The sequence below is a fragment of the Micromonospora sp. NPDC005215 genome, assembly GCF_040607915.1.
Classification (GTDB): domain Bacteria; phylum Actinomycetota; class Actinomycetes; order Mycobacteriales; family Micromonosporaceae; genus Micromonospora.
Window position 1 is genome coordinate 1 of the sequence record NZ_JBEXHQ010000018.1, and the last position, 57,671, is coordinate 57,671.

The window sequence follows — 57,671 nt, forward strand, 5'->3', positions numbered from 1 at the left end:
CGCGGGGCGCGGGACGCGGGACGCGGGACGCGGGACGCGGGACGCGGGACGCGGGGCGCGGGGCGTGCCGCGTGGGCGCGCGGCATGGGGCGCGGGGCGTGCCGCGTGGGGCGCGCGGCATGGGGCGCGGGACCTTGAGGCGCGGGGCGCGGGGCGCGGGACATGGGGCTCGCGGCGTGGGGCGTGGGTGGGGTCGGGCGTGGGAGGGCGTGTCCCGTGGGGCTGGTGGGAAGGGCGCCGGTTAGGGTGTCGAACACACGTACTGCTGACGGCTGGGGAGGGGGCGGCGTGCGGGTGTTGGGGGTTGACCCGGGGCTGACCCGGTGTGGGGTGGGTGTGGTCGAGGGTGTGCCCGGGCGTCCGTGCACTCTGATCGCCTACCACGTGGTCTACACCGACCCGGCCGACGACCTGTCGCTGCGCCTGTTGCACCTGGACCGGTCGCTGGCCGAGTTGGTCGCCGAACACCAGCCGGAGAGCGTCGCCGTCGAGCGGGTGTTCAGCCAGCACAACGTTCGTACGGTGATGGGCACCGCGCAGGCCAGCGGCGTCGCCGTGCTGGCCGGGGCGCGCGCCGGACTGCCGGTGCAGACGTACACCCCGAGCGAGGTGAAGGCGGCGGTGACCGGGTCTGGTCAGGCTGACAAGGCGCAGATGACCGCGATGGTCACCCGGCTGTTGCGCCTGGCCGAGCCGCCGAAGCCGGCCGACGCCGCCGACGCGCTCGCCCTGGCCATCTGCCACGTGTGGCGCGGCGGGACCCGCTCCAAGCTGGCCGCGGCGGCCGACCGGGTACGACGAGGAGGAGCACGATGATCGCCAGCGTGCGCGGCACGGTGACCGCGACGGGTCCGGATCAGGCCGTGATCGAGGTTGGCGGTGTCGGCCTCGCCGTGCACTGCGCCCCCGGGACCCTCGCGGAGCTGCGGGTCGGCCAGGTCGCCCGGCTCGCCACCAGCCTGATCGTGCGGGAAGATTCGCTGACCCTGTACGGCTTCGCCGACGACGACGCCAAGTCGCTGTTCGAGCTGCTGCAGACCGCCAGCGGGGTGGGCCCGCGACTGGCCCAGGCGGTGCTTGCCGTGCACAGCCCGGACGCGGTGCGCAAGGCGATCGCCAACGCTGACACAGCCGCGCTGACCCGGGTGCCCGGGATCGGCAAGAAGGGCGCCGAGCGCCTGGTGCTGGAGTTGCGTGACCGGATCGGCCCGGTGCCGATCGGCGTCGACGGCGTGACCGGGGTGACCCGCGGTAGCTGGCCCGACCAGGTTCGGCAGGCGCTGGTCGGGCTGGGTTGGACGGCGGGCCAGGCCGATCAGGCGGTGGCCGCGGTGGCGGAGACGATCGAGGGCGAGACGCCGCCGGTGCCGGTCCTGCTCAAGCAGGCCATTCGCCTGCTGGGTCGGACCCGATGAGCGCCCGGCGGCGACGGGAGGCGGCCCGGTGAGCGAGACCGACGGGCTCGTCTCGGCGTACGTCAGTGACGCGGACCGGGACGCGGAGGCCACGGTCCGGCCGCGGCGGTTGGCCGAGTTCATCGCCCAGGACCGGGTGCGCGACCAGCTCGACCTGTTGTTGCAGGGCGCGATGCGGCGGGGGTCGCCGCCGGATCACATCCTGCTCTCCGGCCCGCCCGGCCTGGGCAAGACGAGTCTGGCCAATATCGTCGCCGCCGAGTTGGGCGCGGGTATCCGGGTGACCAGTGGCCCGGCGATCGAGCGTTCCGGGGATCTGGCGGCGATCCTGACCAGTCTCGGCGAGGGCGATGTGCTCTTCATCGACGAGATCCACCGCATCGCGCGTCCGGCCGAGGAGTTGCTCTACAGCGCGATGGAGGACTTCCGGGTCGACGTGGTGGTCGGCAAGGGGCCGGGGGCGACGGCGATCCCGCTGGATGTCGAGCCGTTCACCCTGGTCGGCGCGACGACCCGCTCGGGTCTGTTGACCGGGCCGATGCGGGACCGGTTCGGTTTCGTGGCTCACCTCGACTTCTACGCCCCGGCGGATCTGGAGACGCTGCTGCACCGTTCGGCGCGGATCCTCGGCGTGCCGATCACCGCGGAGGGCGCGACCGAGATCGCCGGTCGCTCCCGGGGCACGCCGCGGATCGCCAACCGGCTGTTGCGCCGGGTCCGCGACTACGCCGAGGTGCGGGCCGACGGGGTGGTCGATGTCGACACCGCCCGTGCCGCCCTGATCGTGTACGACGTGGACGCGCTCGGCTTGGACCGCCTGGACCGCGCGGTGCTGACCGCGTTGGTCGACTCGTTCCGGGGCGGTCCGGTGGGTCTGTCCACCCTTGCCGTGGCGGTGGGGGAGCAGCCGGACACGGTCGAGGAGGTCTGCGAGCCCTTCCTGGTGCGCGCTGGTCTGTTGGCCCGTACGCCGCGGGGGCGGGTAGCCACCGAGGCCGCCTGGCGGCATCTGGGGCGCACCCCACCAAATGGTACCTTTGGTTTGGATAGTCCGCCTGTGCCCGATCTGTTCTCCTTGGATACCGATCAGCCGTGATGTGAACGTGATCTGTGCCGCATTCGGTGTTCTCAGGTGCAGGGTTTAGACTTCGCCGCGGTCTGTACAGGACGTGAGATTCCGCCTCCGCTCCGGCGCCCCAGGTGCCGGGCCGGTGGCCAGTGGGAAGGTCAGTAACCGTGCATTACATAGCAGCGGGCACCACAGCCGGCGGTTTCACGCCGATCCTGATGATCGTCCTGCTCTTCGGAGTCATGTATTTCATGATGATCCGACCCCAGCAGAAGCGCCGCCGTGAGGCAGAGGCGATGCAGACCGGGCTCGGCCCGGGCGACGAGGTCGTCACCATCGGCGGGCTCTACGGCACGGTCACCGGCATCGAGGACGACACCGTCCTGATCGAGGTCGCCCCGGGCGTGCAGACCCGCTACGCCCGGCCCGCCATCGCCCGGGTGGTCACCCGCGCGGAGCTGCCGAGCGAGCCGATCAGCGAGGAAGCGGACACCGTCAAGGATTGACCCCTGCCTCCGGGGGATGGCGAGTCCGGTGTACGGCCGGTCGACCGACTTCCGGGCCACCGCGCCCGACGGGGCAGCGGACCAGACAGGAAAACTGGATAGTTGGGTCGACGCCGGGCGTCGGCACGTTCCCGTGACCATCGGCGTTCCGCGCCGGCGTTTCCGGACCACGTGTCGGCATCTCGTCGGCTCAGGTCACACGTCAGCCGGGACCCCCGGCCCGACACCGCCGCCGCTGCGCGCAGCGGCGCGACCGCACAGGGAGACAGGACAGCCGTGGCACCACCTCAGGGACAGATGCGCCCCGGGCGGCAGCTCGCCGTGCTCGGGTTCATCTTCGTCGTCCTCTATCTTCTGGTGTTCTTCTCGGGTGCCAGCGGCAGCCTGAAGGACCGGCTCGAGCCTCGGCTCGGCCTGGACCTCATCGGCGGCACCCGGGTGACGCTGGAGGCGACAAACAGCGTCGACGGCAAGCCTCCGACGGCGGAGAACCTCGAGGAGGCCCGCCAGATCATCGAGAGTCGGGTCAACGCCTTCGGCGTGGCCGAGGCCGAGGTGGTCACCGAGGGCAACAAGAACATCGTCATCTCCCTGCCCGGTGCAAACCGGGACCTCACCGACGTGGGCAGCGCGGCCGAGCTGCGTTTCCGCAAGGTGCTCAAGGGCGCCGACGGCAGCGGGACGGCCGCCGTGCCGCCACCGGCCGCGCCCACCCCGTCCGGCAGTGCCAGCCCGGCCCCGTCCGGCGGCGCCACCCCGACCCCGTCGGGCAGCGGCGCGCCGAAGGTGACCTCGTCGCCCAGCGGCGGTCAGGGCGGGATGGCCCCGGCGTCGCCCAGCGCCACGCCGACTCCCTCCGCGTCCGCCTCGGCCTCGGCGAGTGCCGCCGCGCCCAGCGCCAGTGCCAGCGCGGAGCCGGTGCCGGCCAGCATCGAGGAGCAGCGCAAGGCCGTCGAGCAGAAGGTCGGCGCCGCCGCGTGGCAGGCCGCCAACGGTTTGCAGGCCCCGGCCGACCTGGCCGCGGACCCGTCGCTTGCCGACAAGCTCAAGCCGTTCGGCACGCTGTCGCCGCGCGAGGTCGCCGTGTTGCCGGCGCAGATGCAGTTCAACGTGCCGACGATCGGTTGCGCGCAGCTCGACAAGCGCCCGCCCGCGTCGATCTCCGACCCGAAGCAGCAGGCGGTCTCCTGCGAGGACGGCGCCTCGAAGTACCTGCTCGACCAGGCCAAGGTGCTCGGCACCGACGTCTCCGACGCCGACGCGGTGCTCGACCAGACGAACGCCTGGGTGGTCAGCCTCGACTTCAACGACGACGGCCAGGGCAAGTGGACCGCCCTGACCCGCGAGGCGTTCACCAACGAGGGCCAGGCCTGCGACGCCAGCGCGCTCGGTCAGGACGGCAAGTGCCGGGTCGCGGTCGTGCTGGACAACCTGATCGTCTCCTCCCCGGAGATCCAGGGCGTGCTGACCGGCAACTCCCAGATCACCGGCAGCTTCACCCAGAAGGACGCCAGCACGCTCGCCAGCCAGCTGCGCTTCGGCGCGCTGCCGGTGACCTTCGAGCAGCAGGAACGGCAGAACGTCACCGCCACGCTGGGCGCCAGCCACCTGCGCGCCGGTCTGCTCGCGGCCGGCATCGGCATGCTGCTTGTCATCATCTACGCGTTCTTCTACTACCGGCTGCTCGGCTCGGTGATCTTCCTGAGCCTGATCCTCTCCGCGCTGCTGGTCTTCGGCGCGCTGGTGGTGCTCGGCCGGCAGATCGGCTTCACGCTCACCCTCGCCGGTATCGCCGGCATGATCGTCTCGCTCGGTGTGGCGGCGGACTCGTTCGTCATCTACTTCGAACGGTTGAAGGACGAGATCCGGGAGGGGCGCAGCCCGCGCAGCGCGGTGCCCCGCGCCTGGATGCGGGCTCGCCGTACGATCATCTCGGCCAACGCGATCACGCTGCTCTCCGCGGTGGTGCTCTACGTGGTCTCGGTCGGCACGGTCAAGGGCTTCGCCTTCGCCCTCGGTCTGGCCACCGTGCTGGACCTGGTCGTGGTCTTCCTCTTCCGGCACCCGATCATGACGATGTTCGCCCGGACCCGGGCGTTCCTGTCCCCGCGGGTCAGCGGCCTGGGCCGGGCACTGCCGGCCCGCAGCCAGCAGACTCAGCCCCGCAACCCGCGCGCCAAGGAGGCCTGAGATGGCTGAAAACGGTCTGGCGAGCCGCCTCTACAACGGCGAGGCCGGTCTCAACGTCGTCGGCCGCCGCAAGCTCTGGTTCGGCGTCGCCGGGGTCCTGATCCTGATCGCGCTGCTCAGCTTCGGGCTGCGTGGTTTCAGCCTCGGCATCGAGTTCGCCGGCGGCAGCTCGTTCCAGGTGCCGGCCAGTGTCGGCTCTCTGGACGACGCCGAGCGGGAGGTCAACTCCGCTCTCGCGGCCGAGAACACCGACATCAAGGTGGCCACCGCGCAGGAGGTCGGCGGCACCGGTGGCGACTCGTACGAGCTGCGTACCGCGCAGCTCGACGTCGAGCAGGCCGACGCGGTCGAGGCCCGGATCGCCAAGGACTTCGGGATCAACCCGGATCAGATCAGCAGCAACCAGGTCAGCGAGGCGTGGGGCAACCAGGTGACCGATCGGGCCCTGCTCGGCCTGGTCATCTTCATCGCGCTGGTGATGGTCTACCTGGTCCTGCGCTTCGAGTGGCGGATGGCCGTCGCGGCGGTCGCGTCGCTGTTCACGAACCTGATCCTCACCTCCGGCATCTACTCGCTGGTCGGCTTCGAGGTCACCCCGTCGACGATCATCGGCTTCCTCACGATCCTGGGCTTCGCGCTCTACGACGTGGTGGTGGTCTTCGACAAGGTCCAGGAGAACACCCGCGGCATCACCGCCAACAACAACCAGACGTACGGCGAGGCGGCCAACCTGGCCGTCAACCAGAGCCTGATGCGGTCGTTGAACACCTCCGTGGTCGCGCTGCTGCCGGTCGGCGGTCTGCTCTTCATCGGTGCCGGCCTGCTCGGCGCCGGCACGTTGAAGGACCTCGGCCTGGTGCTGTTCGTCGGTATGGCGGTGGCGTTCCTGACCTCCATCCTGGTGGCCACGCCGCTGCTGGCCCTGTTGAAGAACTACGACCCGCGGATCCAGGCGCACAACAAGCGCGTCCTGGCCCGGCGGGGCGCGCTCGCCCGGGGCGAGGTCACCGGCAGGGGCGCGGTGAGCCCGGTTCAGGCGACCGAGGAGTCGCTCGACCCGGACGCTGCCGCGCTGGCCGGCGCCGCGCCCAAGGTGGGCGCTCGTCCGGCGGGTAAGCGGCCGACCGGCACGCGGGGTGGTCGCCCCGGTGGGGGCGGCAACCGGCCGGGTGGCGCCAAGCGGCGCTGACCCGGCCCGAAACAACCGAACGGCGTCCGGCATGCTGTGCGAGCAGCACTGCCGGACGCCGTCGTCGTCGAAGGAGAGCGAAACAGCCGTGACGGAGACCCACAGCACCGCGGCACGCGGGGACAGCGGCCCGGAGGCCGCCCGACTGGTCGCCAGCCGGGTGCTGGACGTGCCCGACTTCCCCAAGCCCGGCGTCATGTTCAAGGACCTGATGCCGCTGTTCGCCGACGGCACGGCGTTCCGGGAGGTGATCGACGGGATCGTCGCGTACCACGGTCGGGACGCCTTCGACGTGGTGGTCGGCATCGAGGCGCGCGGGTTCGTCGTCGCCGCGGCCGTCGCGTACGCGGCGGGGGTGGGCGTGGTGCCGGTCCGTAAGGCCGGCAAGCTGCCCCGGCCGGCGCACTCGGTCTCCTACGCGCTCGAATACGGCGAGGCCACCCTCGAGGTGCACGAGGACGCCTTCACGGCCGGACACCGGGTGCTGGTGGTCGACGACGTGCTGGCGACCGGCGGCACCGCCGAGGCGACGCTGGACCTGGTCGAGCGGGCCGGCGGAACCGTCACCGGCTTCACCGTGCTGCTGGAACTCGGCTTCCTGGGTGGGCGGAAGCGGCTGGAACCGCGTCCCGTCCATGCCCTGCTTACCGTTTGACCCGGTCGGTTCACCGTTCGATGGCAGAGTCGTCGGGCGCAGCCGGCACCGACCGTCCGGCGGAGCGGCAGCGGACCGTGCGTGCGGGTAGCATTGCCCATTGCTGACGCCGGCGGCACGTCCTCCGGTGACGCGAGACCAGGCCGGCCGATTGTTCGGCAGGTGTTTTCCCGGCGAGCGGTGAGGAGGCCGGTGTCCCACGATGTCGTCCCTCCGGCGGAGGGCACGGTGCACCCGACAGGCGACGCTGACGGCACGGTGACCGACCGGGCAGGCGACGCGCCAGCCCGGGTGACGGGCGCCGGCAGCGGCCCCGGCCGGGCTGCGGGCGAGAGCGCGGCACGTCCGGCAGGCGTCCCGTCGAGCGTCGAGGCGTCCCCCGGTGCCGATGGGGTGGTGGTGCCGTTCCCGAGCGACGCCGGCGTCGACCCGTCGCCGAGCGGTGGCTTCGGGCTGTCCAACGCGCCCACCGGGCGGCGGGTGCGGGCCCGGCTGGCCCGGTTCAACGCGCCCTGGCAGACCTCCCAGGTCAGTGAGGTGCTGGAGCCGCTCATCGCGAGCCACCGGGACAACCACCCGAAGGCTGACGCCCGGCTGCTCCAGCGCGCCTTCGACACGGCCGCGCGGTGGCACTCCGGGCAGTACCGCAAGTCCGGTGACCCGTACATCACCCACCCGCTCGCGGTGGCGACCATCCTCGGCAACCTGGGGATGGACACCACCACGCTGGTCGCCGCGCTGCTGCACGACACCATCGAGGACACCGAATACACACTCGACGCGATGCGCGCCGACTTCGGCGGCGAGGTCGCCCTGCTTGTCGACGGCGTCACGAAGCTCGACAAGGTCAAGCTGGGTGACGCGGCCAAGGCCGAGACGATCCGCAAGATGGTCGTGGCGATGGCCAAGGACCCGCGGGTGCTGGTGATCAAGCTGGCCGACCGGTTGCACAACATGCGCACCCTGACCTTCCTGCCCCGCCCCAAGCAGGAGCAGAAGGCCAAGGAGACGCTGGAGATCCTGGCGCCGCTGGCGCACCGGCTCGGTATGAACACGATCAAGTGGGAGCTGGAGGACCTGTCCTTCGGCACGTTGTTCCCGAAGCGCTACGAGGAGATCAACCGGCTGATCGGGGAGCACCAGCCGCAGCGCGAGACGCTGCTGCGGCAGGTCACCCAGAAGGTCGGCACCGACCTGAAGGCCGCCAAGATCAAGGCGGAGACCACCGGGCGGCCGAAGCACCTCTACTCGATCTACCAGAAGATGATCGTGCGGGGTCGTGACTTCAACGACATCTACGACCTGGTGGGCGTGCGGATCCTTGTCGACACGGTTCGCGACTGCTACGCGGCGCTGGGTGTGATCCACGCCAACTGGCAGCCGGTGCCGGGCCGGTTCAAGGACTACATCGCCATGCCCAAGTTCAACATGTACCAGTCGTTGCACACGACGGTCATCGGGCCCACCGGCAAGCCGGTGGAGATGCAGATCCGCACGTACGCGATGCACCGCACCGCGGAGTTCGGCATCGCCGCGCACTGGAAGTACAAGGAGCACAAGGGCACCCAGATCGTCGGCCCGCCCGCGCACATCGACGAGATGACCTGGCTGCGGCAGTTGCTCGACTGGCAGCGGGAGGCGGCCGACCCGAGCGAGTTCCTGGACGCGCTGCGCTTCGACCTGTCCAGCCAGGAGGTGTACGTCTTCACCCCGAAGGGTGACGTCATCCCGCTGCCGACCGGGTCGACGCCTGTGGACTTCGCGTACGCGGTGCACACCGAGGTGGGGCACAAGTGCATCGGGGCGCGGGTCAACGGCAAGTTGGTGCCGTTGGAGTCGACGCTGTCCAACGGCGACGTGATCGAGATCTTCACCTCGAAGTCCGAGACCGCCGGTCCGACACAGGACTGGCTGGGCTTCGTCAAGAGCCCACGGGCGCGCACGAAGATCCGCCAGTACTTCAACAAGGAGCGGCGCGAGGAGGCGATCGAGGCCGGCAAGGACGCGATCGTCAAGGCGATGCGCAAGCAGGGCATGCCGTTGCAGCGGATGCTCACCTCCGAGGCGCTCATGTCGATCGCGCGGGACCTGCACCTGGCCGACGTGGCGTCGCTCTACGCGGCGGTCGGTGACAGCCAGGTCTCCGCCCAGTCGGTGGTGCAGAAGCTGATGGCCACGTACGGCGGCGAGGAGGGCGCGGCGGAGGACATCGCCGAGACCGCCGTCGCCACCCGGCCACCACGCAGCCGCCAGAGCAGCAACGACCCCGGTGTCGTGGTCCGCGGCGTCAGCGACGTCTGGATCAAGCTGGCGCGCTGCTGCACCCCGGTCCCACCGGATTCGGTGTTCGGGTTCGTCACCCGCTCCGGCGGGGTGAGTGTGCACCGCGACGACTGCGCCAACGCCGAGGACCTGCGCGCCCAGAGCGAACGGGTGGTCGAGGTCAGTTGGAAGCTCACCTCCGCCTCGACCTTCCTGGTCGCCATCCAGGTCGAGGCACTGGACCGGCACAAGCTGCTGGCCGACGTCACCCGGGTGCTCTCCGACGAGCGGGTCAACATCCTCTCCGCCACCGTGACGACCACCCGCGACCGGGTGGCGGTGAGCCGGTTCAGCTTCGAGATGGCCGACCCGAAGCACCTGGGCCACCTGCTGGCCACGGTCCGCAAGGTGGACGGCGTCTTCGACGCGTACCGGGTCACCTCCGGCGCCTGACGCGTACCCCGGACACGACAGCGCCCGCCGGCTGAGCCGGCGGGCGCTTCGTCGGTGCGGGTGTCAGCCCTGCGGCGGGCTCATCGCGAGGTCCTTGATGATGACCTCCTTCTTCGGGTGGCCACCGCCGGCCTGCTGGGCGAACGCCCCGTCGTCGCCGGCCTTGGCCACGTCCTTGACGATGTCCAGGCCGCCGGTGACGGTGCCCAGCACCGTGTACGCCGGGTCCAGCGGCGAGTCGCCGTAGACGATGAAGAACTGGCTGCCGGTGCTGCCCGGCTGGCCGGAGTTGGCCATCGCGATGACCCCCTCCGGGTAGGGCGGGCGCTTGTCGGTGGGCAGGTTCTCCTCGGCCTGGCGGTAGCTCGGGCCGCCCTGGCCGTCGGTGTCCCGCCAGCCGTTGCCGGTGGCGCTGGGGTCGCCGCACTGCAACACCTTGATGCCCTCGGTCACGAGGCGGTGGCACTTGGTGTTGTCGAAGAAGTTCTTCTCCGCGAGGTAGGTGAAGCTGCCGGCCGTGCACGGCACCAGCGACCTGTCGACCTTGGCCGTGATCGGGCCCAGGTTGGTGTCGATCGTCATGGTCTGCACGCCGGTGCCGGACTGCTGGTTGCTCGGCAGCCCGACGTCCTTGATCTGCGGGGGCCGCTGTTCCGTGGGCATCGCGTTGAACACGCACTCCGACGCGCCGGCCGCCGGCGCGGCGGTGTCGCTCTTGTTGTCGTCGCCGCCGAGGGTCACCGCCAGCCAGACGGTGCCGGCGACCACGAGCACCAGGGCGGCACCCGCGCTCACGATTGCCTGGGTCTGCCGGCGCTTGCGGGCCTTGGCCGCGCGCTCGGCCATCTCCTTCTCGAGCCGGGCGCGTGCCGCCGCGCGCTGCCGCTCTCTGGTGGACGTCACGCCTGGATCCTCCTGGCTGTCTGCTGCTGGGTGCCGCTTAAGTGTGGGTGGTGGCGGCCGGTCAGCCGGCGCTGGGGCTGCTGGCCGGCGCGCCGGAGGCCGACGGCGCCGGTGCCGCCGCGGTGACCGGCTCACCAACGGTGAGGCTCTGGAGCGTCACGTCGGTGCTGGGCTTGACCTTGGCCCCGGTCCCATTGTCCACGGTCGGGAGGGCACCGATCTTCTCCACCACGTCCAGCCCGCCGGTCACCCGGCCGATCACCGGATACTTCGGGTCGGCGGTGGTGAAGTCCTTGAAGAAGATCAGGAACTGGCTGCCGTTGCTGCCCGGCGGGTTGGCGATCATCGCCACGGTGCCCTTCGGGTACGTCGGCGGCTGGCCGGGAGCCGGGCTGGCCGACGGTGACGCCGACGGAACGGTCGGCAGCTCCTCGTCGTAGAACGAGTAGGTCGGCCCGCCCAGGCCGGTGCCGCTCGGGTCGCCGCAGCGCAGCGCGCCGTCGGCGGTGATCTCGTGGCACTTGGTGTTGTCGTAGAACGACCGGCTCGCCAGGTGCGCGATGCTCGCCGCCGCACACGGCGAGTTGGTCAGGCTGAGCTCCGCGGTGATCGGCCCGCCCTGGTTGGTGGTCACCGTCATCGCCCGGGTGCCTTCGGTGGGAAGACCCTTGCTCTCCGGCGTGCCGACGTCCTTGAGGTTCGTGTTGGCCGTCGCGTCCTGCGGCGTCCAGAGGCAGGTGTCCCCGTTGGCCGTGTTCTGCTTCGAGTCGGAGTCGAACGCCCCGAGCGCCCAGGCGGAGCCAGCCACGACCAACACCAGGATCAGGGCGGCGCCGACACCGGCCTGGATCTGCCGACGCCGCCGCGTGGCGGCGGCCCGGCGAGCCAACTGCCGGTCGAGCTTGGCCCGCGCCATTTTGCGCTGCCGGTCCCTGCTGGAAGCCACCCGTGCTCCCCTTTCCTCTACCTGGTTGTCGCCGGCGGCCGGGCGTCCCGGCCCGTCCGGGCGTCACGTGTGCCGCGCCACACGCCCGCCAGAGTGTACGGCTAGTGACTGGGAAAGTGGTGTACGAGGTCCACCCCGTTCCGAGCAGCGCTTATCGGGCGTTGTCACTGTGCCCTGCGGGGCGCGCGGGACGGACGCGACAAACTCGCTCGGTACGCCCGTTAGGCTGCTGGGCAGGACGACAGCCGTTCGACGAAAGGACAGCGCCAGTGCTCGTGGCCGGCTTTCCCGCGGACGCCTTCGGCACCAACTGCTACGTGGTTGCCACCGCGCCGGGGGAGCAGTGCGTGGTGGTCGATCCCGGCATCGGGGTGCTCGACCAGCTCGACGCCCTGCTCGCCGAGCACCGCCTGCATCCGGCCGCCGTGCTGCTCACCCACGGCCACCTCGACCACACCTTCTCGGTCGCGCCGGTGTGCGGTGCGCGGGGCATCACCGCGTACGTGCACCCCGGTGACCGGGAGATGCTGGCCGACCCGGCCAAGGGCCTCTCCGCCGACCTGAAGTCGCTCTTCGGCGGCCGGCTGAGCTACACCGAGCCGGACGACGTGGCCGAGCTGACCGACGGCGCCACCCTCACCCTCGCCGGCCTGGAGATCGCCGTCGACCACGCCCCGGGCCATACCGGCGGGTCGGTGCTGTTCCGGCTGCCCGGCGCGGGCTCGGGCTGGGAGGCGGACGAGATCTGCCTGTCCGGCGACGTCCTCTTCGCCGGGTCGATCGGCCGCACCGACCTGCCGGGCGGGAGCATGCCGGCCATGCTCACCAGCCTGCGCGACAAGGTTCTCCCGCTGGCCGACGACACCGTCGTGCTGCCCGGCCACGGCCCCGCCACCACCATCGGCCGTGAGCGCGCCAGCAACCCGTACCTCATCGAGGTGGCCGGCACGTCGCCGGCCGCTCCCACCCGGGGCCTCTAGATCGTCCGCGCCACGCGCGGACCCACGACACCACCGCGCCGTGGGCGCGGCACCGCAAGGAGTACGCCGATGAGCAAGCCCACGCCCATCTCCGGCTTCCCGGAGTGGACCCCCGGTCAGCGGATGATCGAGCAGTTCGTGCTCGAGAAGATCCGGGCCACGTTCGAGTTGTACGGCTTCGCGCCGCTGGAGACCCGCGCGGTGGAGCCGCTGGACCAGCTGCTGCGCAAGGGCGAGACCTCGAAGGAGGTCTACGTGATCCGGCGGCTGCACGCCGACGCCGAGGGCGCGGGCGGTGACGACCAGCTCGGCCTGCACTTCGACCTGACCGTGCCGTTCGCCCGCTACGTGCTGGAGAACGCCGGCAAGCTGGCGTTCCCGTTCCGCCGCTACCAGATCCAGAAGGTGTGGCGGGGGGAGCGGCCGCAGGAGGGGCGCTACCGGGAGTTCGTGCAGGCGGACATCGACATCGTCGACCGGGACACCCTGGCCCCGCACCACGAGGCGGAGATGCCCCTCGTCATCGGCGACGCGCTGCGCTCGTTGCCGATTCCGCCGGTGACGATCCAGGTCAACAACCGCAAGATCTGCGAGGGCTTCTACCGGGGCATCGGGCTGACCGACCCGGAGGCGGCGCTGCGCGCTGTGGACAAGCTCGACAAGATCGGCCCGGCGAAGGTGGCCGACCTGCTGGCCCAGACCGCCGGGGCGAGCGAGGCGCAGGCCAAGGCGTGCCTGGCGTTGGCCGAGATCTCCGCGCCGGACGCCTCGTTCGCCGACGCCGTCCGCGCGCTCGGGGTGAGCGACCCGCTGCTCGACGAGGGCATCGACGAGCTGGTCCGGGTGGTGGAGACCGCCGCCGAGCACTCGCCCGGCCTCTGCGTGGCGGACCTGCGCATCGCCCGTGGCCTGGATTACTACACCGGCACCGTCTACGAGACCCAACTGCGCGGCTACGAGCGGTTCGGCTCGATCTGCTCCGGCGGCCGGTACGACAATCTGGCCACCGCCGGCGCCGTCTCGTACCCCGGGGTGGGGATCTCGATCGGGGTGACCCGGCTGCTCGGGTTGCTCTTCGGCGCGGGGGAGCTGTCGGTGTCCCGGGAGGTGCCGACCGCAGTGCTCGTCGCTGTGACAAGCGAGGAGCAGCGGACGGCCAGCAACCGGGTGGCCGAGGCGCTGCGCCGGCGTGCGGTGCCGACCGAGGTGTCGCCGAGCGCGGCGAAGTTCGGCAAGCAGATCCGCTACGCCGAGCGGCGCGGCATTCCGTACGTCTGGTTCCCGGGCGCCGACGGCGCGCCGGACGAGGTGAAGGACATTCGGTCTGGTGCGCAGGTGACGGCCGGTGCGCAGGAGTGGATGCCACCCCTGGAGGACCTCCGGCCGACGGTCGGCTGACTCCCACCACTGGCGCTCATGGCCGCGGGGACCTACGGTAGCGTAAGTTACGCCACCGTAGGGAGTTTCTCGTGACCATGAGCACCACACTGAGCCAGACCGCGCTCCTCGTCGAGTTGGAGCCGGTGGTTGCCCGCAACCTCGACCGCCACCTTTCGCTGGCCAAGGAGTGGTTCCCGCACGAGTACGTGCCGTGGAGCGAAGGGCGGACCTTCGACGGGCCGCTCGGCGGCGAGGCGTGGTCACCGACCGACTCCACAATTCCCGACGTGGCCCGCACCGCGCTGATCGTGAACCTGCTGACCGAGGACAACCTGCCCTCGTACCACCACGAGATCGCCACCCTGTTCGGCCGGGACGGCGCGTGGGGCACCTGGGTGCACCGGTGGACCGCGGAGGAGGGTCGGCACGGTGTCGCGATCCGCGACTACCTGACGGTCACCCGGGCGGTCGACCCGGTGGCGTTGGAGCGGGCTCGGATGACGCACATGTCCGAGGGGTACACCAACGCCCACGGCGACGAGGTGCTGCACTCGCTGGCGTACGTCTCGTTCCAGGAGCTGGCCACCCGCATCTCGCACCGCAACACCGGCAGGGCCACCGGCGACCCCGCCTGCGAGGCGCTGCTGGCCCGGGTGGCGGCCGACGAGAACCTGCACATGGTCTTCTACCGCAATCTGCTCGCCGCCGCCTTCGAGCTGGCCCCGAGCCAGGCCATGCGGGCCGTCGCCGACGTGGTGGCCGACTTCCAGATGCCGGGCAACGGCATCGAGGGTTTCGCCCGCAAGTCGGTGGCGATCGCCCTGGCCGGCATCTACGACCTGCGCCAGCACCGGGACGACGTGTTGCAGCCGGTGCTGCGCCAGTGGGACGTCTTCAACGTGACAGGTCTCGACGCCGACGGCGAAGCCGCCCGCGAGCAGCTAGCCACCCAGCTGGACACCCTAGAGCGCGCAGCGAGCCGCTTCGAAGAGAAGCGCGACGCCCGAGCAGCCCGCCTAGCCCTCCGCTGATCCCGCCCCCTCTGCCCGTGTTGATCAAGAGGTTCGCGTCACCGGGAGCCCGTTTCCTGACGCAAACCTCTTGATCAACCACCCGGAGGTGGGGTCAGGATTGGGGGAAGAGGAGGCAGGTGCTGGTGGCGTGGGCTATCAGGCGGGAGCCGGCATCGGTGATGCGGGCCTCGGCCAGGGCCGTCCGGCGGCCACGTTGCAGCACCGTGCCCTCGCAGCGCAGCGTGCCACTGTCGACGGTGACCGGGCGCAGGAACTTCACGTTGAGGTCCAGCGAGGTGTAGCCGACGCCGGCCGGCAGGGTGCTGTGCACGGCACAGCCCGCGGCGGTGTCCAGCAGTGTCGAGAGGACACCACCGTGGACGCTGCCGAGCGGGTTGTAGTGGAACTCCTGTGGGGTCAGCTCGACGACCACCCGGCCCTCGTCGGCCACCATCCGTGTCATGTCGATGAGGTGCATCACCGGTGGTGCGGCCAGCTCGCCGGCGGTCATCGCCCGGAGCATGTCGAGGCCGCTGCGTCGACCGAGCTGAGCGGCGTTGACCGCCGGGTCCGCCCAGGTGAAGGTACGGCTGCGCGCCGGTTCCTGCGTCTGCGTCATGGACGCAGCCTGGCAGCAGGTTGCTGAGTCTGTCAACGAGACCTAGCCTGGTCGGATGCGACCCGCGGCACTGGACTGGTCGGTGGAGAACTGCACCATCGCCCGCGCGATGGAGATTCTCGGTGAGCGGTGGACCCTGGTGGTGCTCCGCGAGGTGTTCACCGGCATCCGCCGTTTCGACGACATGCGGGTGCGCACCGGCATTCCGCGACAGGTGCTGACCAACCGGCTGGCCGTCCTGGTGGAGCAGGGCGTGCTGCGCCGCGAGCCGTACCGGGAGCCGGGCAGCCGGCTGCGCCACGAGTACCGGTTGACCGAGAAGGGCCTGGACCTCTGGCCGGTCCTGGTGGCCGTGCTCGGGTGGGGTGACAGGTACCTCGCCGACCCCGAGGGTCCGCCGCTGAGCGTCACTCACCGTGACTGCGGTGCTCGCGTGCGCGTCGAGTTGCGCTGTGCCGACGGGCACGACGTGGGGCAGGTGCGCGACGTGGTGCCCCGCCCCGGCCCCGGCGCCCGTCGCCGTACCCCCTGACGGGCGGCACCCGCGCCGACAGTGCGGCGAGACATCGACGACCGTGCGCGCCGCGGGCGGATCCGGTGTGACGGTGGTTGTGCGCCGGCGTGTCGGTGGTGTTGCGGAGTTGTGGCCGGCCACGTTCGCTGAATCCGGGCGGAATCAAGCCTTGTCAATGATCTTAAGTATGTGAATACTTCAGTGCACTTGGCCGGTTTCCCCAGATCGGCCGGGTTGCCATCGGGTCAGCCGACCTCGGCGAGACCCGCTCCCCCGCCCAGGAGGTTGTTACATGCGACCCACGAGGTCCACATTCCGCGTTGCGGCCACTGTCGCCGTTTCCGGAAGCCTGGTCGTCGGTGCGCTCATCGGCGCACCCGCCCAGGCCGCACCCGCCGCCTCGCCCGACGCCGCAGCCGCGCTGTCCGCGCAACTCGGCGACCGCTCGGCTGGCTCGTACCTCGACGCCAGCGGCAGGTCCGTCGTCACGGTGACCGACGCGGCCGCCGCCAGCGCGGCGAACAAGGCCGGCGCCGTCGTCCGCTACGTCACCCGCGGTGCCGGCGAACTCAACCGGGCCACCGCCGACCTGGAGCGCTCCGCCAAGATCCCAGGCACCGCCTGGTGGAGCGACCCGGTCACCAACCAGGTCGTCGTCTCCGTCGACAGCACCGTCACCGGCGCCAAGCTGGAGCGGGTCAAGGCCGCCGCCGCGCGGGCCAACGGCGCGGTCCGCGTCGAGGCCGAGGCTGGTGTGCTGAGCACCCGGATCTCCGGCGGCCAGGCCATCTACGCCGGCGGGGGCGGGCGTTGCTCGCTCGGCTTCAACGTGCGCAGCGGCAGCACCTACTACTTCGTGACCGCCGGGCACTGCACCAACATCTCGGCCAGCTGGTATTCGAACTCCGCGCAGACCGCCCTCATCGGCACGCGGACCGGCACCAGCTTCCCGGGCAACGACTACGGCATCGTGCGGCACAGCAACTCGGCCAACGCCGCTGGCAACGTCTACCTCTACAACGGCAGCTACCAGGACATCACCGGCGCCGGCAACGCCTCCGTCGGCCAGTCGGTGCAGCGCTCCGGCAGCACCACCGGCCTGCGTGGCGGCACGGTGAACGCGACAAACGCCACTGTCAACTACGCCGAGGGCTCGGTCTCCGGCCTGATCCGCACCAACGTCTGCGCCGAGCCGGGCGACAGCGGCGGCTCGCTGTTCGCCGGCAGCACCGCCCTGGGTATGACCTCCGGCGGCAGTGGCAACTGCCGCAGCGGCGGCACCACCTACTTCCAGCCCGTCACCGAGGCCCTGAGCCGCTACGGCGTCAGCGTCTTCTGATCCACGCACCGCACGCGGGCCGCCGGAGCATTCCGGCGGCCCGTTCGCGTCGCCGCCCGAACGGGACTGGTCGCCGCCTGGGCTCTGCGCAGCGGCCCGGCGCCGCGCCCGCGATGGTGGTCAGCGGAGCCCGGACGGTCCCGACCGCCGCCCGCCGGCGAGTGCGGCGAGCACTGCGGCCAGCGGTACGACCGCCTCAGCGGCCGCCGCCAGCCGCTCCGTCAGCCCGACCCATGCTCCCTCGGTGAAGAACTCGACACCGAACCACCCGACCAACCCGAGGAGAAACGCCGCCGTCGCGAGCGCGGCCCCAGGTGCCGGACCGCTGGAAGTCGACAGGGCCCGCGGCCGGAGCTGGTCCCGATCGAGGGGCGGCACCGACAGCACCGCTCGACGGGGAACCGCCAGGGCCGGCCAGAGAGCCAACGCCACGAACGCCACACCGGCGGCGACGGCGTGCGTCGTCGAGCCGCCCGCCGGACGCTGCGGGAACACGGCCAGCACCAGGGTGGCCAGCCCGCCCAGCGCGAGTATCCCTCGACCCGTCGGCGCGGCGGTCACCAGGCCGAAAGCGGTTACCAAGTGGCACAGGCCCAGGCCGGCCAGACCCACTGTCATGATCCAGCGATGGTCCGCGTTCGTGGCGGCGAGCGCGCTGATCGTCTGCCGGACCGGGTCGAATCGGTCGGGTTGGGCGGCCTGCGCCAGTGTCCAGCCTCCGATGAGAAACAACGGCGCGCCACCGGCCGACAGCAGGGTCCAGCGGGGTACGGCAGACATCGGGTGATCGTAACGGCGCGCCCAGCGGAACTCCGGGCCCGGAGCCACGCGCTCGGGCGGATGAGGAACGTCGCCGTGGCCGGACTGTGTCGGGCGACGACGTACCGCGGTCAGTCGGGCCGTCGAGGAGCGGGCCCGCCAGTTGGTCCCAGTGGATCCGGGGGTATGACGCCACCTGGCGCCAGGTCCGGACCGATCCGTACGGTGCCGGCGGGCGTCAACGCGAGGTGTGCCCGCCGGGCGGACAGGACCGCCAGCAACGGCCAGAGGGAGACCGCCACCGCCGTCACCCGCTCGGCCAGCCCGGTGCGGGATCCGCTTGTCACCTCGAAGGCACACCACCCGAAGAGGGCGAGCAGCACGAGCGTGGCACTCAGTCCCACGGTCCGACGGAACGCCCACGGTGGCTGCGCGGCCCTGGGGTGTGCGGCGTCTGGGCCGCGCGGCAGCCGAAGCGCCGAACCGGCCGGCCACAGCGCCAGGGCGAGGACCGCCACCGTCGCCGCGATCCCGTGGCTGAGTGAACCCCCGACCGGCGGACGGGGGAAGGCGACCAGGGCGATCGTGGCCACCCCACCGACCGCGAGCAGGAACCGGCTCGGCAGCCCGGCCGCGTGCAACACGGCGGCGACTGCGAGATAGCAGCAGCCGAGCAGCACCAGGGCCGCGACCATGATCCACGCGTCGGTGGCATCCTGCCCCGCCAACTCGCTGATGGTGTCCCGGATCGGGTCGTACCCGGTGGGCTGCCGCGCCTGGGCGACCGTCCAACCGACCACCAGCAGCGCGGGCGCGGCCGCTGCCGCGGCGACGGCCCAGTTCGGTACGGCGCGCATTTCGCCACGTTAACCGGCGCGGCGGTCGACCGAGTCGGGTTCGCCGCTCCGCCCCACCAGCGAATCGCGCCGGCCTGCCGGGTGCCCCGGAGGTGGGGCGGCCACCCCTGACAGAATGCCGGTGAGGACTGTTCCACGATGAGGAGTTGCCAGCCGTGATCCGTACCCACAATGCCGGAAGCCTGCGCGCCGCGGACGCCGGCTCGACGGTGACGCTCGCCGGGTGGGTGGCCCGCCGGCGCGACCACGGCGGGGTCATCTTCGTCGACCTGCGCGACGGCACCGGCGTTGTCCAGGTGGTCTTCCGCGAGGAGGATGCGCACGCGCTGCGCAACGAGTTCTGCGTGAAGGTCGTCGGCGAGGTGACCCGCCGGCCGGCCGGCAACGAGAACCCGGAGCTGCCCACCGGTGAGGTCGAGGTGACAGTCACCGAGCTGGAGGTGCTCTCCGAGGCCGCGCCGCTGCCGCTGCCGGTGGACGACCAGATCGAGGCCGGCGACGACATCCGGCTCAAGTACCGCTACCTGGACCTGCGCCGCAGCGGGCCGGCGAACGCGCTGCGGCTGCGCTCGCGCGCCAGCCACCTGGCCCGGGGTGTGCTGCACGAGCGGGACTTCCTGGAGATCGAGACGCCGACGCTGACCCGGTCGACGCCCGAGGGCGCCCGCGACTTCCTGGTCCCGGTGCGCCTGCAGCCCGGCAGCTGGTACGCGCTGCCGCAGTCGCCGCAGCTGTTCAAGCAGCTGCTGATGGTCGGCGGCATGGAGCGGTATTACCAGATCGCCCGCTGCTACCGCGACGAGGACTTCCGCGCCGACCGGCAGCCCGAGTTCACCCAGCTCGACATCGAGATGTCCTTCGTCACCGAGGACGACGTGATCGACCTCGGTGAGGCGATCGTCTCGACGCTCTGGAAGGACCTGGCCGGGCACGAGATCCCCGGGCCGATCCCGCGGATCACCTGGCACGACGCGATGGCCCGGTACGGCTCCGACAAGCCGGACCTGCGCTACGGCGTCGAGCTGACCGAGCTGACCGACTACCTGCGCGGCACCGGGTTCCGGGTCTTCGCCGGGGCGATCGACGCGGGCGGCTACGTCGGCGCGGTGGTGATGCCCGGCGGCGCGGCGCAGAGCCGCAAGGAGCTGGACGGCTGGCAGGACTGGGCGAAGGCGCGTGGCGCGCGCGGCCTGGCGTACGTGGTGTTGGACGCCGAGACCGGCGAGGCGCGCGGGCCGGTGGCCAAGAACCTCTCCGCCGAGCACCTGGGCGGGCTGGCCGACGCGGTCGGCGCCAAGCCGGGCGACGCGGTCTTCTTCGCCGCCAGCGCCACCACGCGGGAGGCACAGGAGCTGCTCGGCGCCGCCCGCGTCGAGATCGCCAAGCGGTCCGGCCTGATCGACGAGAGCGCCTGGGCGTTCTGCTGGGTGGTCGACGCGCCCATGTTCGAGCGCACCGACGACGGCGGCTGGACGGCCGTGCACCACCCGTTCACCTCGCCGAACGCCGAGTGGGTCGACCGGTTCGAGGAGGCCCCGGACCGGGCCCTGGCGTACGCGTACGACATCGTCTGCAACGGCAACGAGATCGGCGGCGGGTCGATCCGTATCCACCGGGGTGACGTGCAGAAGCGGGTCTTCGACCTGCTCGGCATCACGCCCGAGGAGGCGCAGGACAAGTTCGGCTTCCTGCTGGAGGCGTTCAAGTACGGCGCTCCGCCGCACGGCGGCATCGCCTTCGGCTGGGACCGGGTCTGCATGCTGCTCGCCGGCGCCGACTCGATCCGCGAGGTCATCGCGTTCCCGAAGACCCGCGGCGGGTTCGACCCGCTGACCAGCGCCCCCACCCCGATCACCGCCCAGCAGCGCGCCGAGGCCGGCATCGACGCCAAGCCCAAGCCCCCCGCGACGGCCCACACCGGAACGGCCGGCCCGGCCGCCCCGGTAGCCGACCCGGTGTGACCCCCCTCCCGCTTGGTTGATCAAGAGGTTTGCGTCATCATCGCCCCGCGAGATGACGCAAACCTCTTGATCAACGGTGGGGGAGTGGGCCGCGGTGCGAGTGCTTGTTGTCGGGGGCAGTGGGTTTCTCGGGCGTGCGGTCTGCCGGCGGGGTGTTGACGCCGGGTTGTCGGTGGTGGGGACCTTCCACGCCGGTGACATCGCGGTGCCGGGTGTGCACGCGCGGCGGCTGGACGTGACCGACCGGGCCGCCGTGCGCGCGCTGGTCGCCGAGGTGCGGCCGGACGCCGTGGTCGGGACCCCTTATCGGTACGACGACTGGGCGGTCACCGCCGACGGGGCCGCCCACGTGGCGGTCGCCGCCGCCGAGGCGGGTGCCCGCCTGGTGCACGTGTCGAGTGACGCGCTGCACGCCGGCCGTCCCACGCCGTACGCCGACGACGACCCACCTACTCCGGTGCACGCGTACGGGGCCGCGAAGGCCGCGGCCGAGACCACTGTGCGGGCGGTCGACCCCGGCGCGGCAGTGGTGCGTACCTCGCTGATCCTGGGGGAGGGCAGCAAGCAGATCCAGCTCTGCCGGGACGCGCTCGCCGGCCGGGCCGTCCTGTTCAGCGACGAACTGCGCTGCCCGATCGACGTCACCGACCTGGCCGACGCCGTGCTGGAGCTGGTCGCCTCCCCGTACGCCGGTCTGCTCAACGTCGCCGGCCCGGACGCCGTGAGCCGCGCCGAGCTGGGCCTGCTGGTCGCGGCGCGGTTCGGGCTGGACGCGGCCGGGCTCACGACCACCACCGGCGCCGCCGTCGGCCTGTCCCGCCCCCTCGACGTACGCCTCGACAGCTCTCGCGCCGCCGGTCTGCTGCGGACGCGACTGCGCGGGGTACACGAACTCCTGGCTCACTGAGCACCCTTGCACACTTCTTATGCATAACTGTTGTGCACAAGAAGTGTGCAGAGATAGTGTGCAGTCATGGAAAGCCCTTCACCCGGCAGGCCGGTCGAGCAGCGCCGGGTCCATCTGGACAGCCGACAGGTCCGCGCGCTCGCCCACCCACTGCGGATGCGGCTACTCGGCTCGCTGCGGGTCGACGGCCCGGCGACCGCGACCGCGCTTGCCGAGAAGCTGAGCACCAACACCGGCGCCACGAGTTACCACCTGCGCCAGCTCGCCGACGTCGGGCTGGTGACCGAGGACCCCGACCGGGGCACCGGCCGGCAGCGATGGTGGCAGGCCGCTCACGACATCAGCGACTTCGAGCCCACCGACTTCGACGACGACCCGGACGCCCGGGCCGCCGTGCAGTGGATCCAGGCCGAACAGGTGCGGGTGATGGCCGACCTGGCCGAGCGGTGGCTGGCCGTCGAGCACCGCCACCCCCGGACCTGGCGCGACGCGGCCGGCATGAGTGACCTGGTGCTGCCGCTCGACCCGACCCGACTGCGGGCCCTCAACGCCGAGCTGTGGGCGGTGTTGATGCGCTACCGCGACGAGCCTGTCGCCGACAACGACGACGTCAAGCCGGTGCACCTGTTCCTGGCCGGCTTCCCCCGGCTGGACGAGCGCTGGTGAGCGCGAGGAGTGAGCCGGTTTTGCGAGCCCCGCAGTCGCGAACGAAGGGTGGCGTCGTGAGCGCGAGGAGTGAGCCCGTTTTGCGAGCCCCGCAGTCGCGAACTGAGGTGGCGTCGTGAGCGCGCTGACCGTACGCCAGGTCCGGCGTCGCTACCTCACGCTCTACGGCCTGCGCTGGCTACCCACGGGTCTGATGATCCCGGTGCTGATCCTGCTGATGCAGGAACGCGGCCTGTCGCTGCCGCAGATCGGCCTGGTGGGCACGGCGCAGGGCCTGCTGGTGCTGGCGCTGGAGTTGCCCACCGGCGGGCTCGCCGACGCCCTCGGCCGCCGGCCGGTGCTGCTCGCCGCCGGAGCGATCAACCTCGCCTCGCTGGCCCTGTTCGCGGTGGCTGACTCGTTCGCGCTGTTCTTCGTGGTCTGGGCCCTGCAGGGGATCTACCGGGCGTTGGACAGTGGCCCGCTGGAGTCCTGGTACGTCGACGCCACAGTGGCCGCCGACCCGAATGCCGAATACGAGCGGGGCCTCGGTTACGCCGGCACCGTCATCGGCGGTGCCATCGGCGGAGGCGCTCTGCTCAGCGGCGGTCTCATCGCGCTCGGCCCGATCGGGCCGGTCACCGCGCTCACCGTGCCCGTGCTGGCCGCGATCGTCGCGCAGGCGGTCGCCCTGATCGCGCTGGTCGTGCTGCTGGTCGAGCAGCGTTCGGCCACCGGTTTCGCGGCGGTGCGGGCCTCGGTGGCCCAGGCGCCCCGCATGATCGGCGAGGCGGTCGGGCTGCTGCGTCGCTCCCGGGTGCTGCTGGCCCTGGTGGCGGTGGAGCTGTTCTGGGGCTTCGGCATGGTCACCTTCGAGTCGCTGCTGCCGGTCCGGCTCGCCGAGGTGATCGGCGACCCGGAACGGGCTGCGGCGCTGCTCGGGCCGGCCAACTCGGCCGCCTGGCTCGCCTCGGCTGCCGGCGCGGCGCTGACCCCGCTGCTGCTGCGCTGGTTCGGTGCGGCACCGGGCGCGGCCCTGCTGCGCATCCTGCAGGGGGTGACGGTGGTCGGGATGGGGTTGTTCGCCGGGCCGGTCGGGGTGCTGGTGGCCTACCTGGCCTGCTACGCCGTGCACGGCGCGTCCAACCCGTTGCACAGTGGCCTGCTGCACCGGCAGGTCGACGGCCCGTACCGGACCAGCGTGCTCTCGCTGAACTCGATGATGGCGCAGCCGGCCGGCGCGCTCGGCGGGGTGGTCCTGACCGCGCTCGCCGCCGCCACCAGCATCGGCACCGCGATGGTGGTCGGCGCGGTGGTGCTCGCCGTCGCCGCCCCGCTCTACCTGCCCGCGTGGCTGGCCGGCCGTCGGGCCACACCCGCCGTCGAGCCGACCGCGGTCCCGGTGTCCGCCACCAACCGGTGACTCCATGCGTAGCGGGGTCCCGCCTTCGATCAGGCGAGGCGGATCGAGCTGAGCGAGAGGGTGTTGGTGAAGCCGAGTCGGCGGTAGAGCCGCGCCGCACCGACGTTGTGCGTGTAGACGCCGAGCGCCACGGTGTCGTGGCGCGCCAGCAGCGCCCGGGTCATCCCGGCGGTCAGGGACGCGCCCAGCCCCCGACCCCGGTGGTCGGGGGCCACGGTCAGGCCGGCGACGAAACCGAGTTCGCCCTGGCTGCGATCCGCGCCGCACGCCACCAACCGGTCGCCGGCCCGGATGCCGTACCAGTCGACCACCCGCGGGTCGCCCGGGCGGGAGGTGGTGCTGGGGAACGCCTCGTCGACAAGTGCCTCCAGCGCCGGGCGGTCGGCGTCGCTGAGGCGTACGACCGGCTGCTCGTCTGGTTGCACAGGCGGTGGCGCGTCGGTCCAGTGGAAGTCCCAGTCGTTGTGCTCGGCCACCGCCAGCCGGTCGGTCAGCAGACCGCGATCGTGTCGGGGCAGGTGTAGTCGCTGCCCCGGGCGCAGCCTTCCGCTGTCGGTGAGCGCGACACAGATGTCGAGGGCCGGCCCGGCCGGGCCGATCGCAGCGCCGGCCGGCCCGTGCTCCGGTGGCACCAACCACAGCACGGCGCCGTCGCGTCGGTATCCCACTGCCGGCATGGCCGGCCCGAGTGCGTGTCGGGCGAACGGGTGGTGGCCGACGGCACCCAGGATGGCGGCCCGGCCCTGGAGCACCTGGTCGTCGATGATCATGCTCTCCAGCCTAGGAGCCGGAGGTGGAACGTCCGCGCCGGGTCGTCGCGACGTGGCCGCATCCACCGTGGAGATTGACGAGTCGACCGATTGGGTACATCACGCGCCGACCTACTGGGAACCCCCACCGGAGGACCGACATGCTCGCCATTCTCGCCGCCATCGTCTTTGGCTTCGCTCTGCTGCTCGATCTGCTCGACACCGACTTCGGAGCGCCCGACCTCTTCAACTGGAACACCCTCGTACTCATCGGGCTGCTCCTGCTCTCGCTCTACCTGGCCGGCGTGGGCAGCGGCCCGCGCAGCGGCGGCGGCGGTGGCGGCGGCCGTTGGTACCGGGGCCGTCGCCCCGGTCGTGGCTGACCGGAACCGATCACCGGTGGCGGGCCCACGGCGCGATTCCGGCGTCGTGGGCCCGGCCCGGTACTGTCTTCGTGATGGAGTCCGACGCCCTCTTCTCCCTCGGTGAACCCGCCGGGTCGCGCAGCGCGCCCGACGGTCCCGCCGGTGTCGACGGCTTCACCGCGGTGGCCGACGATTCGCCCCTGCCCGTCCGGATGCGTCCGGTGACCCTCGACGAGTTGGTCGGGCAGGACCACCTGCTCGCACCCGGTGCTCCGCTGCGGCAGCTGGTCTCCGGCGGCGCTCCGATATCGGTGATCCTCTGGGGTCCCCCGGGCAGCGGCAAGACCACCATCGCGCACCTGGTGGCCGGGGCGACCGATCGTCGCTTCGTCGCCATGTCGGCGCTCTCCGCCGGCGTCAAGGACGTCCGGGCGGTGATCGAGTCGGCCCGCCGCCAGCGCCGGGCGGGCGGCGGGCCGACCGTGCTCTTCATCGACGAGGTGCACCGGTTCAGCAAGACCCAACAGGATTCGCTGCTCGCCGCGGTCGAGGACCGTACTGTCACCTTGCTGGCGGCGACCACCGAGAATCCGTACTTCTCGATCATTTCGCCGCTGCTGTCGCGGTGCGTGCTGCTCACCCTGCAACCGTTGGACGACGAGGCGGTGCGGGGTCTGCTCCGCCGCGCGGTCGTCGACAAGCGCGGCCTGGACGGCGTCCTCACCCTGACCGCCGAGGCCGAGGACCACCTGGTCCGGCTGGCCGCCGGTGACGTCCGTAAGGCACTCACCGCACTGGAGGCGGCGGCGGCCTCCGCCACGGCGCTCGGCGGCGGGCGGATCGACCTCGCCACGGCCGAGCAGGCCGTCGACGTCGCGGCGGTGCGCTACGACCGGGACGGCGACGCCCACTACGACGTGGTCAGCGCCTTCATCAAGAGCATGCGCGGCTCGGACGTGGACGCCGCGGTGCACTGGCTGGCCCGCATGCTGGTCGCCGGCGAGGACGCCCGGTTCATCGCGCGCCGCCTGGTCATCTTCGCCAGCGAGGACGTGGGCATGGCCGACCCCGGCGCCCTGAGCGTCGCCACCGCCGCCGCCCACGCCGTCGAGTACGTGGGGCTGCCCGAAGCGCAGCTCAACCTTGCCCAGGCGGTGATCCACCTGGCCACCGCCCCCAAGTCCAACTCGGCCACCACCGCCATCGGTGCCGCGATCACCGACGTCCGGGCCGGCCGGGGTGGCCCGGTGCCGCGCGGGCTGCGCGACGCGCACTACGCCGGCGCCCGCGGGCTGGGCCACGGGACCGGCTACCGCTACCCGCACGACGACCAGCGCGGTGTGGTCACCCAGCAGTACGTCCCGGACGACCTGGTGGGCACCGACTACTACCAGCCCAGCCCGCACGGCGCGGAACGGTCGGTGGCCAGCCGGCTGCCGGTGCTGCGCCGGATCGTGCGTGGTCTGCCGGCCCCGGCCGCCCGTCCGGACACCCCGACGGCCGAGCCGCCGGTAACGACGCAGCCCGCGTCCGCGCTTCCTGGTGAGAACGGTCGCCCGGCGACGGGCACGGGCACGCCCGGCACGACGCAGCACAGCGGCGCTGACGCCGCAGGAGAGGGTCAACAGTGAGATCGCGTGGTGGGGACCGCCCGGACGAGGGCCCGGACGAGCGGCGCGATCCCCGCGCCAAGACGCGCCGGTGGGGCCGGGGCCGGGCGGCCGAGGCCGAGCCGGAGGAGCCCGTCGCCGGCGAGGAGCTCGGCTGGATCGACGACCTTCGTTCGGCCAAGCAGCAACGCGGTGAACTGGGTCCGGACGGCGCACCGGCGGCGCCCAACCGCCCCCCCGCGGGTCCGCCGGTTGAGCCCGCCGGGCCGCGCAGGAATGCGCCGGCTGAGCCCGCCGGGCCGCGCAGGGGTGCGCCGGTAGAGCCCGCCGGGCCGCGCACGGGTCCGCCGGTGGAGGCGGCCGGTGCGCGTGGGCCGGTGCCGCCGGAGGCCGCGGTGCCGCCCGCCCCGCGCCCGAGCGGCCCGGGTGCTGCTGCCGCCGCCCGTCGACCGACCGACAGCCCCTGGCCGGGAAACCCGCCGCCAGCGGGCCGCCGCCCGGACGACCGGCCACCGGCCGCTGGTCCCGGCCAGGGCCAGCCCGCGCGTCGCGGCGTGCAGCCGGCGCCCGGCGCCCGCGCCGCCGTACCGCCGGCGCCCCCCGCCGCCCGCCCGGTTGGCGGCGACCCGGCCAGCCCGCCGGCGCCGCGCGCCACGACCGACGCGCCCGGCGGCCCGACCCGGCCCCGCCCGGCAACGGCTCCGCCCGGCCCACCCGTGGGCCCACCGACCTCGGGCGCCCCGACCGGTCGCCGCCCGGACGCCGCCGTTCCGCCGGGACGCCGACCGGACGCCGCCGCGGCCGGGGGTCACCCGGACGCGATGCCGCCACTGCGCCGTCCGGACGCCGGCCCACCGGTCCGCCGACCTGGCCCGGCATCCGCCGAGCCCGGTCACGCACTACCGCCGGCCGAGGGAATGCCCGCCGGTCGACGCGGCGGAGCGGCACCCGATCCGGCACGGGCCGCCGGACCATCCGCCGCCTCCGGCCCGGCACGCCTGGACGGCGCTCCGGCCGACCCCGCGCCACCGGCCGGGGACGGCCTGCGGCCCGACCCCGCCATCGACAGTGACCCGCGTACCGCGCGGCGTCGCCCCGGCCCGGTCGACCCGGGGGCCCCAGAGCCCACCGACCGTCGCTCCGCCGAACGCTCCCGTCCGGCCGCCGGTCGCCGCCGTGCCGCCGAACCCGACGAGTCCGCGGTGCCCCGCACGGGCAACGCCCCGCCGGTGCCCCAGGCCACCGGCGCGCACAGCGGTGCCACGCCCACCATCGGGCCGGCCGACGGCACCGGTCGCCGCCGCGCCGTCTCGGCCGAGCCGGAGCGACGTACGCCGGCCGGCGGCGAACCCCGGGCGGACCGCCCCGAACGGCCCGCCGACTGGCTGCGCCAGGCCGGCCGCCTGCCGCACACCGACTCCGGCCTGCCCGTGGTCAACCGACGCGGCGGCACCCCGCCGGCCACGGGTCGCCGTCCCGCACCGGCCGGCGGTGCGGGTGACCTCGCCGACCACGCGTCCGGTCGCCTCGGCGTGCCCGACCCGGCCGCTGAGCGCACCGCCGCCCGCCGGCCCGCCGGCCCTCCGGCCGACCCCGGTGCGGACGTACCGACCGGTCGTCGTGCCGTGCGACCCGACGCGCCGGGAACCACCGGAGAGCAGGCTCTGCCCCCTGCGCCGCCGTCCGGCGACCGTCCCCCCCGGGGCCGGCGCGCTGCGGCGCCCGTCGCGGACCCCACCGGCGGGCGGGCCCGTCCGGTGGGCCCGCCCGGCCCGGACGGGACGCCCACGCCGGACCAGTCCGGCCGACGACGGCCGCCGGCCGAGCCCGGACCGGACGGCCCGGGGCGACCCGGACCGGCGAACGACCGTGGCGACGACCGGTACGCCGGTGGACGACCCGCGCCCGGCGCCGGTCCCGCCGCGCCGGCGCGCGGCGCCGCCCGCTCCGCCCCGCCCGGCCGGGCGCGACCCGTCCCGGGTGGCGCACCGGCCCAGGGCGGCGGGCGCCGGGGCGCCGACGCCCCGCCCCACCCCGCTCCGGGCGCCGATGCGGCCCCCCGGCCGGACGGTCCGGCGCGGGCCGCCGTTCCACCGGGTGGAGACGGCCCGGTTCGGGCCGCCGCCGCATCGGGTGTGGACGGCCCGCCAAGGACGCGTCCGGATGGTCCGGCGCGGGCCGCCGTCCGCCCACCCAAGGGTGCGCAACCGCCCCTCGCCGACGATCGGGCGCACGGTGAGCCGGGTGCCGGTCCCGGCTCCCCGGCGCGTGGTGGCGCCCCGACCGGCCGACCCGTGCCCGCCGACCGTGCCGCAGGGCGTGCCCTGCCGCCGCACCGGGAGCCCGGCCGCGCCGACCCGAGCGGCGTCGCCCCGGTGCCACCGCCCGGCCGCTCCGGCGAGCCCGTCGGGGTGGCCCGTGTCGCCGCCGCCGTGCCGCCCCCGGTCGACCGGCCGGCAGCCGAGCCCGCCGGCGGGCCCGCGCTGCGCTCGGCCAACCAGGACACGCCCGACGACGATGCCGCGCCGGGTGCCCGATCCGAGTTGCGCCGGCAGCTGCGGGAACGCCGTCGCCTCCGGGCGGCGGTGCTGGTGCTGGTCAGCGTCGTGCTGCTCGGTGCGGTGCCGCTCTTCTTCGGCATCCGGACGCTGAGCCGTGACCCGGTCTTCGACAACCTGGATCAGCTCAACGTGCCCGGCTGGGCCGCCGCCAAGACCGTCGACGACGTCAGCGGCAGCCGGTGGTGTCTGCTCGACTGCCGGCTGCGGGAGCGCACCGTCACCTCGGAGAAGTCGCCGCAGGACACGGCGCAGGTCTACGAGGACGCGCTGCGCCAGGACGGCTGGCGGCCGTGGAAGGTGAGTCGCTGTCCGGAGCAGAAGACGAAGGGCAGCTACACCTGCTGGCGCCGCGACGAGTTGACCCTCGACCTGTGGGTACGCGAGCCGACCTGCGTGCCGCCGCCGGTCGACGGTGAGCCGGCCGTCGTGCCGTCTGGCGACCCGTCGGCCGCTGCGACGGAGTGCACCGGCTCGTTGGTGTCGGTGAAGGTACGCAACGCGATCGACGATGAGCGGACCAGGCCGCAACCGACCACCGACCCGTCACTGACCGGAGAGGACCCGTTCCCAACGGTCAGCGGGGATCCGCTGGGTGAGCTGACACCCTCACCGTCGTGAGCCGGTCTCCATCACGGACGGTAGGGTCTGGTGCTGGCGGGCTCGCCCGCTACCGCTGACCGCCGACGGCTCGGCGGCCGGTACGGGTGCCATGGTTGTGCGTTCCGGGGACGTCGGGTCCTGCGGAACTCTGCTTGAGGAGGACAGGCGTGGGCGACATTGGAGCGATCGCGGCGCTGATCGCGGCTAGCGCGTTCGCGGTGCTGGTGCTCATCCTGACGCTGCCCATCCTGCGGCTGCGGCACACGGTGGACGCCACCACCCGCATGATCAACGACCTCAACGATCGGACCGCACCGCTGCTCGGTGACGTGAACACCACTGTGAAGAACGTCAACACCGCGCTGGAGCAGGTGCAGACCTCGCTCGACGGCGTGAACCTCCAGCTGGCGAAGGTCGACACCATGACCAGCCACGCGCAGAACGTCACCGCCAACGTCGCCAACCTGGCCACCGTGGTCTCGGCCGCGGCCGCGAACCCGTTGGTGAAGGTGGCCGCGTTCGGTTACGGCGTGCGCAAGGCCGCCGCCGGCCGCCGGCACGCCGAGACCGAGCGTGAGGTACGCGACACCATCAAGCAGCAGCGACGGGCCGCGCGACGCGGCAACAGCTGACCGGCCGCGCACCAGGAGGTAGCGAGACATGAGGCGCTTGTTCTGGCTCGGTATCGGGGTGGCCGTCGGTGTGATCGTGGTCCGTAAGGCGACCCGGACCGCCCAGGCGTACACGCCGGCGGGTATCGCCAGCACGGTGACGCAATCCGCTGGCGGGCTCGTCGAGTCGTTGCGTAGCTTCGTGGAGGACGTCCGGCTCGGGATGGCCGAGCGCGAGCAGGAGATCCACCAGGCGTTCGCCCAGGGCGAGGCGTTCGACGATCAATTCGCCGACCTGCGGGAAGACCCGCGCATCGGTGATCGAGACATCTTTCCGGAGGAACACCAGCGATGAAGACGGCGGAGATCAAGCGGCGGTATCTCGCCCATTTCGCGGCGAATGGCCACACCGTGGTGCCGTCCGCTCCGCTGCCCGCCATCAGCGACCCGAACCTGCTGTTCGTCAACGCCGGCATGGTGCAGTTCGTGCCGTACTTCCTCGGTCAGCAGACTCCCGCGTACCAGCGGGCGGTCAGCGTGCAGAAGTGCATCCGCACGCCGGACATCGACGAGGTCGGCAAGACCAGCCGGCACGGCACGTTCTTCCAGATGAACGGCAACTTCTCCTTCGGTGACTACTTCAAGGCCGGCGCGATCCCGCTGGCCTGGGAGTTGTCCACGAAGCCGATCGCCGAGGGTGGTTACGGGCTGGATCCCGAGCGGATCTGGCCGACGATCTACCTCGACGACGACGAGGCGTACGAGATTTGGCGGTCGGTGGGTGTGCCGGCCGACCGGATCGTCCGCCGGGGCAAGGCGGACAACTTCTGGTCGATGGGCATTCCCGGGCCGTGCGGTCCGTCGTCCGAGCTGTTCTACGACCGGGGCCCGGAGTACGGCCGCGAGGGCGGCCCGGCGGTCGACGAGGACCGGTACATGGAGTACTGGAATCTCGTCTTCATGCAGTTCGAGCGGGGTCCGGGCACCACCAAGGAGGACTACCCGATCCTGGGTGACCTGCCGGCGAAGAACATCGACACCGGCATGGGCCTGGAGCGGATGGCCTCGATCCTGCAGGGCGTCGACAACCTGTACGAGATCGACGAGGTGCGGCCGATCCTGGCGCGGGCGGCGGAGCTGACCGGTAAGCGCTACGGCGCGCACTCCGGCCACGTGGCGAGTGAGTCGCACCCGGACGACATCCGGCTGCGGGTGATCGCCGATCACGTCCGGACGGCGCTGATGCTGATCGGCGACGGCGTGACGCCGAGCAACGAGGGTCGCGGCTACGTGCTGCGCCGGATCATGCGCCGGGCGATCCGGTCGATCCGGCTGCTCGGCTGGCAGGATCGGGCGCTGCCGGAGTTGCTGCCGGTGGCGCGGGACTGCATGGCGCCGTCGTACCCGGAGCTGGCGACCGACTTCGACCGGATCGCGGACTACGCGTACGCGGAGGAGGAGGCGTTCCTGTCCACCCTGCGTGCCGGCACCACGATCCTGGACACCGCGATCGCCGAGACCCGCACCGCTGGTGGTGCCGCGCTGTCCGGGGCGAAGGCGTTCCAGTTGCACGACACGTACGGCTTCCCGATCGACCTGACCCTGGAGATCGCCGCGGAGCAGGGGCTCACTGTCGACGACGACGGCTTCCGCCGGCTGATGGCCGACCAGCGGACCCGGGCGAAGGCGGACGCGCAGGCCCGCAAGACCGGGCACACCGACCTGTCGGCGTACCGGTCGGTGCTCGACGCGGGTGGCCCGGTGACGTTCACCGGGTACAGCGAGGTGGCCCGCGAGTCGACGGTGCGGGCGCTGCTCGGCGCCGACGGCCCGCGGCAGGCGGCGACCGAGGGCGACACCATCGAGTTGGTGCTCGACACCACCCCGTTCTACGCCGAGGGGGGTGGCCAGCAGCCCGACCAGGGCATGATCACCGTGGGCGGCGGGCAGGTCGAGGTCCTCGACGTGCAGCAGCCGGTGCCGGGTCTGATCGTGCACCGGGCCCGGGTGATCCGGGGTGAGGTACGCGCCGGTGAGGCCGGTTACGCCGAGATCGACACCACTCGGCGGCGGGCGATCTCCCGGTCGCACACCGCTACCCACCTGGTGCACCAGACCATGCGGAACTTCCTCGGTGAGTCGGCCACGCAGGCGGGTTCGCTGAACGCGCCCGGCCGGCTCCGGTTCGACTTCAACACGCCGACCGGGGTGTCGCCGACCGTCCTGCGGGACGTGGAGCAGCAGGTCAACGAGGTGCTGCTTGCCGACCTGGAGGTGCACGCCTTCATCACCTCGCTGGACGAGGCGCGGCGGATCGGCGCGATGGCGCTCTTCGGCGAGAAGTACGGCGAGGAGGTGCGGGTCGTCGAGGTGGGCGACTACGCCCGGGAGCTGTGCGGCGGCACCCACGTGGCCCGCTCGGCCCAGCTCGGCCTCGTGAAGATCCTCTCCGAGTCGTCGATCGGTTCCGGCGTCCGCCGGGTCGAGGCGCTGGTTGGCATGGACGCCTTCGGCTACCTGGCCAAGGAGCACCTGCTGGTCTCCCGGCTGGCCGAGCTGTACCGGGTGCCCAACGATCAGGTCGCTGACCGGGTGGAGCAGACCGTCACCCAGCTCCGGGACGCGGAGAAGGAGTTGGAGAAGCTGCGCGCCCAACTGGTGCTGGGCGGGGCGTCGGCGCTCGCGGCGCAGGCCAGGGAGGTGCGCGGGGTCGCGTACGTGGGCACCGAGGCGCCGGAGGGCGCGGCCGGCAACGACGTGCGGACCCTGGCCCAGGAGATTCGGGGCAAGATCGACGCGGCGCGGCCGGCGGTGGTCGCTGTGGCGGCCCGGTCGAACGGCAAGGCGTCCCTGGTGGTGGCGGTCAACGCGGCCGCGCGCAGTCGGGGCCTGGCCGCGTCGGATCTGGTGAAGGCGGCGTTCTCCGGGCGCGGCGGCGGCAGCCCCGACCTGGCCCAGGGCGGCGGTCTGCCCGCGGCCGAGGCGCCGAACCTGCTGCTCACCGTCGAGAAGGCGATCACTGAGGCGTGACACATCATCACTGTCAGCCAGGGCGGACCATGTGGTCCGCCCTGGTTCGTACCCGGCCGCTGGTGACCGTCGGTGGCTGAGCTGACGCGCGGCGTGCGGATCGGCGTGGATGTCGGTCAGGTGCGGGTGGGGGTTTCCCGCTCGGACCCGGACGGGATCCTGGCTACGCCGCTGGTCACCCTGGCTCGGGATCTCACGGCGGCGCCGGACGCGGTGCCGAGCGATCTCGCCGAGCTGGCCGCGCTGGTGGCCGAGCACGAGGCCGTGGGGGTTGTCGTCGGCCTTCCGGTCAATCTCGCCGGTAAGCACGGCCCGGCGGCTGTCCACGTGAAGGCGTACGCTGACCGACTGGTCGATGTGATAGCGCCCGTCCCGGTAACGCTCACTGACGAGAGGATGTCGACGGTGGTCGCCTCTCGTAGGCTTGCCGAGCGTGGCGTCCGAGGTAAACGTCAACGTGCGGTTGTCGATCAGGCGGCCGCAGTGGAGATCCTGCAGAGCTGGCTGGACGCGCAGCGGAGGCGGACGTAAATGATCGACGATCTGGACCTTGGGTTCGACGAGGCGGAGCGGGGGGAGAAGGGCCGGCACCGGCGCAGCTTCCGCAAGCGCAACGGCGGGTCCGGCGGCGGCCGGGGCAAGACGTTCCTGGCTCTGCTGATGGCCCTGGTCCTGTTGGGCGTGATCGGCGGCGGTGCGTTCTACGGCTTCGACCGCATCCAGAGCTACTTCGTCACCCCCGACTACGACGGCGCCGGATCCGGCGAGGTCACCGTCGAGATCAAGAACGGTGCGCTGCTTGCCGACATGGCCGACGCCCTCGTCGCGGCCGACGTGGTGAAGAGCCAGAAGGCGTTCATCGAGGCGGCCGATGCCAACTCGCGCAGCAAGAACATCCAGCCGGGCACGTACAAGCTGCGCAAGCAGATGAGCGGCGAGAACGCCGTCACCGCGATGCTCGACCTGAAGAACAAGATCGTCAACGGTTTGACGATCCCCGAGGGTCGCACCAGCATGAACATCTACAAGCTGCTCTCCGAGAAGACCAAGATCCCGGTGAAGGATTTCCAGACCGCCGCGAAGGACCCGGAGGCGCTCGGTGTTCCGGACTGGTGGTTCACCCGCGAGGACGGCAAGAAGGTCGTCAAGTCCGTCGAGGGCTTCCTCTACCCGGACACGTACGAGATCCCGCCGAAGGCCACCGCGCAGAGCATCCTCAAGCTGATGGTGAACCGCTTCCTCTCGGTGACCGGAGAGATGAAGTTCGCCGACACGGTGCAGAAGGAACGGCAGGGCATCAGCCCGTACGAGGCGTTGATCGTGGCCTCGCTGGCGCAGGCCGAGGCGGGCAACAAGGACGACCTGGGCAAGGTCGCCCGGGTGGCCTACAACCGGGCGTACGGCGAGTTCCCCTGCAACTGCCTGGAGATGGACGTCACTGTCAACTACTACCTGGAGTCGATCGGCCGCCCGACCAAGTCGTCCAAGCAGATGACCGAGGCCGAGTTGAACGACTCGAAGAACCCGTACAACCGCAAGCTGCGGGGCATGATCCCCACCCCGATCAACAACCCCGGCAAGGAGGCCCTGGAAGGGGCGATGGACCCGCCGCCGGGCAAGTGGCTCTTCTTCGTGGCCGTCGACAAGCAGGGTCACTCGGATTTTGCCGAGACTCCCGAGCAGCACGAACGCAACAAGGACAAGGCCCGGGAGGCCGGCATCATCGACTGACGGCATCCGGTCCGACAGACGCGGGAGGCAGGGCAGTGACGACAACCGGCGGTGCTCGTGTCGACCCGTAGGGCCGCGGTGCTCGGCAAGCCGATCGCACACTCGCTCTCCCCGGTGATCCACAACGCCGGGTACGCCGCGGCCGGGTTGACCGGGTGGTCGTACACCCGGATCGAGTGCGCGGCCGCGGAGCTGCCGGATCTGGTCGCCGGCCTGGGGCCCGAGTGGGCCGGTCTGTCGGTGACCATGCCGGGCAAGGAGGCGGCGCTCGCCGTTGCCGACGCCGCCTCGCCGGTCGCCGTCGCCGTCGGTGCGGCAAACACGTTGGTACGCCGTCCCGACGGCTCCTGGTACGCGGACAACACCGACGTCGCCGGCATGGTGCGGGTGCTCACCGACGCCGGAGTGGTTGCCGGTGCAACAGTGACGGTGCTCGGCGCCGGTGGCACGGCCCGCGCCGCGCTGGCCGCCGCCGCGCGGTTGGCCTGCTCCTCGGTCACTGTGGTGGCCCGTCGGGCGGCGGCGGTCGACGAGCTACGGCCGGTGGCGGACGCGCTGGGTGTCGTGCTGATCCGCGCCGACTGGGCCGCCGCGCGCCACCACCTCGCTGCCGCTGACGTGGCTGTCTCCACAGTGCCGAAGGGGGTCGCCGACCCGTTGGCCGGCGCGCTGGCCTGGCGGCCGGGGGCGGTGTTCTTCGACGCGCTCTACGACCCGTGGCCCACGCCGCTGGCTGCCTCCGCCGTCGCGGCCGGCGTGCGGGTGGTGTCCGGTCTGGACCTGCTGCTGGCCCAGGCGGTGGGGCAGTTCGAGCAGTTCACCGGCGTGGCCGCGCCGCAGGCAGCGATGGCCGCCGCGTTGGCTGCGGCGCGAGCCAGCTGACAGTTGGACAAGTTCGTCAACTGTGGGATGCGGGTGCGGCCACCACGTCGAGTCCGACCCGACGGACAGTGTCGAGTATTACGGCCACCACACAGGCTTCCCTTGTCTTCCACCCAAATCGAACATATGTTCGGACGATGGCATTCACCGGGAGTCCGTACCCCCAACACGGGCCGGGATGGCTCGGCCAGGAACGCAGCCCAGGGCCTACGATCGTGCCTATGGAGACAGCGACCATCGAGCGGGCGTCCCTGGTCGCACTCCTTCGCCTGCCGCACACACGCTGGTCGGAGGCTGTTCTTGATATTCAGGAGACAGGCAGCGCCAAGGCGGTTCTCGACCGCGCGGTGGGCCACTCCGACACGCTCTTCCCGGATGCGGAGTCGACCACCGGGCTGATCAGCGCTGCCGCCGCCGAGATCGCCGGCTGGGGGGAGGGTGGAGTCGGTGTCCATGCCTTCTTCGACAGCACATACCCCACCCAGCTGCTCGGCATTCGGGAGGTGCCGCCGCTCCTGTTCAGCAGAGGTGATCTGCGGGTTCATGATCGAGCGGTGGCCGTCGTCGGCAGCCGTAGAGCCAGCAGCGAGGGTCTGCGGATCGCCCGGGCTGTCGCCACCACGCTTGCCAGCCGTGACGTGACTGTGGTGAGCGGACTCGCTGCCGGCATCGACACCGCCGCCCACTCGGCCGCACTGAAGGCCGGGGGGCGCACCGTTGCCGTCATCGGCACCGGCATTCGCCGGTACTACCCACCAGGCAACCAGCGCCTACAGGATCGCATCGCCCAGGTCGGGCTCGTAATTTCCCAGTTCTGGCCCGATGCGCCGCCCAACCGGCAGAGCTTCCCGATGCGCAACGCCGTCATGAGTGGGTACGCGGTCGCGACAGTCGTCGTGGAAGCGGGTGAAACCAGCGGAGCACGTATCCAGGCCCGGCTCGCTCTCCAGCACGGTCGTCCGGTCGTCCTCACGAGCCAGGTCATGCAGTGCGAGTGGGCCAAGGCGTTCGCCGTCAACCCGGGGGTCTATGTCGTCCACGGCACCGCGCAGCTGCTGGAAGCCGTCGACGACATCCTCAGCTACCATCCCATCGAGACCGGCCTGGAGAGCTTCCCTGACTTCGCCCTCCGCTGACCAGCGCTGGACCGTCATCAGCCGATATGTCGAAGTCCAGCGCGGCTACCTCCGCAACCCGCTGCCGGCGTACTCGTGGATCTGCCCTACCTGCCGGGGAGTGCGAAGCGAGGGCTACTCGCTCTGCCTGCGCTGCCAGTCCCACCTCGCCGGGTCCCACGGACGCCTCGCAGATCTCGTCGTACCGGTCTCTTACTCGCCACGTACCTGGCAGCACCATCACAACCTCCGGTCGTACAAGGGCGCAGCCCGGTCCGAACAGGCGCGGCGGAGCTTGCTCGCACTTCTGCTGCTCTTCCTGCGCGGCCATCTGCCCTGTGTGACGGCCCGCGTCGGGGCGTCACCAACGCATGTCATCACCGTTCCGAGCACCCGCAGTCGCGCTGGCGTGCATCCGCTGGCCGAGCTGGTAGGCGATCGGCTCGGTCTGCCCTGGATCGCCAGCGCGGTGAACCCGGATTACGGGCCGGACGACCATGACTTCCACGCCGACTGGTTCACGCCGTTCATCCGCACGTCCCGTACCCCGATCCATGCGCTGATCCTCGAGGACACCTGGACCACCGGCGCTCGGGCCCAGTCCCTGGCGCATGCGCTGAAGACCGCCGGGGCCACCACCGTCGCTGCGATCATCCTCGGGCGTCACGTGGATCCCAGCTACACCCCGGCCAAGCGGCTGCTGACCGCGATCGCCGACCCGGTCTTCGACATCGGTCGCTGCGCTGTGGAGGACTAGCGACACCGAAGCTTCCTCGATCTACTGAAAGTGGACCGGATCCCAGGCGGCCTTCTTTAGCTGACGGTTAAGACGCGCTTACGGGAAACTGTCCTTCCCGCGATGTGTGCTGGTCATGGATACGCTGCTCACCGTTACGGACGCAGACACAGGGAGTTTCCTTGACCAGGCACGGACTGCACCGCATCACCCGGTTCCGCTCCGCACCCCGGCGGAAGGCGATCGCCATCGGCGTGGTCGGCGGATCCGTGGTGGCCGGCATCGTGGCGACCATGATGCCGCTGCTGGCCAGCGACGACCTGTCGATCCGGGCGGCGGCCGACACCACAGCGACCGCGGTGTCGCAGGACGGCGACAACGCGGCCAAGGCGACGCTGGCCACCTGCGCGACGCGCTGCGACGGCAACCCGCGCGGTGGCCGCGAGGCGGTCATCGAGTTCGCGGTGACCACCGTGCCGGCCACCGCGGTCAACGTCCGGGCGACGCTGCGGGTGCACGCCTGGCAGCAGTTCGGCGCCACGGTGACGGCGCACGCCTCGCCGCTGAGCGCCCGCGAGGCGCGGCCGGCCCCGGCGCCGGCCGGTCCCGCGCTGGACAGCGTGACCGGTGTGTCAAAGGGCTTCAACGAGTGGGACATCTCCAAGCTGGTCACCGGCAACGGCACCTGGACGGTCGCCCTGGCCCAGAGCGGCCTGGAGAGCCGGATCTACTGGGCGTCGGTCGAGAACCGCAACCCGGACCTGCGTCCCAGCCTGGTGATCAGCTACGACATCGGCACCCGGCCGTCGCCGGTGACGACCACCCGGTCCGCACCGCCGCCGAGTGCGGCGCCGACCACCGCCGCGCCGAAGCCGTCGGCCACCATCGCGCCGAGCCGGACCGCGACACCGAGTCCGAGTGGCACCCTGCCGGACGGCCGGTGTGGGTCGGTGTCGGACAAGCTCGTCCCGTCCTGCGGCGCCTGGTGGGGCATGTACTCACCGGCCGGGGCGGGCGGAGGCTGGGACCACGGCAAGGCCGTCACCGACGTGGAGGCGCAGGTCGGGCGCAAGTTCGACATCGTGCACCGCTACCACGACTTCTCCAACGCCGGCAGCAACGGCGCCTTCCCGGACGTGTACGAACTGCAGCAGATGCGCGAAGGCCGGTTGATGTTCTTCGCCTGGGAGTCCCGTGACTTCTCCGCCGGCACCACCCTGAAGTGGTCGGAGATCTACAGTGGCCGGCAGGACGCGACAATCGACGCGGTCGCGGGCCGCATCCGCGCGGCTGGGGTGCCGGTGTTCATGGGCTTCGACCACGAGCCGGAGGACGAGCCGGCCAAGGGCGGCGACGCCGACTTCGTCCGCGCCTGGCGCTACGTCTACGAGCGTTTCGCCAAGGCCGGCGCGACAAACGCGGTCTGGGTCTGGACGATGATGGGCTGGTCCGGGCACTACTCCCGGTACGCCGGCCTGTACCCCGGTGACCGTTACGTCGACTGGGTGGCCTACGACCCGTACAACTTCCACGTCTGCAACGGCAGCACGGTGTGGAAGAGCCCGAGCACAACGGTGGGCGGCTTCTACGACTGGTTGGACGCCAGCGGCATCGGCGCCGGTAAGCCCCGGATGCTCGCCGAGTTCGGCACCAACTTCAACTCCGCCGACCTGGGTGCCAAGCAGCGCTGGTTCCAGGATTTCCCGGCGGCCCTGAAAGCGCACCCGAAGATCAAGGCCGCCATCTACTTCAACTCGCCGGGCATGACCAGCCGTACGGCGACCTGCGACATGACGATGAACCACGACGCGGCGGCAGTGGCCGGCTTCGCGAAGGCCGGGCAGGATCCGTACCTGCGGCAGCCCACCGGGGGGAGCCGCTGACGACCGTTTCAGCCCACTGACAGGACGCCGCGCACCGGAGGTCGGACATCCGACCATCCGGCGTTCTGTCGGCTAGCAGATTCATGCACCGCCCAATCGGCGGATTTCGTTGACCAAGCTGGACGAGGCACGCTACCCCGGGTTCTCATCCACCTTGGAGGCGCAGCGTGCCTAAACTCTCGCACTTGTGGCGTTTCGCAGGACAACGTCGGATCAGAGCGGGGACGGTCGCGTTCGCGATCCTCGCCGCGGTTCTCGGCGTACCCACCACCGCGTCGGCCGCGGTGGTGCCGGTCCCGGAGACGGCGACCCTGGTGTCGGCCAACCCCGCCGACGTGACGCCGCATGCGCGAGACGGTGAGACCCGTGCCTTCGCGCAGGTGGGCAACACGGTCTTCGTCGGCGGCAGCTTCACCCAGCTCCGGCAGACCGCCGGCTCCGCATGGGTCACCCAGCGCTACCTCTTCGCGTACGACCGGCTCACCGGCACCATGTCCACCACCTTCCTGCCGGTGCTCGACGGCGCGGTCAACACGCTCGTCGCCGGTCCCGGCGGCACGCTGATCGTCGGCGGCACCTTCAAGAACGTCAACGGGGTCTCCCGGAAGAACCTGGTCGCGCTCGACCCGGCCACCGGCGCGATCATCGACAGCTGGGTCGGGCGCTCCGACGGCGGCGCGATCCGTGACCTGGCGCTGCACGGCAACTGGCTGTACGTGGCCGGCGCGTTCAACTGGCTCAACGGCACCGCACACGTCGGTCTCGGCCGGCTCAACGCGACCACCGGCGCGATCGACCCGAGCTTCGTCGTCGACGCCACAGTGGGACGGCACGGCACCACGTCGTACGTCTGGACGCTCGACGTCGCACCGGATGGCGACACGCTCGTCGTCGGCGGCAACTTCACGCTCGTCAACGGCCTGGCGCGCAACCAGATCGCGCTTGTGGACGTCTCCGCGACGCCCACGCTGCTCGACTGGAGCACCGAGAAGTACACCTCGCCCTGCGCGTCGCCGACGACCTTCGTGCACTACGTGCAGGACGTGAAGTTCGGCGAGGACGGCAGCTGGTTCGTCGTCGGCAGCAACGGTGGCGGCGGCTGGCCGACCGCGTACTGCGACGTCCTGGTCCGCTTCGAGACCGCCGCGCGGGGCAGCGGCCTGGTCGCCACCTGGGCCGACTTCACCGGCAACGACACCATCACCTCGGTCGAGGTGGCGGACAACGTGATCTACCTGGGCGGGCACTTCCGCTGGATGAACAACCCGAACGCCAGCGACAACGCCGGTCCGGGCGCTGTCGACCGGCTCGGCATCGCCGCCGTCACCCCGGCCACCGGGATGCCGGTGAACTGGAATCCGCGCCGCAGCGGCAGCGCCTCGATGCCCTCGGGCACCAGCAGTTGGGGTTCGGCGGTGCCGGTGCTCTGGCGCGGCTCGGACGGCCTCTACTTCGGGCACAACTCCGACGGCATGGGCGAGGAGTACCACGGCCGGCTCGGTATGTTCCCGCTCGCCGGCGGGCGCACCTTCACGCCGAAGAACCCGCCCTCGGCCACCACCGGCAACCTCTACCTGAACACCGGCCCGGGCACTGTGGCGAAGGTGCCGTTCGACGGCGCCACGCTGGGCGCCGCGACCACTGTCAGCCAGCCCGCCTACACGGCGGCCGGCGCGACGTGGCGGGTGGACGACCGGATCTACTGGTCGCACACGGTGGCCGGCACGCCCACCGGCAGCCGGATCGACGTCTCGCTCTTCAACGGCGGCGCGATCGGCTCGTCGTGGGAGGCGTCCGGCTACAACGACTGGTACAACCCGGCGGTGCTGACCGGCGCCTTCTTCCTCGACGGTCGGCTCTACTACACCCGCACCGGGGCCAACAATCTCTACTACCGCTACTTCGAGATTGACGGCAACTATCTCGGCGCCACCGAGTTCGCCCTGCCGACCACGGGCGTGACCTGGTCCGCGGTGCGTGGCATGGCCTGGGTGGGCGGTCGGATCGTCTACGGTGGCACCGACGGCGCCCTGCGCAGTGCGCCGTTCGACCCGACGGCCGCGTCGAGCATGGCGGTCGATGGCACCACGGCGACCGTCATCAGCACGGCAACGCCCGAGTTGTCCTGGTCCACCCCGTCGACGTTCTTCTCCGTCCAGTAATGGTCAACCGTTCGTAACGGAGCGTCGGTAGATTGTTCACGTTGGGTCGGTGGCGGGCATCACCGCCGCCGGCCCCGTGACGTGGGGAGGTTCGTTGCTCGGCGCCGCTGGCATCCACAAGAGACGCGCGGTGCGTCTGATCTTCGCGGTCAAACGCCTGTGGTACCGGCTCCGCTACCGGCGGTTGACGCTCGGCCGGGACGTGGAGATCCGTGGCCGGATCCGGCTGCGCCGCGGCGTGCGGGTGACCATCGGTGACCGCACCCGGATCAACAAGCTGGTCCGCTTCGCGGGCCCCGGTGAGGTACGCGTCGGCGCCGACTGTCTGCTCAACGCCACCTGGATCGGCACCTGGACGTCGGTCACCGTGGGGGACCGGTGCCTCCTGTCGGATTGTGAACTGCTCGACAACGACTTCCACAACCTGCCGCCCGCGCAACGGCACGCACCGCCCGGCCCGGCCACCCGTGCCCCGATCGTCCTTGAGGACAACGTGTGGGTCGGCGCACACGCCCTGGTGTTGAAGGGCGTCCGGGTCGGCCGGGACAGCGTCGTGGGCGCGGCGGCGGTGGTCCGCACGGACGTCCCACCCGGCGTCGTGGTCGTCGGCAATCCTCAACAGACGGTGAAGAAGTTCCATGACTGATGCGACTTCCGGCTCCTGGACCACGAACGGCCCGTCCTCCGCGACCCCCGGCGCGGTGACACTGACCGACCTGCTGCGGGTGCCGATGCACCGGTTACGCCTGGTGGGCGCGGCAGCCCTGGTCGGCCTGCTCGCCGCGCTCGGTTACGTGCTGCTGGTGCCGGCGGCGCTGACCGCGAACGCCGTGGTGGCGGTCCGGCCGGTGGTGACCGACGCGTTCACCCCCAGCGGCGCGGGCGCCGACCGGGCGGTCAACATGAACGTGGAGAGCGGCATCGCCACCGGCACCGAGGTGGTGCAGCGGCTCGCCAACGCGGCCGGCGGAGACCCGCGTGACATCCGCGGCGCGCTCGAGGTCGAGGTGCCCACCGGTGGGCAGATCCTGCGCTTCTCCTACCAGGCGCGCGAGGCGCAGCGGGCGGTGCAGGGGGCCAACCTGGCCGCACAGACCTACCTGGACGTCCGACGCACCATGTACGAGCAGCAGCGTGCCGAGATGCTGCGCTCCTACGACGTCAGCATCACCAAGGTCGCCGCCCAGCAGGCCGCGCTGCAGAAGCGGGCCAGCGCCACCAAGGACCCCGCCGCCGGCAACGCGGTGGTCGCCGAGTTGGCCGGGATCAACAACCAGCTCACCCAGCTCAACTCCGCGCGCACCGAGATCGCCGCGGTCGACGTCAACCCCGGCTGGGTGACCCAGGCCGCCGAGAAGTCGCTTGTCGCCTCCGCCGGGCACCGGCCGCTCTACCTGGTCGCCGGCCTGCTCGGTGGCGCGCTGATCGGCATCGTGCTCGCCTACGCCTGGGAGTCGACCGACCGGAGGGTCCGCTCGGTCGCCGACGGCCGGGACGCCACCGGCCTGCCGCTGCTCGGCACCGTGCGCCGGCCGGCGTTCCGGGGCAGCCCCCGGGCGGTCGACGCCGACGTCCGGTACGTGGCGATGGCGGTTGCCGAGCGGGTCCGTCAGCCCGCCCGGGTGGCGCTGGTCAGCGCCCGGGAGGACGCTACCGCGCTCACCGCCGGGCTGGCGGTGGCGCTCGCCGCCGACGGTCGCGACGTCTTCGTCGCCGACGACAGCGGGCGCACCGAACGGCTGCGCGCCACGGTGCTCGCCGACCGGGGACGGCTGCCCATCGATCCGTCCCGGCCGCTGGTGCCCAAGCCCCGCCCGGCCGGCAGCCCTCCGGCCGCCGCTGCCGGAGAAGCCGCGGCCCCCCGCCGTCCCTCCCCGCATCCGGCCGCCGCCCGCCCGTCCACCGACGCGGACGCCACGTTGACGCTTCCCCGGGTGTCGTCCGCCCGCCCGGAGAACGGTCGGGTCGTCGACCCGGACGAGGTGAGCGTCGGTGTGGGCAGCGTCCGGTTCGGCACCTGGCGACAGGGCGCGGACCACGGCCTGGTGCTGTTCAACGCCCCGCCCGCGGAGTCCGACGAGCGCGGCGTCGCCGTCGCCCGGCAGGGCAGCGCGGTGGTGGTCGTGGAGCGGGACCGCACCCGGCAGAGCGACCTGCGACGCCTGGTGGAGCGGCTGCGCGCCGCCGGGGTCACCCCACTGGGCTTCGTGCTGACCCGCAACGGCCGGGCCTGAGCGTGTCGGTCACCCGCGCCCCGGCGACCGACCCGCCGTCCGGAGGCGCTCCCGCCAGCGTCGCCCCGGCGCCGCCGCCGCTGCCGCCCCGGCTGCCGCTCTGGCCCCTGTCGCTGATGTTCGGCCTGGTGCCGCTCTGGTGGCTGTTCGGTGCGTTCTACCTCGGCTGGCCGCTGCTGGGTGCGTTGCTGTTCGTGTTGCTGCTCACCCGGGGCCGGGTGCCACTGCCGCCGGCGGCCGGGATCTGGCTGCTGTTTCTCGCCATCGTGGTGGTCAGCGCCACCCAGTTGGCGTCGCCCGCCTCGCTGCTGACGTTCGCCCTGCGCCTGGCGTTCTACCTGACCGCGCTCGTGGTCGGTGTCTACGTCTACGTCGCCGCCCGGGAACGCGCGAGCCTGGTGGCGGTGCTCAACCCGCTCTGCGCGTTCTGGTTCGGGCTGGTGGCGCTCGGCTGGCTCGGGGTGCTGGTGCCCCGGCTGGCCATGACCACCCCGATGGAGGTGCTGCTGCCCGCCGGGGTGGCCCGCACCCCGTTCATCCAGGACATGGTGCACCTGACCACCGCGGAATACAGCGCCCGGTCACTCAACCCGATCTACCGGCCGGCCGCGCCGTTCGCGTACACAAACAACTACGGCAGCGCGTACGCCATGACGTTGCCCTGTGTGGTGGCCTTCGCGATGCTGCGCCGGCGGGGGGTCCTGCGCTGGGCGCTCCTCGCGTCGTTCCCGCTGTCGCTCGCTCCGGCGTTCCTCACTCTCAACCGGGCGATGTTCCTCAGCCTCGGCGCCGGGCTGGCGGTGCTCGGGGTGCGGGCCAGCCTGCGCGGCAACGTCCGGGTGGCCGCGTCCATCGTGGGGGTGGTGGTGATCGGCGCGTTGGCCACGCTGTTCATTCCGATCACCGAACTCATCAGCAACCGGGTCGATTCCAGTGACACCAACACCGACCGGCTGTCGCTCTACAGCGAGGTGATCCGCCGGGTGCAGGAGTCACCGTGGTTGGGCTACGGCGCGCCGGTGAACGTCGACACCGTGTCGGCGGACGCGCCGATCGGCACCCAGGGGCAGCTCTGGATGGTGCTGTTCAGTCACGGCGTACCAGCGCTCGTCTGTTTCCTCGCCTGGTTCGTCGCCGCCGCGGTGATCTGCGCGCGGGCGACCTCGGCGGCCGGGCAGTGGCTGTCGGTGGTGCCGGTGGTCTGCCTGGTGCAGGTGCCGTTCTACGGCATGGCGAACCAGAACCTGGCTGTCGCGTTCTTCGCTGTCGGCTTCGCGATGGCGCTTACCGAACGGGAACGGTGGACCGGGCCGACCCGGGCGGCCGGGTGGTCGCAGCCCGCCGCGCCGGGCGCGGCGGTGCCGGCATGACCGCCGCGACCCGACCGCCGACCGGCCCGGAGCGCCCGACACCGGTGCCCGCCGGTGCGGACCAGCGGGCCGCCGTCGCGGACGCGGGCTCGACCGAGACCCGACGCAGCGCGCGCAGCGGGGTGGCCGGGCTGCTCGGCGCGGCCACCAGCGGCCTGTTCGGCTTCGTGCTGGCCGTGGTGATCACCCGGGGGTACGGCACGGCCGGCGCGGGCGCGTTCTTCGCGGCGATCGGGGTGGTCACAGTGGCCACCGCGATCTGCACGCTCGGCGCGGAGACCGGCCTGATGTGGTCGCTGCCCCGGCGCAGTGCCGGTGTTCGGGGAGACGCGGCCCGGGTGCTCCCGGTGGCGCTGATCCCGCCGCTGCTGGCCGGGCTCCTGGTCGCCGGCGTCGGCGTGCTGGCCGCCGACGCGCTCGCCCCTCGGCTGCTGCGTGGCTCCGGCGCGAGCGGCCACGCGCTGCTCACTGTCACGTTCGCCGCGGTGCCGGTGGTGGTCGCGATGACTCTCCTGCTGGCCGCGTTGCGCTGCGTGCGGTCCATCCGGGCGTACGTCGGGGTGCAGTTCCTGCTGCTGCCGGTTGCCCGGCCGGTGCTGGTCGGCACCGCCGCGCTGGCCGGCGGGGGCCTGGTCGCCGGCATGACCGGCTGGTTGGTGCCGGCGGCGGTGGCGCTGCTGGTCTGCCTGACCCTCGTGGCCGGCCCGCTCGGGCTGGGCCGGGGCGCGGCGCTGCGACCCAACCGCGGCGACTGGTCGACATTCTGGCGCTTCGCGCTGCCCCGGGCCGCGTCGGCGGCCATCGACGCGGGCAGCATGTGGGTGGGTGTGCTGCTCACCTCCGTGCTGGCCGGGCCGACGGACGCCGGCGTGTTCGGCGCGGTCGGCCGGTACGTGCTGGCCGGCCAGCTCGCCATGCAGGGGTTGCGGGTGGCGGTGTCACCGCAGTTGTCCCGGCTGCTCGGGCGCGGCGAGCGGGCCGCGGCGGCGGCCGTGCACCGGCAGTTGACCATCTGGGGGCTGGTGCTGTCCTGGCCGGTGTACCTGCTGCTGGCGGTCTTCGCGTTGGCCTTCCTACAGCTGTTCGGGCCGGAGTTCACCACCGGTGTGCCGGCGATGACAGTGCTCGCGCTGGCGATGCTCGTCAACACCGGGGTGGGCAACGTGCAGAGCCTGCTGCTGATGGGTGGGCGCAGCGGGCTGCATCTGGTGGCCACCGTGGCCGGGTTGACGGTGACCGTCTCGCTGGGCCTCTGGCTGATCCCCGGGCACGGCGCCACGGGAGCGGCGGTGGCGTGGGCCGCCGGCATCGCCACCGAGAACCTCACCGCCGCCGGGTTCGCCCGGTCGGTGGTCCGGGAGCCGCTGTTCGACAGCGCGACGGTGCGTGCCGCGGCGGCCACGGCGACAGCGGTGGGTCTGGCGGCCGGCGTCGGTGTGTTGGTGGGCGGGCGTGGCCTGCCCGGCCTGGCGGTGGCGCTGGGTGTGCTGCTGGCCGGCTGCGTCGGCATGTTGACGTTGCCCCGGGTGCGCGCCGGTGTCCGGGAGACCATGAGGCAGGTCCGGGGACGGGAGAACGCGGCCGCGGCCGCCGACCCCGGCCCGGTATCGACGAGAGGCAGGTGAGGTCCGTCGTGGCGTCCATCCGTGACCGGGTCAAGCAGTTGGTCCCGACCCAGGTGACAGTCCGGGTGAAGGAGTCCCTGGTGGACTACGGGGTCCGCACGAGTGACCGGCGGCCCCTGCCGGACTTCCTGATCATCGGCACGAAGCGGGGCGGCACCACCTCCCTGTGGAACTACCTCATCCAGCACCCGCTCGTGCCCCGCCTCTTCCCGGCGTGGAACACCAAGTCGGCGCACTACTTCGAGGAGCACTGGGGGCGCGGTGAGGCGTGGTACCGCTCGCACTTCCCGACCGAGCGCCACCGCGATGCCCTGTCGAAGCGGCACGGCGGGCCCGTCCGGGTCGGCGAGGCGGCGCCGCTGTACATGTTCCACCCGCTCGCCGCGCAGCGGGTCGCCGCGCTGCTGCCGGGGGTGAAGCTGATAGTGCTCCTGCGGGACCCGGTGGAGCGGGCGTACTCGCACTGGAAGGAGCGCCGCACGCACGGCATCGAGCCGTTGGACTTCGCCGCCGCGCTGGCCGCCGAGCCGGAACGGACCTCGGGGGAGCGGGAGCGGCTGATCGCCGAGCCGGAGTCGTTCAGCGAGGCGTACGACTGGTACACGTACCGGGCGCGGGGGCGCTACCTGGAGCACCTGGAGCCGTGGTTGGCCCGTTTCGACAGGCAGCAGATCCTCTTCCTGCCCAGCGAGGACCTGTACCGCGACTCCCGGGCGACCTACCGGCGCACCCTGGACTTCCTCGGGCTGCCGGCGTACGACCTGCCCAACTTCAAGGTCTACAACGACCGGCGCTCGGCGCCGCTGGAGCCGGCGGTGCGCGCCGAGCTGACCGACTACTACCGGCCGTACAACGACGCGCTGCGCCAGCGGCTCGGGCTGGACCTCGACTGGGCGGACCGGCCGGCGTGACGACGCAAGTGGGCGTGGCCACCGACCCGCGTGCCCGGGTGGACGGTCTGGGCTGGGTGAGCCGTGCGGTCTTCCCGGACGAGCGGGTCAACCTGACAGTGGGTGGTGCCGCGCCGGCCGGTCACCGGGTGGTGGCCCGGTACGCGGTGGTGCCGTCGGTCGCCCGGGCCCGGTTCCTGGTGCCGTTGGGCGCGCCGCGGGCCGGGGCGGCGTCGCTGTGGGCGTACAACGCGCTGCGACCACCGAAGGTGCGCGCGCTGCGGGCGGTGCTCGGCGGGCTGGCCCGGTTCGGTGCGGTGGGGCTCGCGCCCTTTCCGACGCTGACCGTGTCGGTGCCCGCCGGGGCGGCGGCGGAGGAGGTGCTGCTGACCGAGCGGCTCGCGGCCGAGCTGGGCGGCACGCCGCTGCTGGCCGCGTGCGGGGTCCGACCACCCGACCCGAACGGCAAGCCCACCCTGCAACTCTTCACCGCCGACGGTCGTCCGCGCGGCTACGCGAAGATCGGCTGGAACGACGCGACCCGCGCGTTGGTCACCGCCGAGGCGGCGGCGCTGCGGGCGCTGCGGGCGGTGACCGGTGTCGCCGACCACCCGACGCCGCCGCGGCTGCTCACCGAGACGGCGTGGGCGGGCCAGGCGGTCGCGGTGATCGAGCCGCTGCCACCGGCGGTACGCGGTGTGCCGGTCGACGACCCACCGCGGATCGCGGCGCTGCTCGCGGTCGCCCGGCGTGGCGGCCCGTCGGGTCCGCCCCGAGCACTGGCCGGGTCGACCTTCCTGACCCGCCTGGCCGGGCAGGCCGACCGGGCCGCCGCGGCCGAGGAGACCGGCGCTCGGGCGGTCGCCGCGGTCGCCGCGCTGGCCCGACGGCACGGCGACACCAGTGTGGAGTTCGGCCACTGGCACGGTGACTGGGTGCCCTGGAACCTGGGCCGGCACGACGGGCGGTTGGTCGCCTGGGACTGGGAGCACAGCGGGGCGGACGTGCCGGTCGGCTTCGACCTGGCGCACGACGCGTTCCAGCGGGCACTGGTGCTGCGGGGTGAGTCGGCCGCCGTCGCGGCGTCGGCCGTCGACGCGGAGCTGGACCGGCACGGCGACCGACTCGGCCTCGGCACGCCGCAGCGCCGGCTGGTCGCCGACGCGTACCTGGTGGAGATGTGGTTGCGGACCTGGCGGCTGGCCGACGCGGGCGCGGGCTGGAACACCGCGCTGCATCCCGCACTCTTGGACGTCATCGAGAAAAGACATAGCGGCTGATCCGGAGGAATCACGGCGTCCGGGTGCGCCACAGAGTGACGACAAAATCGCAGGTGGTGATAACGATCGATGGAACCTCGGGCGTTCGACGCGCCCGGGCGTCCGATGTGGACACCGATGTCTCGTCCGGTCGCGCTATTCAACGACCGGAGAACGTGTGATCTGCTTTTGCGTGGCGTGAACTGGAATTCCAAGCGAACTTGTGGGGAGTCGCGTGGACACGAAGAACGACGACGATGCCGCGCCAGTGCTTCTGCTGGTCGGCTCCAGCGGCGGCCATCTGGCCCAACTACTCGCCCTGCGGCCCTGGTACGAACAGTGGCGGCGCTGCTGGGTCACCTTCGACACCCCGGAGGCGGTGTCCCTGCTGACCGGCGAGGACCTGGTGCCGGCGCACCACCCGACCACCCGCAACATCCCGAACCTGCTGCGCAACGCGTTGCTGGCCTGGCGGGTGCTGCGGGCCCGGCGGGTCGCCGCGGTGGTCACCACCGGCGCCGGGGTGGCGGTGCCGTTCGTGGTGCTGGCCCGGCTGTGGCGCATTCCGACCGTCTACATCGAGGTGTACGACCGGATCGACACTCCGACGTTGACCGCCCGACTCTGCCGGCCGTTCCTGTCCGCGATGCTCGTGCAGTGGGACGAGCAGCGGCGGCAGTATCCCGAGGCCACCGTCGTCGGGACGCTGCTGTGACGGGGGAGGCCGGCACCGCCCGGCGTCCGCAACCCGGGTCGACCGGCGAGGAGCCCCGGCTGCCGCGCCAGCGCGACACCTCGACCGGCCAGCTCCGGCTGCTGGTCGCGGTCGGCACCGACAAGCACCCCTTCGACCGGCTCGTCGACTGGCTGGCGCAGTGGCACGCGCAGGCCCCCGACCCGGTCGGGCTGACGATGCAACACGGGCACACAAGTGCTCCGCACCTGCCCGGCGCGGTGCCGTTTCTCGGCCACGACGCGCTGCAACAGGCGATGGACGAGGCCGACCTGGTGGTCTGCCACGGTGGCCCGGCGACCATCCTGGAGGCCCGCCGGCACGGCCACCTGCCCATCGTGGTGCCCCGCGACCCGGCGCGCGGTGAGCACGTCGACGACCACCAGCTCCTGTTCGCCCGCCGGCTCGGCGCCGCCGGCCTGGTGGCGCTCTGCGAGACCCGGGAGGCGCTGCACGGCGCGTTGGCCGACGGGCTGGCCGACCCATCCCGGTACGCGGTGGCCGCCGACCCGCAGGCGCACGAGGCACAACGGGCGGCGGTGGCCCGGGTCGGGCGGATCGTCGACGACCTGGTGGCCCGCTCGACCCCGCGCCCGCTCCGGCGGCGGACCTGGTCCCGGCCGCGCCCGGGTGCGAAGGAGATCCGATGACCCACCAGCCCAGCGTCAGCGTCGTGGTGCCCACCCGGGACCGCCCCGAGCTGCTGCGGTCCGCGGTACGCGCGATCCTGGCACAGGAATACCCGGGCCCGATCGAGGTCGTTGTGGTGTTCGACCAGTCCGTGCCGGACGAGTCGCTGACCGAGCTGGCGGACGGCCCGGCCCGCGCGGTGCGGGTGATCGGCAACACCCGTACCCCGGGGTTGGCCGGGGCCCGCAACAGCGGCACCCTCGCCGGCACGGGTGAGCTTGTCGCGTTCTGCGACGACGACGACGAGTGGCTGCCCGGCAAGCTGGCTGTGCAGGTCGACGCGCTGGCTGCCGACCCGGGCGCCGAGTTCGTCTGTTGCGGCATCCGGGTCAGCTATGACGGGCACACCGTCGACCGGGTGCTGGACAAGGACCGGATCAGCCTGGACGACCTGCTGCGGGACCGGTTGACCGAGCTGCACCCGTCGACCTTCCTGATCCGCGCCGTTGCGCTGCGCGACGGGTTCGGGCTGGTCGACGAGGACATCCCCGGCAGCTACGCGGAGGACTACGAGTTCCTGCTCCGAGCCGCGCGCAGCGCGCCGCTGATCAATCTGCGGACGCCCTCGGTGCTGGTCCGCTGGCACAAACGCTCGTACTTCTCGCAGCGCTGGGACACCATCTCCGAGGCGTTGCAGTGGCTCCTGCAGCGCTATCCCGAGTTCGCCGGCCAACCGGCCGGTGCGGCCCGGGTCGCCGGTCAGATCGCGTTCGCCCAGGCCGCCGCCGGCAACCGCCGGGGCGCGCTGCGGTGGGCCCGGCGCACCCTGCGGAGCAATCCCCGCGAGCCGCGCGCCTACCTGGCCCTCGCCGTCGCCGGTCGGGTGGTCCGGGCCGACGCGGTGTTGCGCACCCTGCACAAGCGCGGTCGGGGGATCTGACCTGGCGCCGGTGCCCGGTCGACCGGGCACCGGCGTCCGCAGGGCGGGACGCGGCGGGCAGCGTGCCGGGTCGGTGGCGCGCCGTGACAGACTGACCGCTGTGTTGCGTTGGTTGACTGCAGGTGAATCGCACGGTCCCGCCCTCGTCGCGATGCTGGAGGGGGTGCCGGCCGGCATCGAGGTGACCACCACCGAGATCGCCGACGAGCTGGCCCGTCGGCGGCTGGGCTACGGCCGGGGTGCCCGGATGGCGTTCGAGCGCGACGAGGTCGAGCTGCTCGGCGGTCTGCGGCACGGGGTGACCCTGGGCAGCCCGGTGGCGATCCGGGTGGGCAACTCCGAGTGGCCGAAGTGGCAGACCGTGATGGCCGCCGACCCGGTCGACCCCGACGAGCTGGCCCAACAGGCCCGCAACGCCCCGCTGACCCGTCCGCGGCCGGGCCACGCCGACCTGGCCGGCATGCAGAAGTACGGCCACACCGACGCCCGGCCGATCCTGGAACGCGCCAGCGCCCGGGAGACCGCCGCCCGGGTGGCCGTCGGCACGGTCGCCAAGGCGCTGATCCGGCAGGCGCTCGGCATCGAGATCGTCTCGCACGTCGTCGAGCTGGGTCCGGTGGCCGCGAAGCCCGGGCTGCGTCCCGTGCCGTCCGACGCCGCCCGGATCGACGCCGACCCGCTGCGCTGCCTCGACCCGGAGGCCAGCGCGCTGATGGTCGCCGAGGTCGATGCCGCGAAGAAGGCCGCCGACACCCTCGGGGGCGTGGTCGAGGTGCTGGCGTACGGGGTGCCGCCGGGACTGGGCAGCCACGTGCAGTGGGATCGCAAACTCGACGCCCGACTGGCCACCGCGTTGATGTCCATCCAGGCGATCAAGGGCGTGGAGATCGGCGACGGCTGGCAGCAGGCCCGGTCCCGGGGCTCCGAGGCGCACGACGAGATCATTCCGTCGGCGACCGGCGTCCGCCGGGTCACCGACCGGGCCGGCGGGCTGGAGGGTGGCATCACCACCGGCGAGCCGCTGCGGGTTCGTGCCGCGATGAAGCCGATCTCCTCGCTGAACCGGGCACTGGCCACCGTGGACATCACCACCGGCGAGCCGGCCACCGCGATCAACCAGCGGTCCGACGTCTGCGCGGTGCCCGCCGCGGCGGTGGTCGCCGAGGCGATGGTGGCGCTGGTGCTCGCCGAGGCGGCCACCGAGAAGTTCGGCGGGGACTCGATCGCCGAGATCCGCCGCAACCTGGCCGGCTACCTCGACGCGCTGGTGATTCGCTGATGGCACCGGTCGTCGTGCTGGTCGGCGTGCCCGGCTGCGGCAAGACCACCGTCGGCCGGGCGCTCGCCGCCACCCTCGGGGTGGAGTTCCGCGACACCGACATCGACATCGAGCAGATGGCCGGCAAGCCGATCCCGGAGATCTTCATCGACGAGGGTGAGGCGCACTTCCGTACCCTGGAACGGGCTGCGGTGGCCGCGGCGCTGGCTGCCGGCACGGGCGTGCTCGCCCTCGGCGGCGGCGCGGTGCTGGCCGAGGAGACGCGGGCCGCTCTGATCGGGCACCGGGTGGTGCACCTCTCGGTGGAGCTGCCGGACGCGGTGAAGCGGGTCGGGTTGGGCGCCAGCCGACCGCTGCTGGCGATCAACCCGCGCGCCACCCTCAAACACCTGATGGATCAGCGCCGGCCGCTCTACCGCGAGGTTGCCACGGTGACGGTGACCACCGACGGCCGAACCCCGGCGTCGGTCGTCGCCGAGATCGCCGACCTGTTACCCCGCTGACTGGCCCGGTGGCGGCCGTCCCGGCTCGCTCAGCCGCGTGCGACCAGGCCGAGGACGTCGGCCAGAGCCTTCGGCTCGCTCAGCATCGGCCAGTGCCCGGTGGGCAACTCGTGCAGTTGTCCGCCGGCCAGGCCGGTGAAGAACGGGTGCTCCTGGTCGATCATCTCCCGCACCACGCCGAGCGGGAAGGTGCTGGCAATCAGCGCCGTCGGCACCGGCCTCCCGCCGGTGCGTCGCACCGGGTCGGTGGCGGTCCGCAGTGGCTGCGCGGTGGCCCGGGTACGCAGCAGGGCCAGCGTGGGTTCGTCCAGCCCGGTGAGGTTGACCGGGTCGGCGAGTGGATCCCAGGTCGGCGGCGGCAACAGGTGGCCGTCGCCGATCGCGACCCGCAGGCGCTGCTGCTCCTCCGGCGGCACTGTGTCGAACTGCGCGGTGCCGTCGGGTAGCGGCCCGCTCTCCACATAGATCACCCGGGCGATCCGCTCCGGGATGCGGTCCGCCGCCTGGGCGACCGGCATGCCACCGCCGGAATGCCCGACCAGCAGCACGTCGTGCAGGTCCTCGACCTCGATGAGCCGGACGATGTCCACGGTGTGCGTCTCCAGGCTCACCTCCGGCCCGGCCAGGTGGTCGCGTTCGGCCAGCCCGGTCAGCGTCATCGGGTAGACGTCGTGGCCCTGCGCGCGCAGGGTCCCGGTCACGTCCCGCCACGCCCAGGCGCCCAACCAGAACCCCGGTACCAGCACGTACGTCGCCATCTGTCGCTCCTTCTCTCGGTTACCGACAGACCGTACGATCGAATCCGGACAGAATCCGCCCGGTTTCGAGGAGTGGTCCGTGTCACATCCCGCCGGTCGGGTGCTGGCCCTGCTGGAGTTGCTCCAGGCCCTGCACCGCGCGACCGCCGCCGAGCTGGCCGGCCGGCTCGGCGTCGACGAGCGGACCGTGCGCCGGTACGCGGCCACCCTCGTCGAACTGGGCATCCCGGTCACCGCCGACCGGGGGCGGCACGGCGGCTACCGGCTGCACCCCGGCTACAAGCTGCCACCGCTGATGCTCACCGACGACGAGGCGGTGGCGGTGCTGCTCGGCCTGGTCGTCGCGGAGCGGGTCGGGCTGGCCACCGAGCAGCCCGCCACGGCCACGGCACTCGCGAAGATCCGTCGGGTGCTGCCGGCGGCGCTCGCCGACCGGCTCGCGGCCGTGCAGGAGCACCTCGGCTTCACCCTGCGACGCCCCGAGCCGGAGCTGCGGCCGGCGTCGGGCACCCTGCTCGCCCTGGCCGCGGCGGCCCGCCACCGGCAGCGGGTGGCACTGGACTACCGCTCCTGGCGGGGCGAGCAGTCGCACCGGGAGCTCGACCCGTACGGCCTGGTCTTCCACTCCGGCCGCTGGTACGTCACCGGCCACGACCACCGGCGCGGTGAGGTCCGCACGTTCCGGCTGGACCGCGTCGGCGCCGTGACGCCCGGCACGGCGACGTTCACCGTCCCGGAGGGCTTCGACCCGGTGGCCCGGGTGACCCGGTCCCTGGCCGGCGTGCCCTACTCGCACGAGGTCGAGGTGCTGCTGGAGACCGACCTGGACGCGGCTCGCCGCCGCATCCCGCCCAGCGTGGCCGAGCTGACCGTCACCGCCCAGGGAGTGCTGCTGCGGGCTCGGGCGGAGAGCCTGCCCGGTATGGCCGCGCTGCTCGCCGGTCTGGGCTGCCCGTTCACGGTGCGACACCCGGAGGCGCTGCGCGCCGCGGTGGCCGAGCACGCCCGCCTGCTCGCCGACTGGGCGGCCCGGCCAGCAGGTGGGCAGATGCCGTCACCGCGCCGCCCGCTGGACTAGGCTGCCGGCGATGGACGAGGTGACCCGGATTCCGGTCGGCGGCGAGCGGCCGTACGACGTGTTGGTGGGACGTGACCTGCTGGGCGCGGTGCCCGGCCTGCTGCCCGGCGCGAGCCGGGCGGCGGTGCTGCACGCGCCCCCGCTCAAGGCCCTGGCGGACGCGCTCGGCGAGCGACTGCGCGCCGCCGGCGTCGAGCCGCTGCCGATCGAGGTGCCCGACGCCGAGTCGGGCAAGCAGATCGACGTGGCCGCCGCCTGCTGGGACCGGCTCGGCGCGGCCGGTTTCACCCGCACCGACGCGGTGGTCGGGGTGGGCGGCGGCGCCGTGACCGACCTGGCCGGCTTCGTCGCGGCCTGCTGGTTGCGCGGGGTGCGCTGGGTGCCGGTGGCAACCTCGCTGCTGGGCATGGTCGACGCCGCGGTGGGCGGCAAGACGGGCATCAACACGGCCGCCGGCAAGAACCTGGTGGGCGCGTTCCATCCGCCGGTCGGTGTGCTGGCCGACCTGGCCACTCTGGACAGCCTGCCCGCGGTCGACCTGGTGGCCGGGCTCGCCGAGGTGGTCAAGTGCGGGTTCATCGCCGATCCGGCGATCCTGGACCTCGTCGAGCGCGACCCGGTGGCGGCCACCGACGCGCGTGGGCCGGTGACGCGGGAGCTGATCGAGCGGGCGATCCGGGTCAAGGCCGACGTGGTCGCCGGTGACCTGCGCGAGTCGGGCGTGCGGGAGGTGCTCAACTACGGTCACACCCTGGCCCACGCGATCGAGCGGAACGAGAGCTACCGCTGGCGGCACGGGCACGCCGTCGCCGTCGGCCTGGTCTACGCGGCCGCGCTGGCCCGCCTCGCCGGCCGGCTGGACGCGCCGACCGCCGACCGGCACCGGGCCACGTTGAGCGCGCTGGGCCTGCCGGTGAGCTACCCGGCCGACGCCTGGCCGCACCTGTTGGCCGGGATGCGGGTGGACAAGAAGACCCGGGGCAGTCGGCTGCGCTTCGTGGTGCTGGACGGGCTGGCCCGGCCGTCGATGTTGGAGGGCCCGGACGACGCGCTGCTGGAGGCCGCCTACCGGGAGGTGTCCGCCCAGTGAGGGTGTACGTCCTCAACGGGCCGAACCTGGGCCGGCTGGGCACCCGCGAGCCCGAGGTGTACGGCGCGACCAGCTACGCCGATCTGGTGGCGCTCTGCGAGGCCACCGGCCGGGAGTTGGGGTTGGACGTGACGGTCCGGCAGACCGACGCCGAGCACGATCTGCTCGGCTGGCTGCACGCCGCCGCCGACGAGGCTGCCGCGGTGGTGCTCAATCCGGCTGCCTGGTCGCACTACTCGTACGCCGTGCGCGACGCGTGCGCCATGTTGCGGGGGCCGTTGGTGGAGGTGCACCTGTCCAACATCCACGCCCGTGAGGAGTTCCGGCACCATTCGGTGGTGTCAGCGGTGGCGACCGGGGTGATCTGCGGTCTCGGCATCGACGGCTATCGCCTCGCTCTGCACCACCTGGCCGCCCGGGGCGCCTGACCGCCGGCTTCCCGCCCCGGCGCACCCGACCACCGGCTTCCCGCCCGCCGCACTCGGCCTTTCATCGCCTTTCGCGCAGGTCTGTGACAAATCACCGGTTGTGATCGCTAACTCTCGTCGCCGAGCGTCACTCAGCGTTCCTCGCCCGGCGGTAGGGCACCTGCCTGCTCGGTCCCTTTGCTTTGCACCCGCGGATGCGACAGGGCGGTGAGCTGCGGATATGTGAGCTGCGTTGAGGCGGGGCAGGAGTTTGCCCGGCACGTTGCGTGACTGTCGCATATATGGGAGCAGAGCAAAGGGGCTGACCAGGGGGGAGGGGGACCTTCCCTGGAGGTCACTTTGCGTTACCTTTGTGGGCGTCGATGCCCAATGGGCGGACCTCGCCGAAGTAGGGTGGTCAGCGGGTCTCGGCGCAGCTAGTAGACTCGTAAGGTCTGTCCGCCAATTGATGATCAAGGCAGGAAATGGCCTCCACCAACGACCTCAAAAACGGCCTGGTACTCAACCTGGACGGCGAGCTCTGGGCTGTCGTCGAGTTCCAGCACGTCAAGCCCGGTAAGGGTGGTGCCTTCGTGCGCACCACGCTGAAGAACGTGCTGTCCGGGAAGGTGGTCGACAAGACCTTCAACGCGGGCACCAAGGTCGAAACCGCGACCGTTGACAAGCGCACGATGCAATACCTGTACGCCGACGGTGAGGACTTCGTCTTCATGGATCTGGAGACGTTCGACCAGATCACCGTGCCCGGCGGCACCATCGGCGAGGCAGCCAACTACCTGCTGCCCGAGGCGGAGGCGACCGTTGCCCAGCACGAGGGTGTGCCGCTCTACATCG

General features: G+C 72.2%; 52 protein-coding genes (1 of these 52 running past the window's edge). 45 read left to right on the forward strand and 7 right to left on the reverse strand.

Annotated elements, in window-relative coordinates; all coding sequences use genetic code 11:
- The first annotated feature begins 288 nt into the window (after nt 1-288).
- From ruvC to ABZU25_RS15690, 8 genes are all read left to right on the forward strand, one after another.
- On the forward strand, nt 289-816 hold the full coding sequence (gene ruvC, locus ABZU25_RS15655; protein ID WP_355030024.1) for a crossover junction endodeoxyribonuclease RuvC: 528 nt from the start codon (nt 289-291) through the stop codon (nt 814-816).
- Nucleotides 813-1,415, forward strand: coding sequence for a Holliday junction branch migration protein RuvA (gene ruvA, locus ABZU25_RS15660; protein WP_355030025.1), 603 nt, complete (start codon nt 813-815; stop codon nt 1,413-1,415). Before ruvC ends, ruvA begins: the two co-directional genes overlap by 4 nt.
- Before the next feature lie 28 nt (nt 1,416-1,443).
- A complete protein-coding gene (ruvB, locus tag ABZU25_RS15665; RefSeq protein ID WP_355030026.1) occupies nt 1,444-2,511 on the forward strand; it encodes a Holliday junction branch migration DNA helicase RuvB in 1,068 nt (355 codons plus the stop codon).
- Between the two features lie 140 nt (nt 2,512-2,651).
- Entirely contained in the window at nt 2,652-2,990 is a 339-nt protein-coding gene (yajC, locus tag ABZU25_RS15670; protein WP_355030027.1) for a preprotein translocase subunit YajC, read from the forward strand.
- Between the two features lie 276 nt (nt 2,991-3,266).
- Nucleotides 3,267-5,180, forward strand: a complete 1,914-nt coding sequence (gene secD / locus ABZU25_RS15675; RefSeq protein WP_355030028.1) for a protein translocase subunit SecD — start codon at nt 3,267-3,269, stop codon at nt 5,178-5,180.
- Between the two features lies 1 nt (nt 5,181).
- Nucleotides 5,182-6,369, forward strand: a complete 1,188-nt coding sequence (secF, locus tag ABZU25_RS15680; protein WP_355030029.1) for a protein translocase subunit SecF — start codon at nt 5,182-5,184, stop codon at nt 6,367-6,369.
- Nucleotides 6,370-6,457: 88 nt separating this feature from the next.
- Entirely contained in the window at nt 6,458-7,024 is a 567-nt protein-coding gene (locus tag ABZU25_RS15685; RefSeq protein WP_355030030.1) for an adenine phosphoribosyltransferase, read from the forward strand.
- A gap of 192 nt (nt 7,025-7,216) precedes the next feature.
- Entirely contained in the window at nt 7,217-9,739 is a 2,523-nt protein-coding gene (locus tag ABZU25_RS15690) for a bifunctional (p)ppGpp synthetase/guanosine-3',5'-bis(diphosphate) 3'-pyrophosphohydrolase (protein ID WP_355030031.1), read from the forward strand.
- A gap of 63 nt (nt 9,740-9,802) precedes the next feature.
- Here the strand turns inward: ABZU25_RS15690 and ABZU25_RS15695 are convergent, their stop codons facing one another.
- On the reverse strand, nt 9,803-10,642 hold the full coding sequence (locus ABZU25_RS15695; protein ID WP_355030032.1) for a peptidylprolyl isomerase: 840 nt from the start codon (nt 10,640-10,642) through the stop codon (nt 9,803-9,805).
- A 61-nt stretch (nt 10,643-10,703) separates the two neighbouring features.
- Nucleotides 10,704-11,588, reverse strand: coding sequence for a peptidylprolyl isomerase (locus tag ABZU25_RS15700; RefSeq protein ID WP_355030033.1), 885 nt, complete (start codon nt 11,586-11,588; stop codon nt 10,704-10,706).
- A gap of 269 nt (nt 11,589-11,857) precedes the next feature.
- On the opposite strand from ABZU25_RS15700, the gene ABZU25_RS15705 reads away from it, so the two are divergent.
- The 3 genes from ABZU25_RS15705 (at nt 11,858) to ABZU25_RS15715 (ending at nt 14,979) form a co-directional block, all read left to right on the forward strand.
- Nucleotides 11,858-12,568, forward strand: a complete 711-nt coding sequence (locus ABZU25_RS15705; protein ID WP_355030034.1) for an MBL fold metallo-hydrolase — start codon at nt 11,858-11,860, stop codon at nt 12,566-12,568.
- Between the two features lie 69 nt (nt 12,569-12,637).
- Complete coding sequence (gene hisS / locus ABZU25_RS15710) at nt 12,638-13,966, forward strand: histidine--tRNA ligase (protein WP_355030035.1); 1,329 nt, start codon at nt 12,638-12,640, stop codon at nt 13,964-13,966.
- A 77-nt stretch (nt 13,967-14,043) separates the two neighbouring features.
- On the forward strand, nt 14,044-14,979 hold the full coding sequence (locus ABZU25_RS15715) for an acyl-ACP desaturase (protein ID WP_355030122.1): 936 nt from the start codon (nt 14,044-14,046) through the stop codon (nt 14,977-14,979).
- 94 nt (nt 14,980-15,073) lie between these two features.
- Here ABZU25_RS15715 and ABZU25_RS15720 read toward each other — a convergent pair whose 3' ends face one another.
- Entirely contained in the window at nt 15,074-15,580 is a 507-nt protein-coding gene (locus tag ABZU25_RS15720) for a PaaI family thioesterase (protein WP_355030036.1), read from the reverse strand.
- Nucleotides 15,581-15,635: 55 nt separating this feature from the next.
- On the opposite strand from ABZU25_RS15720, the gene ABZU25_RS15725 reads away from it, so the two are divergent.
- Both ABZU25_RS15725 and ABZU25_RS15730 read left to right on the forward strand, forming a co-directional pair.
- Nucleotides 15,636-16,112, forward strand: coding sequence for a helix-turn-helix domain-containing protein (locus ABZU25_RS15725; RefSeq protein WP_355030037.1), 477 nt, complete (start codon nt 15,636-15,638; stop codon nt 16,110-16,112).
- A 274-nt stretch (nt 16,113-16,386) separates the two neighbouring features.
- A complete protein-coding gene (locus ABZU25_RS15730; protein WP_355030038.1) occupies nt 16,387-17,433 on the forward strand; it encodes a S1 family peptidase in 1,047 nt (348 codons plus the stop codon).
- Nucleotides 17,434-17,553: 120 nt separating this feature from the next.
- Here the strand turns inward: ABZU25_RS15730 and ABZU25_RS15735 are convergent, their stop codons facing one another.
- Nucleotides 17,554-18,213 carry a DUF998 domain-containing protein gene (locus ABZU25_RS15735; RefSeq protein ID WP_355030039.1) on the reverse strand — a complete coding sequence of 220 codons (660 nt, stop codon included), beginning with the start codon at nt 18,211-18,213 and terminating at the stop codon, nt 17,554-17,556.
- 110 nt (nt 18,214-18,323) lie between these two features.
- Nucleotides 18,324-19,049, reverse strand: coding sequence for a DUF998 domain-containing protein (locus ABZU25_RS15740; RefSeq protein ID WP_355030040.1), 726 nt, complete (start codon nt 19,047-19,049; stop codon nt 18,324-18,326).
- 155 nt (nt 19,050-19,204) lie between these two features.
- Between ABZU25_RS15740 and aspS the strand changes: the two genes are divergently transcribed.
- The 4 genes from aspS (at nt 19,205) to ABZU25_RS15760 (ending at nt 23,985) form a co-directional block, all read left to right on the forward strand.
- Complete coding sequence (gene aspS, locus ABZU25_RS15745; protein ID WP_355030041.1) at nt 19,205-21,010, forward strand: aspartate--tRNA ligase; 1,806 nt, start codon at nt 19,205-19,207, stop codon at nt 21,008-21,010.
- 94 nt (nt 21,011-21,104) lie between these two features.
- Nucleotides 21,105-21,917, forward strand: coding sequence for a sugar nucleotide-binding protein (locus ABZU25_RS15750; RefSeq protein ID WP_355030042.1), 813 nt, complete (start codon nt 21,105-21,107; stop codon nt 21,915-21,917).
- Between the two features lie 66 nt (nt 21,918-21,983).
- Nucleotides 21,984-22,583, forward strand: coding sequence for a helix-turn-helix domain-containing protein (locus ABZU25_RS15755; protein ID WP_355030043.1), 600 nt, complete (start codon nt 21,984-21,986; stop codon nt 22,581-22,583).
- A gap of 115 nt (nt 22,584-22,698) precedes the next feature.
- Entirely contained in the window at nt 22,699-23,985 is a 1,287-nt protein-coding gene (locus ABZU25_RS15760) for an MFS transporter (RefSeq protein WP_355030044.1), read from the forward strand.
- A gap of 29 nt (nt 23,986-24,014) precedes the next feature.
- On the opposite strand, the gene ABZU25_RS15765 is transcribed toward ABZU25_RS15760, so the two are convergent.
- Nucleotides 24,015-24,755: a GNAT family N-acetyltransferase gene (locus ABZU25_RS15765; RefSeq protein ID WP_355030045.1), complete on the reverse strand. Its 741-nt coding sequence runs from the start codon at nt 24,753-24,755 to the stop codon at nt 24,015-24,017.
- A 140-nt stretch (nt 24,756-24,895) separates the two neighbouring features.
- Here ABZU25_RS15765 and ABZU25_RS15770 point away from each other — a divergent pair, with 140 nt between their 5' ends.
- The 24 genes from ABZU25_RS15770 to ABZU25_RS15885 all read left to right on the forward strand — a co-directional run bounded on the left by ABZU25_RS15770 (nt 24,896) and on the right by ABZU25_RS15885 (nt 53,483).
- Complete coding sequence (locus ABZU25_RS15770; RefSeq protein ID WP_355030046.1) at nt 24,896-25,117, forward strand: hypothetical protein; 222 nt, start codon at nt 24,896-24,898, stop codon at nt 25,115-25,117.
- A gap of 74 nt (nt 25,118-25,191) precedes the next feature.
- On the forward strand, nt 25,192-26,730 hold the full coding sequence (locus ABZU25_RS15775) for a replication-associated recombination protein A (protein WP_355030047.1): 1,539 nt from the start codon (nt 25,192-25,194) through the stop codon (nt 26,728-26,730).
- Between the two features lie 2,462 nt (nt 26,731-29,192).
- A complete protein-coding gene (locus ABZU25_RS15780) occupies nt 29,193-29,888 on the forward strand; it encodes a hypothetical protein (RefSeq protein ID WP_355030123.1) in 696 nt (231 codons plus the stop codon).
- Nucleotides 29,889-30,037: 149 nt separating this feature from the next.
- The gene (locus ABZU25_RS15785; protein WP_112677951.1) at nt 30,038-30,502 is read left to right on the forward strand and encodes a DUF948 domain-containing protein; all 465 of its coding nucleotides are present in this window, start codon (nt 30,038-30,040) and stop codon (nt 30,500-30,502) included.
- A gap of 28 nt (nt 30,503-30,530) precedes the next feature.
- Nucleotides 30,531-30,836 carry a hypothetical protein gene (locus tag ABZU25_RS15790; protein WP_355030048.1) on the forward strand — a complete coding sequence of 102 codons (306 nt, stop codon included), beginning with the start codon at nt 30,531-30,533 and terminating at the stop codon, nt 30,834-30,836.
- Nucleotides 30,833-33,511: an alanine--tRNA ligase gene (gene alaS, locus ABZU25_RS15795; protein WP_355030049.1), complete on the forward strand. Its 2,679-nt coding sequence runs from the start codon at nt 30,833-30,835 to the stop codon at nt 33,509-33,511. Before ABZU25_RS15790 ends, alaS begins: the two co-directional genes overlap by 4 nt.
- Before the next feature lie 72 nt (nt 33,512-33,583).
- Nucleotides 33,584-34,042 carry a Holliday junction resolvase RuvX gene (gene ruvX / locus ABZU25_RS15800; RefSeq protein WP_112677948.1) on the forward strand — a complete coding sequence of 153 codons (459 nt, stop codon included), beginning with the start codon at nt 33,584-33,586 and terminating at the stop codon, nt 34,040-34,042.
- Nucleotides 34,043-35,242 carry an endolytic transglycosylase MltG gene (gene mltG / locus ABZU25_RS15805; protein ID WP_355030050.1) on the forward strand — a complete coding sequence of 400 codons (1,200 nt, stop codon included), beginning with the start codon at nt 34,043-34,045 and terminating at the stop codon, nt 35,240-35,242. It abuts the gene before it with no gap.
- A 51-nt stretch (nt 35,243-35,293) separates the two neighbouring features.
- Complete coding sequence (locus ABZU25_RS15810; RefSeq protein WP_355030051.1) at nt 35,294-36,124, forward strand: shikimate dehydrogenase; 831 nt, start codon at nt 35,294-35,296, stop codon at nt 36,122-36,124.
- 221 nt (nt 36,125-36,345) lie between these two features.
- Nucleotides 36,346-37,260 (forward strand): DNA-processing protein DprA, encoded by a 915-nt coding sequence (locus ABZU25_RS15815; protein ID WP_355030052.1) that lies wholly within the window; start codon nt 36,346-36,348, stop codon nt 37,258-37,260.
- A gap of 274 nt (nt 37,261-37,534) precedes the next feature.
- Nucleotides 37,535-37,996 (forward strand): hypothetical protein, encoded by a 462-nt coding sequence (locus tag ABZU25_RS15820; protein WP_355030053.1) that lies wholly within the window; start codon nt 37,535-37,537, stop codon nt 37,994-37,996.
- Nucleotides 37,997-38,157: 161 nt separating this feature from the next.
- On the forward strand, nt 38,158-39,858 hold the full coding sequence (locus ABZU25_RS15825) for a glycosyl hydrolase (protein WP_355030054.1): 1,701 nt from the start codon (nt 38,158-38,160) through the stop codon (nt 39,856-39,858).
- A gap of 212 nt (nt 39,859-40,070) precedes the next feature.
- Entirely contained in the window at nt 40,071-42,020 is a 1,950-nt protein-coding gene (locus ABZU25_RS15830) for a hypothetical protein (protein WP_355030124.1), read from the forward strand.
- A gap of 139 nt (nt 42,021-42,159) precedes the next feature.
- A complete protein-coding gene (locus tag ABZU25_RS15835; protein WP_355030125.1) occupies nt 42,160-42,666 on the forward strand; it encodes a DapH/DapD/GlmU-related protein in 507 nt (168 codons plus the stop codon).
- The gene (locus ABZU25_RS15840; protein WP_355030055.1) at nt 42,659-44,254 is read left to right on the forward strand and encodes a lipopolysaccharide biosynthesis protein; all 1,596 of its coding nucleotides are present in this window, start codon (nt 42,659-42,661) and stop codon (nt 44,252-44,254) included. Before ABZU25_RS15835 ends, ABZU25_RS15840 begins: the two co-directional genes overlap by 8 nt.
- 2 nt (nt 44,255-44,256) lie before the next feature.
- Nucleotides 44,257-45,624: an O-antigen ligase family protein gene (locus ABZU25_RS15845; RefSeq protein WP_355030056.1), complete on the forward strand. Its 1,368-nt coding sequence runs from the start codon at nt 44,257-44,259 to the stop codon at nt 45,622-45,624.
- The gene (locus ABZU25_RS15850; protein ID WP_355030057.1) at nt 45,621-47,249 is read left to right on the forward strand and encodes a lipopolysaccharide biosynthesis protein; all 1,629 of its coding nucleotides are present in this window, start codon (nt 45,621-45,623) and stop codon (nt 47,247-47,249) included. Before ABZU25_RS15845 ends, ABZU25_RS15850 begins: the two co-directional genes overlap by 4 nt.
- Before the next feature lie 8 nt (nt 47,250-47,257).
- Nucleotides 47,258-48,160 carry a sulfotransferase domain-containing protein gene (locus ABZU25_RS15855; RefSeq protein WP_355030126.1) on the forward strand — a complete coding sequence of 301 codons (903 nt, stop codon included), beginning with the start codon at nt 47,258-47,260 and terminating at the stop codon, nt 48,158-48,160.
- Nucleotides 48,157-49,419: a hypothetical protein gene (locus ABZU25_RS15860; protein WP_355030058.1), complete on the forward strand. Its 1,263-nt coding sequence runs from the start codon at nt 48,157-48,159 to the stop codon at nt 49,417-49,419. Before ABZU25_RS15855 ends, ABZU25_RS15860 begins: the two co-directional genes overlap by 4 nt.
- A 214-nt stretch (nt 49,420-49,633) precedes the next feature.
- On the forward strand, nt 49,634-50,113 hold the full coding sequence (locus ABZU25_RS15865; RefSeq protein ID WP_355030059.1) for a UDP-N-acetylglucosamine--LPS N-acetylglucosamine transferase: 480 nt from the start codon (nt 49,634-49,636) through the stop codon (nt 50,111-50,113).
- Nucleotides 50,110-50,781, forward strand: coding sequence for a glycosyltransferase (locus ABZU25_RS15870; RefSeq protein ID WP_355030060.1), 672 nt, complete (start codon nt 50,110-50,112; stop codon nt 50,779-50,781). The genes ABZU25_RS15865 and ABZU25_RS15870 overlap by 4 nt, the downstream gene beginning before the upstream one ends.
- Nucleotides 50,778-51,701, forward strand: a complete 924-nt coding sequence (locus tag ABZU25_RS15875) for a glycosyltransferase family 2 protein (RefSeq protein ID WP_355030061.1) — start codon at nt 50,778-50,780, stop codon at nt 51,699-51,701. Before ABZU25_RS15870 ends, ABZU25_RS15875 begins: the two co-directional genes overlap by 4 nt.
- A 100-nt stretch (nt 51,702-51,801) precedes the next feature.
- Nucleotides 51,802-52,980, forward strand: a complete 1,179-nt coding sequence (gene aroC / locus ABZU25_RS15880; RefSeq protein WP_355030062.1) for a chorismate synthase — start codon at nt 51,802-51,804, stop codon at nt 52,978-52,980.
- Nucleotides 52,980-53,483, forward strand: coding sequence for a shikimate kinase (locus tag ABZU25_RS15885; protein WP_355030063.1), 504 nt, complete (start codon nt 52,980-52,982; stop codon nt 53,481-53,483). Before aroC ends, ABZU25_RS15885 begins: the two co-directional genes overlap by 1 nt.
- Before the next feature lie 29 nt (nt 53,484-53,512).
- Here ABZU25_RS15885 and ABZU25_RS15890 read toward each other — a convergent pair whose 3' ends face one another.
- Entirely contained in the window at nt 53,513-54,241 is a 729-nt protein-coding gene (locus ABZU25_RS15890) for an alpha/beta hydrolase (protein WP_355030064.1), read from the reverse strand.
- A 79-nt stretch (nt 54,242-54,320) separates the two neighbouring features.
- Between ABZU25_RS15890 and ABZU25_RS15895 the strand changes: the two genes are divergently transcribed.
- From ABZU25_RS15895 to efp, 4 genes are all read left to right on the forward strand, one after another.
- A complete protein-coding gene (locus tag ABZU25_RS15895; protein ID WP_355030065.1) occupies nt 54,321-55,319 on the forward strand; it encodes a YafY family protein in 999 nt (332 codons plus the stop codon).
- 10 nt (nt 55,320-55,329) lie between these two features.
- A complete protein-coding gene (gene aroB, locus ABZU25_RS15900) occupies nt 55,330-56,409 on the forward strand; it encodes a 3-dehydroquinate synthase (protein ID WP_355030066.1) in 1,080 nt (359 codons plus the stop codon).
- On the forward strand, nt 56,406-56,837 hold the full coding sequence (gene aroQ, locus ABZU25_RS15905; protein WP_355030067.1) for a type II 3-dehydroquinate dehydratase: 432 nt from the start codon (nt 56,406-56,408) through the stop codon (nt 56,835-56,837). The genes aroB and aroQ overlap by 4 nt, the downstream gene beginning before the upstream one ends.
- 464 nt (nt 56,838-57,301) lie before the next feature.
- A protein-coding gene (efp, locus tag ABZU25_RS15910; protein ID WP_355030068.1) for an elongation factor P crosses the window boundary here: on the forward strand, nt 57,302-57,671 show its 5' portion. Its footprint extends 188 nt past the window's final position; 370 of the gene's 558 nt are visible here — the first part of the coding sequence; the start codon lies at nt 57,302-57,304; the stop codon falls past the right edge of the window.

Excerpts from the sequence above, each read along its gene's own strand:
- ABZU25_RS15770 (WP_355030046.1), top strand. The coding sequence starts at position 24,896 with ATGCTCGCCATTCTCGCCGCCATCGTCTTTGGCTTCGCTCTGCTGCTC.
- ABZU25_RS15850 (WP_355030057.1), top strand. The coding sequence starts at position 45,621 with ATGACCGCCGCGACCCGACCGCCGACCGGCCCGGAGCGCCCGACACCG.
- ABZU25_RS15775 (WP_355030047.1), top strand. The coding sequence starts at position 25,192 with ATGGAGTCCGACGCCCTCTTCTCCCTCGGTGAACCCGCCGGGTCGCGC.
- ABZU25_RS15885 (WP_355030063.1), top strand. The coding sequence starts at position 52,980 with ATGGCACCGGTCGTCGTGCTGGTCGGCGTGCCCGGCTGCGGCAAGACC.
- ABZU25_RS15715 (WP_355030122.1), top strand. The coding sequence starts at position 14,044 with ATGAGCACCACACTGAGCCAGACCGCGCTCCTCGTCGAGTTGGAGCCG.
- ABZU25_RS15765 (WP_355030045.1), bottom strand. The coding sequence starts at position 24,755 with ATGATCATCGACGACCAGGTGCTCCAGGGCCGGGCCGCCATCCTGGGT.
- ABZU25_RS15730 (WP_355030038.1), top strand. The coding sequence starts at position 16,387 with ATGCGACCCACGAGGTCCACATTCCGCGTTGCGGCCACTGTCGCCGTT.
- aroB (WP_355030066.1), top strand. The coding sequence starts at position 55,330 with ATGGACGAGGTGACCCGGATTCCGGTCGGCGGCGAGCGGCCGTACGAC.
- ABZU25_RS15890 (WP_355030064.1), bottom strand. The coding sequence starts at position 54,241 with ATGGCGACGTACGTGCTGGTACCGGGGTTCTGGTTGGGCGCCTGGGCG.
- ABZU25_RS15875 (WP_355030061.1), top strand. The coding sequence starts at position 50,778 with ATGACCCACCAGCCCAGCGTCAGCGTCGTGGTGCCCACCCGGGACCGC.
- ABZU25_RS15755 (WP_355030043.1), top strand. The coding sequence starts at position 21,984 with ATGGAAAGCCCTTCACCCGGCAGGCCGGTCGAGCAGCGCCGGGTCCAT.
- ABZU25_RS15790 (WP_355030048.1), top strand. The coding sequence starts at position 30,531 with ATGAGGCGCTTGTTCTGGCTCGGTATCGGGGTGGCCGTCGGTGTGATC.
- mltG (WP_355030050.1), top strand. The coding sequence starts at position 34,043 with ATGATCGACGATCTGGACCTTGGGTTCGACGAGGCGGAGCGGGGGGAG.
- secF (WP_355030029.1), top strand. The coding sequence starts at position 5,182 with ATGGCTGAAAACGGTCTGGCGAGCCGCCTCTACAACGGCGAGGCCGGT.
- ABZU25_RS15735 (WP_355030039.1), bottom strand. The coding sequence starts at position 18,213 with ATGTCTGCCGTACCCCGCTGGACCCTGCTGTCGGCCGGTGGCGCGCCG.
- ABZU25_RS15815 (WP_355030052.1), top strand. The coding sequence starts at position 36,346 with ATGGAGACAGCGACCATCGAGCGGGCGTCCCTGGTCGCACTCCTTCGC.
- ABZU25_RS15720 (WP_355030036.1), bottom strand. The coding sequence starts at position 15,580 with ATGACGCAGACGCAGGAACCGGCGCGCAGCCGTACCTTCACCTGGGCG.
- ruvA (WP_355030025.1), top strand. The coding sequence starts at position 813 with ATGATCGCCAGCGTGCGCGGCACGGTGACCGCGACGGGTCCGGATCAG.
- ABZU25_RS15725 (WP_355030037.1), top strand. The coding sequence starts at position 15,636 with ATGCGACCCGCGGCACTGGACTGGTCGGTGGAGAACTGCACCATCGCC.
- ABZU25_RS15740 (WP_355030040.1), bottom strand. The coding sequence starts at position 19,049 with ATGCGCGCCGTACCGAACTGGGCCGTCGCCGCGGCAGCGGCCGCGCCC.
- alaS (WP_355030049.1), top strand. The coding sequence starts at position 30,833 with ATGAAGACGGCGGAGATCAAGCGGCGGTATCTCGCCCATTTCGCGGCG.
- ABZU25_RS15840 (WP_355030055.1), top strand. The coding sequence starts at position 42,659 with ATGACTGATGCGACTTCCGGCTCCTGGACCACGAACGGCCCGTCCTCC.
- hisS (WP_355030035.1), top strand. The coding sequence starts at position 12,638 with ATGAGCAAGCCCACGCCCATCTCCGGCTTCCCGGAGTGGACCCCCGGT.